Here is a 56145-nt window from a genome sequence, read left to right as displayed (position 1 = left end):
GTCGGCGCCGCACCACTGGATCGCCTGCCAGATCGACGGCAGCCCGAACCCCTCGCCCGCGTGGATCGTGAAGTGCGCGTTCTCCCGCTGGAGGTACTCGAACGCGTCCAGGTGCCGGGTCGGCGGGTACCCCGCCTCCGCCCCCGCGATGTCGAACCCCACCACGCCCGCGTCCCGGTACCGGACCGCCAGCTCCGCGATCTCCTTCGAGCGAGGTTTCTGCCCCCGGCTCAGGTGCCGCATCGCCGTCAGCAGCGCCCCGACCCGGATCCCGCGGTCCCGGCCGCCCCGCGCGAAGCCGTCCAGCACCGCCTCGACGACCTGCTCCAGCGGCATGCCCGTCCGGGTGTGCAGCTCGGGCGCGTACCGCACCTCCGCGTACACGATCCCGTCGTCCGCGAGGTCCTCCGCGCACTCGTACGCGACCCGCGCCAGCGCGTCCGCCGACTGCATCACCCCGACGGTGTGCGAGAACGTCTCGAGGTACCGCTCCAGCGACCCCGAGTCGGACGCCGCCTCGAACCACGCCCGCAGCTTCGCCGCGTCCGTCTCCGGCAGGCCGGTGTACCCGCTCGCCTCCGCGAGCTCCACGACCGTCCCCGGCCGGACCCCGCCGTCCAGATGGTCGTGCAGCAGCACCTTCGGCGCGCGCCGGATGTCCTCGAGAGTAGGCCGCTCGTCCATCTCAAGAATCTACCCGGGAAACCCGTCGCCGTCCCCCGCACCCGCCGGGGCGTCCGCCCGACCGGGGGGTTTGCGGGCGAGGAGGAAGGCTTGGGGGTGCTTCTCCGGGTACGGGCCGTCCTCGTCGGGTTCGCGGACGAGGCGGGCGCGGACGTCCAGGCCGGTGCGGGCGAGCAGGGCGGCGACGTCGTCGGGGCGGCGGTAGTGGAAGTCGAGCGCGATGGCGTGGTCGCCCGCGCGGGTCCGGCGGGCCGTCCCGTCCCCGGCCTGGAAGGCGAGCAGCAGGTGGCCGCCCGGGGCCAGGACGCGGTGGAACTCGGCGAACGCGTCCGGGAGGCGCTCCGGCGGGACGTGGATGACCGAGTACCAGGCCAAAAGCCCGGCGAGGGAGCCGTCCGGCAGGGCGAGGTCGAGCAGGGAGCCGACCTCGAAGCGCAGGTCCGGGTGCGCCGCGCGGGCGGCCTCGATCATCCGCGGCGACAGGTCGACGCCGGACGTCCGGACGCCGCGGGCGTGCAGGTACGCGGTGATCCGGCCCGGGCCGCAGCCGACGTCGGCGACCGGACCGGGACGGACGAGGTCGGCGAAGCCGTCGAGCATCGCCCGGTCGAGGGGTTTGGCGGCCAGCTCGTCCCGGATCCAGGCGGCGTAGTCGGCGGCCATCGCGTCGTAGGACGCGCGCGTGTCCGCCAGGAATCCCCCTCGGCCCGGTACCGGACGTTCCGCTTCGCTCGGTACCGGACGTTCCGCTTCGCTCGGTGCCATCCGCCCACGATCCCACGCTCCCCGAGGGGACTTACCGTGTACGGGTAGAGTGCGCCGGGAGGAAGGATCGATGACTCCACGGACCGACGCCGACGAGCTGACCGAGCGGCCGCGCGTGCCGCTGAGCCGGCGGCGGGTGCTGCGCGCCGCCGTGGAGCTCGCCGACCGCGACGGCATCGACGCGCTGACCATGCGCCGGCTCGCGCAGGAGGTCGGGGCCGAGGCGATGTCGCTGTACCACCACGTCGCGAACAAGGAGGCCGTCCTCGACGGCGTCGTCGAGGTGGTGCTCGGGGAGGTCGCGGCGGCGGTCGAGGGCGTCGCGGCGCCGGCCCCGGCGGACGACTGGCGGGGCGCGCTGCGCGCGCGGATCCTCGCCGCCCGGGAGGTCTTCCTCCGCCACCGCTGGGCCCCGGCGGTCCTGGAGAGCCGCACCACCACGAGCCCGGACGTCATCGCCTACTACGACGGCGTCGTCGGGATCCTGCGGGCGGGCGGGTTCTCGTTCGACCTGGCGCACCGCGCGCTGCACGTGCTGGGCAGCCGGGCGCTCGGGTTCGCGCAGGAGCTGTTCCGGCCGGACGGCGCCGACGCCCCGGACGAGGAGGCGACGGCTCTGATGGCGGAGCGGTTCCCGAACATCGCGGGGATGCTGGCGGACGCCGTCCACGACGATCCGGGCACCACGCTGGGCTTCTGCGACGACCAGTTCGAGTTCGAGTTCGCGCTCGACCTGATCCTCGACGGGCTGGAGCGCCGCCGCACCGCCGGCGCCTGACCCTTTCCGCGCCTTTCCCTCTCTTGACCGCCTTACGGCGTACGACTACCTTACGACGTACGACAGCCTTACGTCGTACGACGGTGGCCCGACGGGGGCCGCCCGGACGGAAGGAAAGGCGCCGTGCAGGCATGGAGCTGGGACCGCTACGGCCCCCCGGACGTGCTGGCCCTCAAGGACGTCGACGTGCCGGGCCTCGCCCCGGACGAGGTGCTCGTGCGCGTGCGGGCGGCCTCCGTGAACCCCTACGACTGGCGCCACCTGCGGGCGCACCCCCACCTGGTCCGGCTCGGCACCGGGCTGCGGCGGCCGAAGCCGGGCCTCGTCCTCGGCGCCGACCTCGCCGGCGTCGTCGAGCGGACGGGCGACGCCGTGACCGACCTGGCGCCCGGCGACGAGGTCTTCGGCGAGGTCCGGATGGGCGCGTTCGCCGAGGCCGCCGCCGTCCCGCGCGACCGGCTCGCCGTCAAGCCCGCCCGCCTCTCCTTCGCGCAGGCGGCGGCGGTGTCGATGGCCGCGCACACCGCGCTGCAGGGGCTGCGGGACGTCGGCGGGATCGCCGCCGGGCAGCGCGTCCTGGTCAACGGGGCGTCCGGCGGGGTCGGCACGTTCGCCGTCCAGCTCGCCCGGACGTTCGGCGCCGAGGTCACCGGCGTGTGCAGCACCCGCAACGTCGAACTGGTGCGCTCCCTGGGCGCGGACGACGTCGTCGACTACACCCGGGCCGACTTCACCGAACGGGCGGGCCGCTACGACCTGCTGTTGGACATCGTGGGCGACCGGTCGACGCGGCGGCTGCGGCGCGCCCTCACGGGCCGGGGCACCCTCGTGATCGTCGGCGGCATCGCGTCCCCGCGCCGCGGCCTGCTCGGGCCCGCCGGGCAGATGGTCCGGGGGGCCGCGGTCGCCCCGTTCGTCCGGCAGCGCATCGCCCACGTGGGCTGGAAGCCGAACGCGGCGGACCTGGGCTTCCTCGCCGGCCTCATGGAGAAGGGGGAGGTCACGCCCGTCATCGACCGGACCTACCCGTTCGCCGACCTGCCCGAGGCGGTGCGCTACGTCGAGGGCGGCCACGCCCGGGGCAAGGTCGCCGTCGCCTTCTGAGCCCCGCCCCGGACGGCCGGGCGTCAGCGGCGCCGCAGCGACGCGTCGAGCAGCGCGGGCGGGGTGTCGAACTTCTCGTGCGGGGCGAGGTCGACGCCGGGCGCGACGATCTCGTCGATCGCGTCCAGCACGTCGGCGGGCAGGACGGTGTCGGCGGCGGCGACCTGGGAGTGCAGGTGCTCCAGGGTGCGGGGGCCGATGATCGCGCTGGTCACCGCCGGATGCGCGGTGACGAAGCCGAGCGCGAGCTGCACCATCGTCAGGCCCGCCTCGTCGGCGACCCCGGCGAGGCGCTCGACGGCGTCGAGCCGGGCCCGGTTGTGCGGCAGCGACAGGTCGAAGCGCTCCGGCAGGGACGTCGCGCGGCTGGTGGTGATCTCCCGGCCCTTCCGGACCGCGCCGGACAGCCAGCCGGACGCCAGCGGGCTCCACGCCAGCACGCCGAGCCCGTACTCCGCGGTGACGGGCAGCACGTGGGCCTCGATGCCGCGCTGCAGGATCGAGTAGGCGGGCTGCTCGGCGGTGTAGCGGCTCAGGCGGTGCTCGCGGGCCGCCCACTGCGCCTGGACGATCCGGTACGCGGGGAACGTCGAGGAGCCGAAGTAGCGGATCTTCCCGGCCCGCTGGAGGTCGGTCAGCGCCGCGAGCGTCTCCTCGTCGCTCGTCCTCGGGTCCCACCGGTGGATCTGGTAGAGGTCGACGTGGTCGACGCCGAGGCGGCGCAGGCTGTCGTCCAGCGCGGTGACGAGCCAGCGCCGCGAGCTGCCCTGCCGGTTGCGGTCGTCGCCCATCGGCATGTTCGCCTTCGTGGCGAGCACGATGTCGTCGCGGCGTCCCGAGATGGCCTTGCCGACCATCTCCTCCGACTCGCCCCGCCCGTACATGTCGGCGGTGTCGATGAGGTTGATGCCGCTCTCGAGTGCGGCGTCGACGATGGCGGTGGCCTCGTCCTGGGTGGTGCGTCCGATCGCGCCGAAGTTCATCGCGCCGAGCGCGAGGGCGCTGACCTGCACGCCCGTCCGGCCCAGAGTGCGGTACTGCATGGCGTGGTCCTCCAAGTGCGGGCAAGGGTCGACGGCCGGTTCCCGCTCTGCCATCATGGAGAAAGCGGAACCGTGTCCCGTTTGACGATACGGAACACTGTCCCGCTTAGCAAGCCCGGCATGGAGGAGTGGAGGCACGGTGAAGGACGACCGGGGCGCCCGGCCCAAGCGCGCGGACGCCCGGCGCAACGAGAGAACGCTGCTCGACGCGGCCGCCGCGGCGTTCGTCGCGTCCGGCGTCGACGCGCCGGTGCGCGACATCGCGGCCCGCGCGGGGGTCGGGACGGCCACGATCTACCGCCACTTCCCCACCCGCGCCGACCTGATCATCGCCGTCTACCGGCACCAGGTGGAGGCGTGCGCCGAGGCGGGCCCCGCGCTGCTGGAGAGCTCCGCGTCCCCGCACGCCGCGCTGGGGCGCTGGATCGACCAGTTCGTCGACTTCCTGGTCACCAAGCACGGGCTCGCCGCCGCCCTGCGCTCCGACCAGGCCGGCTTCGAGGCGCTGCACACCTACTTCCTCGACCGCCTCGTCCCCGTGTGCGCGCGGCTGCTCGACGCCGCGGCCGCCGCCGGCGAGATCCGCTCCGACCTGGACGCCTACCAGCTGATGCGCGGCGTCGGGAACCTGTCCATCGGCGCCGACACCGACCCCCGCTACGACGCGCGCCGCCTGGTCGGGCTCCTCGTCGCGGGCCTCCGCCGCCCCGACTGACCGGCGATCCGACGACGGGCCGCGGCGCCCGCGGCCCGTCCCGTACCGGTCGGATCAGCCTTCCGCGGCCTTCGCGTACGTGTCCATGCCCCCGGCGAAGTCGAACACCACGCACGGTTCGTCGCCGACGACCCAGGCGTCGTGCCCGGGCTCCGCCACGAACACGTCGCCGGGCCCGGCCTCCTCCTCGGTGCCGTCCCGCATGACCACGTGGATCCTGCCCTTGACGACGTAGCCGTTGTGGTGGACCTCGCACAGGTCGGTGCCCGCGATGTCCTTCACCGACTCCGTCCAGCGCCACCCGGGCTCGAAGGTCGCCTTGCCGAAGACGAGCCCCGGCAGTTCGACGATGTCCAGGTGCCCCTTGGGGAAGTCGCGGCGCTCGTCCGGCTTCTCGATGCTCTTGCTCTCGATCATGATGGTCCCCCTTATCCATCACCGCCTCCCACGTTTCTCCTGTCCCGGAGCGCACGCAAGAAAGCGCGAGTAGATCCCTAGCCGACCGGGAACCGCACCCCCTCGGCGCCCTCGGCGGCCCGCAGGTCGAGGGCCCGGGGCGCGAACCCGCGGGGCACGTCGAACACCAGGTACCCCCGGACGGACGCGCCGGGCGCCAGGGTCCACGCGGGGTACGTCCGCCGCCCCTTGGCGAGGAGCGCGCCGACGCGGTGGGAGTCCTCGCCGTGCAGCCGCTGGACCCGCGCCTCGAACCGCGCCTCGACCGAGCCCGTGTTCGCCACGACCACCCGGACCCGGCACATCACGCCCCGGACGGCGATCCTCTTCACCGTGTGCCCGCATTCGGGGGCCGACGCGGTGAACCGCAGGTCGCCGTCCATCGCGGGCGCGCCGAACGCCGCCTCCGCCGGACGGTCGAGGTGGCGGAGGACCGCGCGGCCCCCGAGCACGGCGCCCGCGACAGCCCCCAGGACCAGGACCGCGAGGACGAGCCGCGGACCGGTCGTCCGCCGCCCCGACAGCCGGACGTCGCGGATCGCGAGCCAGCCGATCTGCACGGTGACGAGGAGGTCGGCGACCGCGATCAGCGGGAGCAGCCAGTCCGCGGCCGCACGCCGGTAGCTCGTCAGCACCAGCAGGGCGACGGCCGCGGCCAGGAACTGCACCCCGGCGATGGCGCCGAACGCCTGCAGCACGCGGCGGACGGGACCGATCGGCCGCGGGGCCGCGGCCGATCGCTCACCGAAGGGCGGGCCGCCCGTCCCGGGGAAGTCCGGCCGCGTGGTCTGGGGATCCGACACCCGCCGCAGCGTACGGTCCGGCACCGACGAAGATCGACTTCAGGACGGGTTCCGGACGGCGCATTCCGCGGAAAGGGTCAGATCGTTTCGGCGCCCGACCGGGCGGTGATCTCGGCGACCCGGTTGTACTGGTCGAACTCGAGCCCGATCGTGAAGTCCGCACCGGTGATCGTCAGCTTGGCGTGGTCGGGCGTGAACGCCGCGCCGAGCCCCCGCAGCCGCGCGTAGCTGTGCACCGCCCGGCGGTGGTCGCGCAGCCCCAGTTCCGCGACCGACTGCTGGAGGACGCGCATGACGCGCGGGAACTCGGGCGGCGGGAGCCGGAACTCCGGGTGCTCGATCAGGAACGCGGCGCGGGTCCCCCCGCCGACGTCGGCGTGGTAGTGCGTCCAGCAACCGGAGACGACCTTCGCGGCGTCCAGCAGCGCCCCGGCGACCCGCGCCGGCTCGAACCGCGGCTCGGCGGGCCCGCCGGGCAGCGCGTCGAACGGGACCTCCGCGGCGGCGAACTGCTCGATGCCGTGCTGCCGGCCGAACTCGCGCACCCGGGCCGAGTGGGCGACCAGCGGCTCGGCGTACCCGGACGGGTTCGCCCAGGCCCACAGCCACGACCCCGGCCCGGGCGCGGCACTGCCGAGCAGGTGCACGCGGCTGCAGACCAGGTCGCGGCTCCCGCGGAACTCGAACCGCTGGTCGTTCAGGTCGACGTTCCAGCTGTGCTCCCCGACGACCTCCTCCAGGCGCAACTGGTGTTCGAGGGAGAAGATCGCCGCATCGTCGAGGACATTGGCGAGTGTGATCACTTCGGGCATGCGGGCAGGCTAGTGGCACGAACGGACCTGACGTGGACGAATACGCCTCAAGACCGTCGAGGCGGGGCGAGCAGGGCACCGACCGTGGTCTCCCCGCCCCACCCCGGCAGGACGCGCGTCGCCGGGGGCAGCCGGGCGAGCAGCGCCCCCTGCTCGTACCGGTGCCGGGGATCGGGCGTCTGGAGCGTGAAGCCCGTGAACAGGACGTTCAGCTCCTCGCCGTAGAGCCAGACGCTCCCCCGGTACGGGCTCGGCACGTCGATCGCCGTGAGCCGGACGTCGCCGATCTCGAACTCCTCCTCGCGCTTGAACAGCGTGTCGGGCCGGTGCTTGCGCAGCTCCTTCCGCCGCCCCGGCTCCATCACCTGCGTCGACAGCCGCTCGTAGTGGGCGCGCCAGCCCGCGAGGGCGGCCCGCGGCAGCGCGACGTAGGCGCCGGCGGACACGTTCCGGGCGTTCTGGACGTGCACGGGCTCGCCGTCGGTGAGGATGACCGCGACGATGTCCCGCCGCCCGACGACCCGGTGGACGCCGTCCAGCCGGTGCGCGGGATCGATCACGAACACCTCGTCGTCGTCCCCCACCACGTAGGTGTTCGCCGCGGCGCCGTTCTCGACGCCGGCCACCGTCTCCACGCGGGTCCCGCCCGGCACCGGCGGCGGGAACACCGCCGGGGACGACGCGGGCGGCGGCGGCGACGCGAGGGCCGTGCGGATCAGCTCCGCCGCCGTGCGGGCGTCCGCGGGGCGGTCGGCCGGGTTCTTGGCGAGCATCGCGTCGACGAGCCGGTCGAGGGAGTCGGGCAGCTCCGGGCGCAGCGACCGCAGCCGCGGCGCCGGTTCGAGGACGATGCTACGGATCAGCACCGGGAGCGTGTCGGCCGTGAACGGCGTCCGTCCGGTGAGCAGCGCGAACAGCAGCGCGCCCAGCGCGTACACGTCGGCGGCGGCGCCCACGTCGCCGCGCTCGAACTGCTCGGGCGCCATGTAGGCGGGGGTGCCGATCACCGCGCTGCCGGTCAGCTCGGTGACCTGGTCGGCGTGCCGCGCGATGCCGAAGTCCATCACGGTCACGCGGTCGCCCGGCAGCAGCATGACGTTGGCGGGCTTCACGTCGCGGTGGACGACGCCCCGCCCGTGCGCCGCGCCCAGCGCGTCCGCGACCTGCGCCGCGATCGGCAGCGCCCGCTCGACCGGCAGGCCGTCCGGGTGCCGCCGGATGACCGCGGCCAGGTCGTCGCCGTCCAGCAGCTCCATGACCAGGAAGAGCAGCCCCTCCTCCTCGCCGCCGTCGTGGACGACGACGATGTTCGGGTGCCGGAGCCCCGCGCTGATCTCGACCTCGCGCCGGAACCGGTGGACCAGCCGCCCGTCCGTACCCTCCGGCATCGCGAGCAGCTTCACCGCCACCGGCCGTCCCAGCCGGCCGTCGACGCCGCGCCACACCTCGCCCATGCCGCCGCGCCCCAGCAGCGCCTCCAGCCGGTACCGCCCGGCCAGCTCCAGCCCGCTCCGCACAACGCCCTCCCGCCCTCGCCCCACGTCCCGGCGCCCGCCCCATCGGCGCCGGGCCGCACCCCGGCGGAACGAACCTACCGACACTCCCGGCACGAGGGCGGCGGGGACGAGTTTTCGGTCTCGCCATCGCCCCGGAACCGGCGATCGTCGGAGCCGATGCCCGGGGGCCGTCCGGGACGTCCGCACGGCTTATTGAGGGTTTCGAGCGCTGTTAAGGAGGCTTTAGGGCTGGGGTCGTTAGCGTCCCGACGGCAATCGCGGCCCGCCGTCCGGCGGGCCTCGGACGACACGTTGGGAAGGTCTCCATGCGCAGATTCGTCGCGTACCCCCTCGCCGGACTGGCGGCCGTCGGGTCGACGCTGTTCGTCGCGAGTCCGGCGTCGGCCCACGGCTACGTGTCCTCGCCGCCGAGCCGGCAGGCGCTGTGCGCGACCGGGACGGTGTCCGGCTGCGGGCCGATCCAGTACGAGCCGCAGAGCGTCGAGGGGCCGAAGGGGCTGCGGAGCTGCGATGGTGGAAACCAGCAGTTCGCGGTGCTCTCGGACGAGAGCCGCGACTGGCCCGCGACGTCCGTCGGGTCGACCGTCACGTTCAGCTGGGTCGTCACCGCGCGGCACCGCACGGCCGACTGGCGGTACTTCGTGGGCGGCGAGCAGGTGGCGTCGTTCGCCGGGAACAACGAGCAGCCGGGCTCGGTCGTCGACCACGAGGTCGACCTGAGCGGCTTCTCCGGACGGCAGACCGTGCTCGCCGTGTGGAACATCGGCGACACCGCGAACGCGTTCTACAGCTGCGTCGACGTGAACATCGGCGGCGGCTCCGGGACGACCCCGCCCACCACCGACCCGGAGCCCGAGCCCGAGCCGGAGCCGACGGACGAGCCCACGACCGGGCCCACGACCGGGCCCACGGGCGGGCCGTCCGCCGAGCCGTCGGCGGAGCCGTCCGCCGGCGGGGACGCCTGGAAGGTCGGGCAGGCGTACAGGGCGGGCGACGTCGTCACGTACGAGGGCGGGAAGTACCGGTGCCGGCAGGCGCACCGGTCCATCCGGAGCTGGGAGCCGTCGCAGTACACCCTGGCCCTCTGGCTGCCGCTGTGAACGGGCGGCGCCGGGCGCTGATCGCGGCCGCCGCTCTGGCGCCGCTGCTGCTGGCGGGGTGCGGCGGCGGCGAGGCGGACGGCAGGCCGGTGAGCGCCGCGACCCCGGCGGCGGAGCACAACGACGGGGACGTGATGTTCCTGCAGATGATGATCGCGCACCACCGGCAGGGGCTCGAGATGGCGGGGCTTGCGGCCGAGCGGGCGCCGAGCGAGGACGTGCGCGTCCTCGCGGGGGCCGTGAAGGCGACGCAGACCGAGGAGGCCGAGCGGATGATCGCCTGGCTGCGGGCGTGGTCCGAGCCGCTGGAGGCGGGGCACGGCGGCGGGCACCACGCGGCGCACGGCGCGCTGCCCGCCACCGGCGCCCAGGAGATCGGGGCGCTGAAGAAGGCGAAGGGCGCGGCGTTCGAGCGGGCGTTCCTCAACCTGTTCATCGCCCACCAGCACAACGCCGTCGAGATGGCGCGGACGGAGCTGGCGGAGGGCGCGAGCCCGGACGCGAAGGCGTTCGCGCAGCGGGTCCGGGACTCCCGCACCGACCAGATCCAGCAGATGCTCGGGCTGCTGAACGCCTAGCACGGTGGTCCCCCGCGTCCGGTGGACGCGGGGGCCACCGTCGGTGGGACGGGCGGTCGACGCGCCGGACTGCGGAGGACGGTTCCGGGGGCGGCCGCCGTGAACGCGCACCATTTCCGGCACCGGAGGGAAAGGCCCGTTAGCGTGACCGTTCGGTTCGTTCCGCGGGTTCGGTGCGGAGCCACATCTGGATGCGGGCGCCGCCGAGCTGCGGGGAGCGGTCGACGCGGAGGCTTCCGCCGGTGGCGGCGGCGAGGCGGCGGGCGATGTCGAGGCCGAGGCCGGTGGATCCGGCGCCGGACGTCCCGCGGCGCAGTGCGGCGCCCTCGTCGGCGATGCCCGGACCGGCGTCCGCGAACAGCAGGCCCGCCGAGTGCCGTCCGCGGTGCACGGTGACGGTGAACCCGGCGCCGCGCGGGGTGTGCCGGAATATGTTGCCCATCAGCGCGTCGATCGCCGCGACGAGCTCGGCGCGCGCGACCGGCACCGGCACCGGGCCGTCCGGCGCGATGAGCTGGTGCGGGCGGTCCTGGTCCTCGGCGAGCGCCGACCAGAACTCCAGGCGTTCCCGGACGACGTCGGCGGCGTCGCATCCGGCGGCCTGCGGGCGGGGCCGCCGGGCGGCGGCGATGAGCCCGTCGACCTCGCCCTCCAGCCGGGCGAGCGCCTCCCGGCCGCGCTGGAGGCGGCGGGGGTCGCCGGGGTTGGCGACGAGGCCGTCGACGCTGAGCCGGAGGGCGGTCAGCGGGGTGCGCAGCCGGTGCGACAGGTCCGCCGCGGTCTCCCGCTCGGCGGCCAGCAGGCCCGCGACCTGCTCGGCCATCGTGTTGAAGGCGGTCGCGGCGGCCTGCAGCTCGCGGGGGCCGTCGGGGACGACCCGCACGTCCAGGTCGCCGGCGCCGACCCGTCCGGCGGCGTCGGCGAGGCGGCGGGACGAGCGGACGACGCGGGTCGCGAGCCGGTCCCCCATCGCGACGGCGACCGCGCCGAGCGCGACCGCCACCCCGGCGAGCGTCGCCCACGCCTCGGTCACGCCCCGGGACAGCTCCGCGGCCGGCACGAACACCTCGACGACCGCGGCGGGCGCGCCGTCCCGCACCACCGGCCGCAGCAGCACCTGCCCGCCGCGCAGCCCGGCGGCGAACGCCCGGCCGCGCTCGCGGGCCGCGGCGACGTCGGCGGGCGCGGCGCGCGGCGTCCCGACGGTGGCGGACGGCAGGTGCACCGCGAGCCGCCCGTCCGCGCCGGCCTCGGTGGACGCGACGGCGTCGGCGAGGACGTCCGGGTCGGCGGTGATCGCGAGCACCGGGACGAGCGACGCGGCCTGCCGTTCGGCGCCCGTGAGCGCGCGGTCGCGGGCGATCTGCTTCACCACGAGGCCGAGCGGCAGCAGGAACGACACCGCGACCATGGCGGTCACGGCGAACGCGACGAGGGCGAGGGTGCCGCGCATGCCGCCCGGACGCCGGTCCCTCACCGCGGCCGCCCGGACATAATGGCCGCCATGCGGATACGGTTCGCGACCGCGTGGTGCACGGCGACGCTGGCCGGCCTCGCGGTGAGCTGGTGGGGCGTGCAGCACGCCGTCGGCGGCACGGCGCTCGGCGACGCGCCGGTGGCGGCGGTGCCGGTCCGCACCGGGCGGCCGCCCGCGCCGCCGGACGCGCCCGCGTCGGCGCCCGCGACGCGGGAGACGCTGTCGCCGGCGCCGAGCCGGACCGCGGCGAGCCGGTCAGCCACGGCGGCCGCCGGACGGTCCGCGGCGCCGTCCGGCGGACGGACGCGCACCTTCGCGCTGAAGTCGGGACGGGTGGTGCTGGAGGTGCGCGAGCACGGCGCGCGGCTCGTGTCCGCGTCCCCCGAGCAGGGTTTCGAGGTGCGCGAGTGGCGGCAGGTGGAGTGGCTGCGGGTCGACCTGACGGACGGCGAGCACGGCTCGGCGGTGTTCGCGACGTGGAACGGCCACCCGACCCTCGTGCAGGTCTATGAGTATTGAAGAGTGCACGGGTACTGAGGTGTGCACGGGTGCCGGCCGCATCACGGGGCCGTGAGCATGACGCCGACGCCGCGGACGGTGTGCAGGTAGCGGGGGCGCGCGGCGGTCTCCCCCAGCTTGCGGCGCAGCCACGACATGTGGACGTCGAGGGTCTGGTCGTCGCCGTTCGCCTGCCGCCACACCTCGGCGAGGACCTCCCGGCGGCGCACCACCCGGCCCGAGCGGGCGGCGAGGAACGCGAGGAGGTCGAACTCCAGGCGGGTGAGCCGCAGCGGCGTCCCGTCCAGGGCGGCGCGGCGCGCGTCCCGGTCGATGCGCAGGCCGCCCACCTCCAGGACGTCCGGCGGCGCGTTCGTCCGGACGCGGCGCAGCACCGCCTGGATGCGCGCGTCGAGCTGGTCGCCGGAGAACGGCTTGACCACGTAGTCGTCGGCGCCGGTCCGCAGCAGCCGGACGATCTCGCGCTCGTCGTCCCGCGCGGTCGCGATGATCACGGGGGTGTCGGTGACGGCGCGCAGCATCTTCAGCGCCTCGGCGCCGTCGAGGTCGGGCAGTCCGAGGTCGAGCACGATCATGTCGTAGCCGGGGCCGTCGGTCGCTTCGCGGAGCGCGTCCAGGGCGCGCACGACGCTGTGCACGGCGTGCCCGAGGTCGGTCAGCTCGTGGATCAGCGCCTGCCGGACGATCTCGTCGTCCTCGACCAACAGAACCGTCGCCATGCCCGCCAAAATAGAACAACCTTCGTGTTCACGGCGTCGGAACGGCCGGGCCGGCGAGGGTCAGCGCGGGGCGTAGCCCTCGGCGACGAGCCGTTCGGCGAACCGGGCGTAGGCGGACGGGTCGGACGGGACGGCCGTCGCGAGCCCGTCGGGCCCTATCCGTTCGCCGACCTCCTCAAGACGACGGTACGAACGCCCCCCCGAACGGGTCAGCGGAGGTCGAGGTCCCGGCGGCGGAAGCCGGCGAACCCGGCCGCGACGAGCGCCGCGGCGACCAGCGTGAGGCCCAACAGGGGCGTCCAGGTCAGGTCCGCGCCCGGCAACTGCGGGACGTGCCCGAACGGGGACAGGTCGGTCATCCACCCCGGCAGTCGCAGCAGCCCGCCGAACGTGGTGACGAAGACGCCGTACACGACGACCGCCCACGCCGCGGGCATCGCGCGCGGCGCCAGCCCGAACAGCGCGACCGCCGCGCCGCCCGCGACCCACACCGCCGGGGCGTGGGCGAGCGCCGCGCCGACCGTCCCGGGCAGCAGCCCGGCGTCGCCGACCGACAGCGCCGCGGCGGCCCCCGCGCCCAGCCCGGTGAGCAGCAGCACCAGGACGCCGCCCGCGAGCGCGACCGCGACGTGGCCCGCGAGCCACCGGGTCCGCGACACCGCCGCCGCGAGGACCGGTTCGGCCCGTCCGGTGGTCTCCTCGGTCCGCGGCCGCTGCATCGCCGAAACCACCTGGACGCCGCAGACCGCCGCGAGCATCGACGTGATCACGCTGACGAACCGGTCGGCCGGCGACGAGCCGGGCAGGGAGCCCACCCACTCCTGGAGCGTCGCGTTCCCGGCGATGGCGTCGCGCACGTCGCCCGCGAACGCCCCGTACACGGCGCCGAGCGCGGCCATCGACACGGCCCACCACAGCAGGCCGGTGCGCTGCAGCCGCAGCGCCAGCCCGAGCGGGGTGCCGAGGGACGCCGCCGCGGTGCGCGGCCCGGGACGCGGCGGCAGCAGGCCCGCGCCGACGTCGCGCCGCGCCGCCAGCGCGAACGCCGCGGCGAGCAGGCCGCCCGCCGCGAGCAGGCACAGCCCGAGCGGCCACCACCGGCCGTCCACGTACGCCCGCGCGGCCTGCGCCCACCCGATCGGCGACAGCCACGACAGGGCGCCGCCGCCCATGTCGCCGACCGCCCGCAGCGTGTACGCGGCCGCGAGGAACGCGCCGGCGAGGCCGCCGGCGGCGCGGCCGTACTCGGTGAGCTGCGCGGTGACGGCCGCGGCGCCGGTGAAGACCAGCCCCGCGGCGGTCAGCGCGGCACCGAACAGCAGGGAGCCCGGCCAGGTCAGGGACTCGATCCCGGAGCCGCCGAGGACGACCGCGGTGAGCGCGCCCAGCGCGACGTTCGCGCCGCCCACCACGAGCACCGCGGCGGCGAGCGGCGCGTGCCGTCCGACCACCCCGGCGCGGACCAGCTCGGCCCGCCCGGCCTCCTCCTCGGCCCGCGTGTGCCGGACGAGCAGCAGGATGCTCATCAGCCCCGCGAAGATCGCGACGAAGCCGAGCATCTCGTTCGCGAGCATCGCGCCGTAGGTGTAGTCGCCGAGGCCGTGCCCGGGGCCGCTGAAGGCGGCGCCCGCCGGGCCGTCCACCAGTTCGGCGCGGGACCGCCGGTCTGCCGCCGTCGGGTAGGTGGCGGCGAGGTTCGACGCGGTCACCGCCGTGCCGAGCGCCAGGGCGAGCAGCCACACCGGGATCCGGACCCGGTCGCGGCGCAGCATGAACCGCGCGAGCGTCCCGGTGCCGGTGAGCGGGCCGCCGGCCGCCGCGGCCCCGGCGGTCGCGGCGCCGGCCGCCGCGGCCGTCACGACGCGTCCCCGTCGCGCGCGGTGCGCCCGTCCGCGGCGCCCTCGACGGGCACCCCGTTCTCCGCGAGCTCGTCGCCGTAGTGCCGCAGGAACAGCTGCTCCAGGGTGGGCGGCCTGCTGATCAGGGTGCGCGGGACGAACTCGCTCAGCCGGCGGACGACCGGGCCGAGCTGCTCGGCGTCGACGTCGAATCGCACCCGGTCGTCCTCGGCGGTGAACCCGTGGACGCCGGGCAGCCCGTCCAGTCCGGTGACGCGGCGCTCGGTCTCGGCCTCGATGGTGGTGCGGGTGAGGTGCCGCAGCTCGCGGAGCGCGCCGCTCTCGACGATCCGGCCGAGCCGGATGATGCTCACCCGGTCGCACAGCTTCTCGACCTGGGCGAGGATGTGGCTGGACAGCAGGACCGTGCGGCCCTCCGCGGCCGCCTCGGCGATGCACTCCTGGAACACCGCCTCCATCAGCGGGTCCAGCCCGGCGGTCGGCTCGTCCAGGATGAGCAGTTCGGCCCGCGAGGCCAGGGCCGCGACGAGCGCCACCTTCTGCCGGTTGCCCTTGGAGTAGGTGCGTCCCTTCTTGGCGGTGTCCAGGTCGAAGCGGTCGCACAGCTCGTCGCGGCGAGCCCGGTCGAGCCCGCCGCGCAGCCGGGCCAGCAGGTCGACGGCCTGCCCGCCGGTGAGGTTGGGCCAGAGGTCGACGTCGCCGGGCACGTAGGCGATGCGGCGGTGCAGCCGTACCGCGTCGCGCCAGGGGTCGCCGCCGAGCAGCCGGGCCCGGCCCGCGTCGGCGCGCAGCAGGCCCAGCAGGACGCGGATGGTGGTGGACTTGCCCGCGCCGTTGGGGCCGAGGAAGCCGTGCACCTCGCCGGTGCGGACGGTCAGGTCGAGGCCGTCCAGGGCGCGGGTCCGGCCGAACGACTTGACCAGGCCGGACACTTCGATGGGGAGCGTGGAACGTGCGGTCATGGCGACACCTCGGAACGGGTGCGAGAGATGGGGGTCCACGCGGTGCGCGCCGTGCCGGGCACGGGCGCCCCGTGGCGGCGGGCGGCGGAGCCGTCCCGCCCGTGCGGCCGTCGGCCGCGTGCGCGCACCACGAGCCGTCCGGCCGGGCCGCGGGCGGACGGAGGTGCGGGCGCGGGTCAGGCGGGCGGGTCGGAGTCGGCCTTGCGGGCGGCCGCGTCCGACGTGGGGATGCGCGGCCCGGCCGATTCGGCGAGCATCCGGTCCAGACTCGCGCGCATCTGCACGACGACGTCCGGGGCGAGGATGTCGTCGGTGATGATGTCGAGCATCGCGCGCGCCATGCGCGCGTACCCTTCGGCGCCGAAAATGTCGGTGCCGAGGGCCCGCGACATGTGCTCGTGGATCACGGTGAGGCCGAAGGTGATGCCGGTCATGACGACCGCGTAGGCGTGCGGGTCGGCGGTCTTCGGCGGGGCCAGGCCCGGGACGTCGCCGTCGAGCATCTCCTTGCTCACCGCGACCGCGTCGTCGAACAGCTCGGCCGCCCCCGGCGAGCCGTCCACCAGCGCGCGGGCGAGGTAGCGCTGGAGCGGCAGGACCTCGTCCAGCGCCGCCGCGGTGAAGTCCGGGCTGCCGATCCCGCCCCGCAGCCCCTCCAGCTTCGTGCGCCGGAGGGTCTCGACGGCGTACTCGTCGCAGGCCCGGCGCAGCGCCTCCTTGGAGCCGAAGTGGTGCTGCACCAGCCCCGGCGACACCCCGGCCGCCCGCGCGATCCCGCGGATCGTCGCGCCGTTCACGCCGTGCTCGGCGAACTCGCGCAGCGCCGCGTCGCGGATGCGCGCGCGGGCCGTCAGGTCCTCGGCGTCCCGCTCGCGCAGCTCGGTCACGCCCCGATTCTCCGATACAAGCGTTCAGTGCACAATACGCGTGTATCGCACGTTGGGTAACGCCCTGGTGACATCACCCTTACCCGTGGGCGGAGGGTCAGGACGAGGCCGCGGCGACCAGGCGCACGACGTCGTCGTACGTCGGGACGTCCGCGGGGGGCGCCGCGCCCGCGACGCCGAGCGCGCTGGACACGGCCGCGTGCAGCGCCGCGCGGAACGGCAGCGACCCGCAGCTCACCCGGCCCACGCCCAGCTCCGCCAGCCGCGCGTAGTCGGTGCGGCCCGGCAGGTGCAGGACGTTCAGCGGGACGCCCGCCGCCGCGACCACGGCGGCGATGTCGGCGTCGTCCGCGATGCCGGGGACGAACACGCCGTCGGCCCCCGCGTCCGCGTAGGCCCGCACGCGCCGGAGCGTCTCGCCGAGCGACGGACGGTCGCCGCCGAGCCAGTACGTGTCCGTGCGGGCGTTCACGAACACGCCGGGCGCCGCGCGCTTCACCGCCGCGACGACCGCCGCCAGGTCTCGCACCGGGGCGAGGCCGCCGGGGCGCCCGTCCTCGATGTTCACTCCGGCCACCCCGAACGAGCCCAGTTCGGCCACCAGCGCGGCGACCTCGTCCGGACGGTCGGAGAAGCCGCCCTCGACGTCGACGGTCACCGGCACCGGCAGCCGCGCCAGCCGCCGCGCGAGCGCGACCGTCTCGGCCCGGGTGCCGCCGGTCGCGTCGGCCTTCCCGGCCGCCGCCGCGACACCGAGGCTGGTGGTGCCGACCGCGGCGAACCCGGCCGCCGCCAGCGCCGCGCCGGACGCGACGTCCCACGCGTTCGGCAGCAGCAGCGGACGCTCCCCGCGGTGCAGATCGTGGAAGTTCACGCCTTCGACCGTACGCCCGGATCGTTTCGGCGCCGATCGAACCGTCGCGTCCCGCAACCGGACCCGCGAGCACGGTGTTCCCCGAGGGTCACCTGCGAGAGGAGCGGACGATGGACGCTTGGGACGTCATGCGGAACATCTACGCGGCCGAGGCCGCCTACGTGGCCGCGGGCGGTTACGGGAAGGCCGACTACGGCGCGGTCGCGGCCTGGCTGGACCCCGAGGTGGTGCTGCACCAGGCACCCGGCCTGCCGTTCACCGGCACGGGGACCTGGCGCGGCCACGACGGCATGGAACGGTTCTTCGCGCGGTTCAGCGAGGTCTGGGAGGCGATGGAGTTCCTGGAGCAGGAGCACCAGGGCGGCCGGGACACCGTGGTGGTGCGCAGCCGGGTCCGGTTCCGCGCGCGGGCGACCGGGCGGGAGGTCGAGACGGAGATCCTGCAGTGGATCGCCGTCCGGGACGGCCGCATGCTCGAATGCCGCCCCTTCTACTGGGACCCGGCCGCCATCGCCGCGGCCTGCGGACAGCCGACCACCGCGTAGCGGGCACCTGCGCCGCCGACGTATCTTCTGGAAGGTCCAGAAGAAGATCGTTTCGCCGTCACCGGGGGACCGCCGTGCTGTATCTCGTCCTCGCCTGCGACGTGCTCTTCTGGGCCTTCCTCGTCGGCGGCCTCGCGGCCCGCTACGCGGCCGGGCGGCGCACGCTCGGCGGCGTCCTGCTGCTGTGCGTCCCGCTGATCGACGTCGTACTGCTCGCGGCGACCGTCCTCAGCATCCGCGACGGCGCCGAACCGACCGTCTGGCACGGGCTGTCGGCGGCCTACCTCGGCATCACCATCGTGTACGGGCACCGCACGGTCCGGTGGGCCGACGCGCGGTTCGCCCGCCGTTTCGGCGAGGATCCGCCGCCGCCCCCGCCGAAGCTCTACGGGCGCGCCGCCGTCGTGGACGCCTGGACGTCCTGGCTCCGGTTCCTGCTCGCCTACGCGCTGAGCGCCGCCCTGATGTTCGGGCTCGTCGTGCTCGTCGGCGGCCTCGGCACGGGGGCGCCGCTGCTCGTCTGGCTCAACCCGCTCACGAAGGTGCTCGTCTACAGCCTGATCTGGCCCGTCCTGACCACCGTCTGGCCGGGGAAGGCGCCGGAGGCGGACGAACCGGGCTGACGGCCCCCGGCGTCACGCGTCCCCGGCCGGGGCGGGCGTGCCGGGACCGTTCGGATACGGGGCGATCTCGCGCTCCCAGTCGGCCGCGGCCTCCTCGATCCGCCGGGGCGCCAGCCGGCACCGGACGACGTACGGGTCGCCCGCGCGGTGCCGGTGGTCCCACGGCGGGGAGAACTCGAGGTCGAGGCCGACGTCCAGCGTCACCAGGCCGGACGAGCGACCGGCGACGGCGAGCGTGAGGTTGGGCTCGGTGAAGCGGAGGCCGGCGGGCGGCCCGGCGGCGGCCGCTGGACGGAGGCGTGCGCGTCCTCGGCCAGCGGCCCGCACCACTCGTCCGGCAGTGGTCAGAACCAGCCGAAGAGCGCGCCCAGGAAGTCGAAGCCGTGGTGCCCCTTGTCCTTGCCGTGGTGCTTCTTACCGTGGTGGCCCTTGTCCTGCCCCTTGCCATGCCCCTTGTCGTGCCCGTGGCCCTTGTCGTGCTTCCAGGGCTTGCCGTGCCCCTTGCCGTGGCCCCAGTTCTTGCCCTGGCCCTTGTCGTCGCAGGGCCCGCTGCGGTGATGGCTGCAGACGTGCGCGTGCTGGTGGCTCACGGGCACGGGGGCGGCGGACGCCGTGGCGGCGAGGCCCACGAGCGCGGCGAGCGTCGCCCCGGTGGCGAGCACCAGGGCCGCGAAGATCCTGCGCATGATCGAGTCCTTTCGTCGGGTTTGCTTCGTGCGCCCCGAGACTTCCCCGACCATCACGCTATGTAACTAAATAAATACTTTCCGCATCACCAAACGCGGGCGCCCGCCGCCGGCCGGAGGTCTTGGGTGCCATTGTTTGCATTTGTCGGGGATTGTCGCTTTCCGGTGGCGGTGACATCCCTCCCGGAGGAGGTGGTGAGCATGGCCAGGCATCGCGTGCACCGGCCCAGCTGGCCGCTGCTGGTGGGGCTGCTCGGGGTCGCGTTCCTCGTCTACGTGTGGGTGTGGGCGTCGACGCAGGGCGGCCCGCCGTTCTGGGGCTGAGTCAGCTCTTCCGGGCGAGGATCGCGGCCAGGTCGAACGGGCGCTCCTCGGGCGTGGAACGGCGCGACGCGCGCGCCGTCTCCGCGAAACCGGCGTCGCGCAGCAGCGCGGCCAGGTGGTCGGCGGGCCACCGGTAGGCCCGCGCGACCTTGTGGTCGAACGGGACCGGGGTGTCGGCGCCCGCGAAGAAGCCGAGCAGGACGTGGCCGCCGGGGGCGAGGACCCGGTGGAACTCCGCGAGGATCGCCGGGACGTCGTCCGGGTCCGCGTGGATGGTCGAGTACCAGGCCAGGACGCCGCCGACCGACGCGGACGGGACGTCCAGGGCGGTCATCGTGCCCTCCTCGAAGCGGATGCCGGGGTGGGCGGCGCGGGCGTGGGCGACCATCGCGGGCGACAGGTCGATGCCGAAGGCGTCCGCGCCGAGGGAGCGCAGGTGCGCCGTGTAGTGGCCGGGGCCGCACCCGACGTCGGCCACCGGGCCCTCGACGGTCTCGGCGAACGCGGCGACGAACGCCCGGTCGACGGGATGGTGCCGCCGGACGTCGCTGAAGAGTTCGGCGTACAGGGGGGCGACTGCGTCGTAGGCGCTGCGGGTCTCGTCGATCACGGGCGTCGACCTTACGCCACGGCGCGGGCGGACGCATGGCGCCGCAGGTGGCGCAGGTGTGCGAGCGGACGGGCGGGGTAGCGGCGATGCGTGGTGTACGTGCTCGCTCTCGGGGCGGCCGCGCTGTTCGGGCTGGGGTCGGCCGTCCAGCAGCGGGCGGCGTCCCGCGCGCCCGAGGGCATGGTGCTGCACTGGCGGCTGCTGTGGTACCTGGTGCGGCAGCGGCTGTGGCTGGTGGGGGTCGGGACGGCCGTGGTCGGCAACGTCCTGAGCGCGCTGGCGCTCGGCAAGGGCGGGGTGGCGCTGGTGCAGCCGCTGCTGGTGACGCGGCTGCTGTTCGCGCTGCCGATCGCCGCGACGTGGGAGCGGCGGCGGCTGACCGGACGGGAGTGGGGCGGCGCGATCGCGATCTCCGGCGGGCTCGGGGCGTTCCTGGTGGCGGGCCGTCCGGAGGAAGGCGAGTCGACCGACGCGCCGATCTGGATCTGGCTGCTGATCGTCGGGCTGGTCGGGCTGATCACGGGCGGGCTGGTGAAGCTGGCGCGGCACCTGGCGCCGGAGAAGGAGGCGCCGGTGCTCGGTGTCGGCGCGGGGATGCTGTTCGGGCTCCAGTCGGCGCTGACGGACACGGCGATGGGGCGGCTGTTCGACCACGGACTGGTCGCCATGCTGCTGCACTGGTCGCCGTACGCGGTGGCGGCGGTGGCGATCACGGGGACGCTGCTGCTGCAGAGCGCGTTTAAGCTGGAGCCGCTGGAGGCGTCGTACCCGCCGCTGGCGGCGGTGGAGCCGCTGGCGGGGCTCGCGATCGGGCTGGGCGTGCTGGGCGGCACGGTCCGGGTGGCGCCGCAGTGGCTGGGGATCGAGGCGGCGGGGCTGCTGGTCATGACGGTCGGGGTGTGGGTGCTGGCGAAGGCCGCGGTGGCGTACGAGCGGACGCTGGAGCGCGGGGCATGAGGACGTCCGTCGCGGTCCTGGTGGAGTTGCGGCGCGACGCCGGGGCGGGCGGCCACGTGAAGTGCTGGGAGCGGTTCGCGGAGGCGGCGGCGCGGGACGATCCGGGCGTCGACCTCACGCTGTACGTGCTGGGCGCGCGGGACGGCGTCGAGCCGCTGTCGGACACCGTCCGGTTCGTCACGCTGCGTCCCATGCTAGGCGACGGGCCGCTGGCGCGGCTGCTGGGCGGGGTCGACGCGACGGACCTGGCGCCCTACCACCCGGGGCTGGCGGTGCGGCTCCGCAAGCACGACGTCTGGCATCTGACGCACGCGTTCGCGTTCGCGGGCACGGCCGTCCGGCTGGCGGGGCGGCTGCCCGAACGGCCGGGGATGGTGTGCTCGCTCCACACCGACGTGCCGGTGCTGACGGCCGCGTACCTGCGGCAGCTGCGGGCGCCGGAGGCGGTCGCGGGGGCGGCCGCGGCGCTGGCCCGGCGGCGCCGGGACCGGCTGCTGCGGGCGTGCGACCGGGTGCTCGTCGCGACGGCGCCGGAGCGCGGCGAGGTCGAGGCGGTGGTGGGGCCGGGCCGGGTGTCGCTGCTCGGCCGAGGCGTCGACCTCGGACGGTTCCGGCCCGATCCGGCGGCGCGGGCGCGGCTCGCCGCACGGCACGGGTTCGGCGCCGCGGAGACGCTCGTCCTGTTCGCCGGGCGGGTCGACGCGTCCAAGCGGGTGATGGTGGCGGGCGAGGCGGTGCGGCGGCTGCGCGCGGACGGGCGGGACGCGCGGCTCGTCGTCGCCGGGTCCGGTGCGGCCGCCGGGCCGCTGGCGGCGCTGCTCGGCGACGGCGTCACGCTGCTCGGCAGGCTCGGGCAGGACGACCTCGCGCAGGTGTACGCGGGCTGCGACGTCCTCGCGTTCCCGTCCCGCAGCGAGACGATCGGCAACGTGGTGGCGGAGGCGATGGCGTGCGGGCTGCCGGTGGTGCTGCCCGAGGTGGCGCTGACGACGACGTGGCTGGCGGCGCCCGGACGGGACGGCGTCGTGGTGCGGCGGGACGACCCGGCGGGCTGGGCCCGCGAGCTCGCGGCGCTGGCCGGCGACCCGGCCCGCCGGGCGGCGCTGGGCCGCGCGGCGCTCGCGACGTCGCGGCGGCGGCACCGGTCGTGGAGCCGGGTGCTCGCCGAGGACCTGCTGCCGGTGTGGCAGGAGGCGGCGGGACGTCAGGAGGCGCGGCGCGCGATCTCCTGACGGTGCAGCGCGTGCAGCAGCGGGGACGTATCGAGCGCGGCGATGCCGGTGAGCAGGATCGCGATCCCGAGGACGGTCACGCCGGACGGCAGCAGCCCGAGGCGGATCCGCTCGTCGAACAGCAGGATGCCGAGGGTGACGGCGACGGCCGGCTCGGTCGAGTCGATCACCGGCATGGTGGCGGCGAGCGGCCCGGCCTGGAACGCGCTCTGGATCAGGACCAGCCCGCCGATGCTGGCGATCACCAGCACGTACGTCTGCCAGGACGCGAACAGCGCCACGACCCCCTTCTCGATCTTGCCGACGGTCGCGGCGAGCAGCACCGACTGGGTGCCCATGACGAGGCCCGCGGCGAGCGCGATGAGCGACGCGCGGGGCAGCTCGCCCGCGTACCGGGCGGCGGTGAGGGCGACGGCGGTCGCGGCGAGGACCGCGGCGAGCGTCAGCAGCCACTCCCCCAGCGGGACGGGATGCTCGCCGCCGCGCGGGTCGGCGGCGACGAGCGCGAGCGCGAGGCCCCCGGCGACGGCGAGCGCGCCGTACCATTCGCGGGCGCCCATCCGCAGGTGGTAGAGCCACACCGACAGCGGGATCGCGAAGACCAGCTCGGTGACGATCAGCGGCTGGACGAGGGCCAGCGGGCCGAACGCCAGCGCGAGCATCTGGAACCCGTACGCGGCGACGGCGAACGCGATGCCGAACAGCCACGTCCGGTCCCGGGCGAGGCGGCCGAGGAGCCGCACCGACATGGCCTCCCGGGACGGGCGGGCGCTGGCGGCGCGCTGCTGCAGCACGCCGGCGAGGGCGAAGCAGGCGCCGGCCAGGACGGCGGCGAGGATCGCGACGGGCACGGGGGGACGGTTCCCGCCGCGCCCGTTCCCAATCCGTCAGCCGATCTTGCCGAGGACGAGCGGGTGCAGGTCGGGCGTGCCGCCGGGCACGATCTCGCAGGCGCCGTCGAGCGCCTCCAGGGCGCGCGCGACGCGCGCCTCGTCGTCGGTGTGCAGGGTGAGGAGCGGCCGCCCCTCGGTCACCGTGTCCCCCGGCTTGGCGTGGCAGGTGATCCCGGCGCCGAACGACACCGGGTCCTCCTTGCGGGCCCGTCCGGCGCCGAGCCGCCAGGCCGCGACGCCCACGCCGTAGGCGTCCAGGCGGGTCAGGACGCCCGACGCGGGCGCGGTCACCGTGTGCGTGACGGCCGCCGCGGGCAGCGGCGCGTCGGGGTCGCCGCCCTGCGCGGCGATCATCCGGCGCCACACGTCCATCGCGGAGCCGTCGCGGAGGGCGTCGGCCGGGTCGGGGCCGGCGATCCCGGCGGCGTCGAGCATCTCCCGGGCGAGCGCCACGGTCAGCTCGACGACGTCGGACGGCCCGCCGCCCGCGAGCACCTCGACCGACTCGGCGACCTCCAGGGCGTTGCCGACCGCGTTGCCGAGCGGACGGTCCATCGCGGTGAGCAGCGCGACCGTGCGGACGCCGTGGTCGGCGCCGATCGCGACCATCGTCTCGGCGAGCTCGCGCGCCGACTCCGGCGTCTTCATGAACGCGCCCGAACCGACCTTGACGTCCAGGACCAGCGCGCCCGTCCCCTCGGCGATCTTCTTCGACATGATCGACGACGCGATCAGCGGGATCGACTCGACGGTGCCGGTGACGTCCCGCAGCGCGTACAGCTTCCGGTCGGCGGGCGCCAGGCCCGTCCCGGCCGCGCAGATCACGGCGCCCGACGCGCGCAGGACGTCCAGCATCTCGGCGTTCGTGAGGGACGCCCGCCAGCCGGGGATCGACTCCAGCTTGTCCAGCGTCCCGCCGGTGTGCCCGAGCCCGCGCCCCGACAGCTGCGGGACGGCCGCGCCGCACGCCGCGACCAGCGGCGCCAGCGGCAGCGTGATCTTGTCGCCGACGCCGCCGGTGGAGTGCTTGTCGGTGGTGGGCCGGTCCAGCGCCGACCAGTCCATCCGCTCCCCGGAGGCGATCATCGCCTCCGTCCAGCGGGCCACCTCCGCCCGCGTCATGCCGTTGAGCAGGACCGCCATCGCGAGGGCCGACATCTGCTCCTCGGCGATGGCGCCGCGGGTGTAGGCGTCGACCGCCCAGTCGATCTGGTCCGGGGCGAGCTCGCCGCCGTCCCGCTTGACGCGGATGACATCGATGGCGTCCACGTGGTCCTCTCTGTTCGAACGGTCAGCGGGTGGCGAGGTCGTCGGGGCCGAACGCGTCGGGCAGGACGTCCGACATGGGCAGGACGCCCCGGACCGTCTCCAGCAGCAGCCCCGGGCCGCCGTGCTCCCACAGCAGCTGGCGGCAGCGCCCGCACGGCATCAGCGGGTCGCCGCTCCGGTCGACGACGGCGACCGCGACCAGCCGCGGCGCCGCCGACTTCCCCGGCCCGTGCAGGGCCGAGACGAGCGAGCACTCCGCGCACAGCCCGACCCCGTACGACGCGTTCTCCACGTTGCAGCCGGTGATCACGCGTCCGTCGTCCACCAGCGCGGCCGCGCCCACGGGGAACCCCGAGTACGGGCAGTAGGCGCGCTCCATCGCCTCCCGCGCGGCACCGCGCAGGACGGGCCAGTCGATCTCCATGGGGCGCATTTTCGCAGAGGGTTCCTCCCCGCGGCGGGCGCCGGCCGGCGCCCTCCGCTCCGCTCCGGTCACCGGTCAGCGCGCCTCGCCCTTGCGGAACCTGAGCCCGTTGGCCGCCGGCATCCGCAGCCGCTGGCTGAACAGCGCCAGCACCAGCAGCGTGATCAGGTGCGGGGTGAACGACACCAGCTCGCCCGGGACGGTGTCGCTCAGGAGGAACCACGTGAGCAGCGCCAGCGCCGACACGAGCGCCGCACCGGACGCGACGTACGCGCGGCGCACGGCGCGGCGCGCCGCGTCCGTCGCGGCGTCCGGGCGCAGCCGCCCGGCCCGCACCGCCTGCCAGACCGCGGCGCCGATCAGCAGGATCGCCGTGAACAGCAGCAGCGCGTGCACCGAGCTGCCGCCGCCGCGCACGTTCATCGCGTCGGTGTAGCCGAACAGCAGCGACCCCGCGGTGAGCCCGCCCGGCCGCCAGTTCCCGAAGATCATCGCGGCGAGGCCGATGAAGCCGCGCCCGTTCGTCTGGCCGTCCTGGTAGGAGTTCGCCGCGACCGTGACGAGGAACGCCCCGGCCATCCCGGACAGCCCGCCCGAGATGATCACGGCCGCGTACTTCATCCGGTAGACCGACACGCCGAGCGACTCCGCCGCGTACGGGTCCTCGCCGCAGGACCGGACGCGCAGGCCGAACGACGTCCGCCACAACACGAAGAACGACAGCGGGATCAGCAGCAGCGCGACCGCCGTCAGCGCCGACACGTCGCTCGTCACGCCGCGCAGGATGCCCGCGAGGTCGGACACGAAGAACCAGTGGTGCTTCTCGATGGAGCCGAGGACGTCCGGGCTCTTCCACCCGAACACCTCGCCGCCGGACAGTATCGGCACCGTCAGCGTCGAGATCGAGTCGATCGGCGGGGACTGCCGCTCGCCGCCGCCGAGCGCCTTCGCCTCCTCCGTCGCGAACAGCATGCCCGCGAGGAACTGCGTGAGGCCGAGCCCCAGGATGTTGATCGCGACACCGGACACGATGTGGTCCACGCCGAACGTCACGGTCGCGATGGCGTGCAGCAGCCCGCCGAGGGCGCCGCCGAGGATGCCGACCGCGACGCCGACCCACGGGCCCCACTGGTACCCGGCCCAGGCGCCCGCCCACGTCCCGAGGATCATCATGCCCTCGAGCCCGATGTTGATCACACCGGAGCGCTCCGCCCACAGGCCGCCGAGCCCGGCGAGGAAGATCGGCACGGCGAGCCGCAGCGCGGCCCCGACCGTCCCGCTGGACGTCAGGTCGTTCGCGCCGTCCAGGGTCCGGACGAGCGACAGCAGCACCAGCAGCCCGGCGGCGATCAGCAGGTAGTGCGGCCAGCGGAGGCGGCGGCCGCCGCTCTTCGCGGCGGCGGCGCGGTCGGCCTGCGTGACGGTCACTTCGCGCTCCCCGAGGTCTCGGCCGCGAGGTCGTGGCCCGTGGCCAGCTCGACGGCCACGGCCCGCTGCTGCAGCCGGATCTCCCAGCGCCGCATCAGCTCGTACACGATCACGACGGTCAGGACGACGACGCCCTGCATCACCCCGACGATCTCCTTCGGCACGTCCACCGCCTGCAGCACGTCCGAGCTCTGGTCGAGGAACGCGAACAGCAGCGCCGCGAGCGCGATGCCGAACGGGTGGTTGCGGCCGAGCAGCGCGACCGTGATGCCGGTGAAGCCGAGCCCCGCCGGGAAGTTCAGCGAGTACTCGTAGGAGGCGCCGAGCAGCTCCGGCATCCCGATCAGGCCCGCGATCGCCCCCGACATGACCATCGTGATGACGATCATGCGGCGGGCGCTGACGCCGCTGGCCTGCGCCGCCGACGGCGACAGGCCCGACACCTTCAGGTCGAACCCGAACCGCGTGAAGTTGATGACGATCCAGAACACGACGCCGATGACGACCGCGAGCGGCAGCAGCCCGTACACCTGGCCGGGCAGGTCGATGCCGATCGACGCGAGGAACCCGTTCAGCGGGCCGACCCGCCCGTCCTCGGGGATCTGCGGCGTCGCGATGTTGTTGCTGCCGGGGCTCACCTCGGCGAGCCGGTCCTTGTGCAGCAGGTACGCGATCAGGCCGGTCGCGATCGCGTTCAGCATGATCGTCGACAGCACCTCGCTGACGCCGCGCGTCACCTTGAGGACGCCCGCGATCGCGGCCCACACCCCGCCGACGACCATCGCCGCGACGATCACCAGGAACTGGCCGAGGGGCGCGGGCAGGGTGAGCGCCCCGCCCAGCGCCGCCGCGAGGAACGCGGCGAGCCGGTACTGGCCGTCCACGCCGATGTTCAGCAGGCCCATCCGGAACCCGATCGCGACCGCCACCGCCGACAGGTAGTAGCGCGTCGCCCGGTTCAGGATGTCGACGATCGAGTTGTCGGTCGTCCCGTACTCGACCATGCTCTGCACGGCCGAGAACGGGTCGGCGCCGGTGACCCGCAGCAGGATCATCGTGATGACGAGCGAGATCAGCAGCGCCACGAGCGGCGCGCCGAACTTGAGCGCGAGCCCGCGCGGCCCCTTGCCCTGGAGGATCGCCTTCCAGGCGGGAACGTCCTCCGGCCCCTCGGGCGCCGACGACTCACCGCGCCTGGCCTCGGCCGCGTCCGGCTCCTCGGCCGCCTCCGGCTTCTGGGGGGCGGGCCGGTCCGGGGTGTCGGCCGGGGGGGTCGGGTGTTCGGGGTCCTTCTCGTCGCTCATGCGGAGGCTCCGGCGCCGGTCATGGCGGAGCCGAGGTCCTCGGGGGTGACGGTGCGCGGGTCGACCTCCGCGACCAGCCGCCCCCGCAGGATCACGTGCAGGGTGTCGGACATTCCGATGAGTTCCTCTAGATCGGCGCTGATCAGCAGGACGGCGAGGCCCGCGGCGCGGGCGCGCCGCAGGTGGTCCCAGATGGCGGCCTGGGCGCCCACGTCGATGCCGCGGGTGGGGTGGGCGGCGATCAGCAGGCGGGGGTCGCCGGACATCTCCCGGCCGACGATGAGCTTCTGCTGGTTGCCGCCGGACAGCGCGGCGGCGGGGACGTCGATGCCCGGGGTCCGCACGTCGTAGTCGCGGACGATGCGGGTGGTGTCGCGGCGCGCGCCGCGCCGGTCGATCCACGGGCCGCGGACGTTCGGGGGGCGGGTCTGGTGGCCGAGGACGCGGTTCTCCCACAGGGCGCCCTCAAGGATCAGCCCGTGCCGGTGCCGGTCCTCGGGGATGTAGGCGATGCCGGCCTCGCGGCGGCGGCGCGTCGGCCAGTGCGTGATGTCGTCGTCGCCGAAGCGGATCGTGCCGGCGTCCACGGTGCGGATGCCCATGACCGCCTCGATCAGCTCGGACTGCCCGTTGCCCTCGACCCCGGCGAGACCGACGATCTCGCCGCGGCGGATCCGCAGCGAGACGCCGTCCACCAGCGGGCGCCCCTCGGGGGTGAGCACGGTCAGCCCGCCGACGTCGAGCTGGACCCGATCGGTCGCGGTGGAGTCGCGGAGCTCCGGGGTGGGCAGCTCCGAGCCCACCATCAGCTCGGCCAGCCGGCGGGACGTGACCTCCCGCGGGTCGAGGCGGGTGGCGACCGTGGTGCCGCGCCGGATCACCGAGATCGTGTCGGCGACCGACAGGACCTCGTCCAGCTTGTGCGAGATGAACAGCACGGTCAGGCCCTCGGCCCGCAGCTCCCGCAGGTTGCCGAACAGCTCGTCGACCTCCTGCGGGACGAGCACGGCGGTCGGCTCGTCCAGGATCAGCACGCGCGCGCCCCGGTACAGGACCTTGAGGATCTCGACGCGCTGCCGCTCGCCGACGCCGAGCTTCTCGACCAGCGCGTCGGGGTCGACGCGCAGGCCGTACGTCTTCGACATCTCGGTGATCTTCGCGCGGGCGGCGGCGAAGTCGATCCGGCCGAACCGCTTCGGTTCGGCGCCGAGGATGACGTTCTCCAGCACGGTGAGGTTGTCGGCCAGCTTGAAGTGCTGGTGCACCATGCCGATGCCGCGGGCGATCGCGTCGCCCGGGCCGCGCAGCGACACCGCCTCGCCGTCGATCTCGATGGTGCCCTCGTCCGGCCGCTGCATGCCGTAGAGGATCTTCATGAGGGTCGACTTGCCGGCGCCGTTCTCGCCGCACAGCGCGTGCACCTCGCCGCGCTCGATCGTGAGGTCGACGTCGCGGTTGGCCACCACGCCGGGGAACCGCTTGGTGATCGACGCCAGCCGCACGGCCGGCACCTGGTCGGGCACGGGCGCTTCTCCTGCCTCGAACGTGCTCGGTGAAAGACGACCCTGGGTCAGGGCGGTAGGGGGCACCGGACGCCGCCGCGCGGGCGGCGCCCGGTGCCGGGGGCGCGTCAGGCGCCGGCCGGGACCTTGATCTCGCCGGCGATGATGCCCTTCTTCAGCTCCTCGAGCTTCGCCTTGATCTCGTCGACGTGGCCGCCGGAGGTGGCGTAGCCGACGCCGTCGTTGGCGAGGTCGTACTCCTTCGGACCCGCCTTGAAGGTCTCGTCCGAGACGCTCTTGACGAAGTCGTACACCGCGAGGTCGACCTTCTTCACCATGGAGGTGAGGATCTGGTCCTTGACCCCGGCCAGCGCGGGCTGGTTGTACTGGTCGGCGTCCACGCCGACGGCCCACTTCTTGGCGCCGCCGACGGTCTTGATGACGCCGATGCCGGCGCCGCCCGCGGCGTGGTAGATGACGTCGGCGTCGTCGTCGAGCATGCCCTTGGCGGCCTCGTTGCCGAGGCTGACGTCCTTGAAGCCGTTGAAGTTCGGCGGCTGGGTCAGGTACTTCGCCAGCACCTCGGTGTCGGGCTTCACTTCCTTCGCCCCGGCCTCGTACCCGGCCTCGAAGCGCTGGATGAGCGGGACGTTCACGCCGCCGATGAAGCCGATCTTGCCGGTCTCGGAGGTGAGCGCGGCGGCGGCGCCGACGAGGAACGAGCCCTCCTCCTCGGCGAAGCAGGCCGCGCCGACGTTGTCGCCCTCGACCTTGCAGCCGTCGGCGTCCACGACGAGGAACTTGGTCTCGGGGAACTCCTTCGCGACCTTGTTCACCGACGCGGTGTAGGCGAACCCGACGCCGATGATCGGGTTGTAGCCCTGGTTCGCGAGCAGCCGCAGGCGGGACTCCTTGTCGGAGTCCGGCTCGTCCGGCTTGGCCGAGATCTCCTCGGTCTCGATCTTGAGTTCCTTGGCGGCCCGGTCGAGGCCCGCGGCGGCCGAGTCGTTGAACGACTGGTCCCCGCGACCGCCGATGTCGAAGGCCAGCCCGACCTTGAGGGCGTTGTCGCCGCCCTCGCCGCCGCCGTCCTCCGCCGTCTTGCCGCCGCACGCGGACGCGCTGAGCATCAGCGCCGCGCTGGTCACGGCGACGAGCGTCCTTCTGAATCCACGGCGCAAGGTAGCGCTCCTTCCGATCCCCACCACGGTGGCGACCGGACCGGCCGCCGAAAACGATGGGACGCTACCTCGGAAATCGTGCAAAACCGCCAGAGTGCGCGGTTTCGCAACAGCTCCGTTACCAACGCGTAGACAAGTCGCCACAGGTCATCGACGGCGCGGCGGCCGGCGGGCGCGGTCGGGCGAGGACGGTCAGGTGAGGGCGGCGCCCTCGATCGGCTCGCCGTCGCCGGGCCGCCCGCCCTCCCACAGCGCGGTCAGCGCGGTGGCGCTCAGCACCCGGACGCCGACGGCGACGCAGCGCTCGTCCACGTCGAAGTCGCCGCGGTGCAGGTCGTACTCGACGGGCGAGCCGGGGGCGCGGACGCCGAGCCGGGCGAGCGCGCCGGGGACCGCCTCCAGGTACCAGCCGAAGTCCTCGCCGCCGAGGCTCTGCGGGGTGGGCACGACGCCCTCCTCGTCCATCACCTGCGCGGCGGCGTCCCGGAACATCTGGACGCTCGTCGCCTCGTTCACCGTCGGGGGGACGCCCCGGACGTACTCCAGCGACGCCTCGACGTCGTAGGCGGACGCGACCGACCGCAGCAGCGCCTTCATCATGTCGGGCGCCGCGTGCCACGCCTGGTCGTCCAGGCAGCGGACGGTCCCCTCGGCGACGCCGTCGTCGGGGATCGCGTTCGCGACCGACCCGGCCGACACCCGGCCCCACACCAGCGACAGGCTGGAGCGCGGGTCGACGCGGCGGGACAGCGCCGACGGCAGCTCGGTGACGATCTTGGCGAGGGCGTACACGAGGTCGGCGGTCAGGTGCGGGCGCGCGGTGTGCCCGCCGGGCCCGGTGACCTTCACGTACACCTTGTCGCAGGCCGCGGTGATCGGCCCGGTGCGCAGCCCGAGCTGGCCGACCTCGATGCGCGGGTCGCAGTGCAGCGCGAACGCGCGGTCGACGCCGACGAGGCCGCCCGCCGCCATCACGTCCAGCGCGCCGCCCGGGACCTCCTCCGCGGGCTGGAACAGCAGCCGGACCCGGCCCGGCAGCAGGCCCGCCTCGGCCTGCTGCGCGAGGAACAGCCCGGCGCCGAGCAGCATCGTCGTGTGGACGTCGTGGCCGCAGGCGTGCGCGACGCCCGGGACCGTCGAGCGGTACGGGGCGTCCTCCTTCTCGTCCTGCAGCGGCAGCGCGTCGATGTCGGCGCGCAGCGCGACCGTGCCGCCGTCGGCGGGGCCGATGTCGCAGAACAGGCCAGTGCCGCGCGGGAGGACCTGCGGCTTCAGCCCGGCCGCGCGCAGCCGGTCGACGATCTTGCGGGTGGTGCGGTGCTCGCTGTAGCCCAGCTCCGGGTGCATGTGCAGGTCGCGGCGGAACGAGACGAGCTCGCCCTCGTGCCGGTCGAGGAACCCGTCGAGCTGCGGCTGGAGGGCGGCGCCGCCGAGCACGACCGGGGCGCCCGCGCCGGCGGCGCCCGACGGGACGGGGCCGGCGGCGGAGGGCGCCGCGGGGTCGCCGGCGGTGCCGGGCGCGGCGTCGCGGGCCGCGTCGCGGCCGGGGCCGGCGCCGGGTGCGCGGCCGGTCCCGGACGGGCGGTCGCGGCCCTCCGGGTCGGCGGTCGGTGGTTCGAGGCCGGGCATCACCCCGGGTCCCGGGTGGGTCATCTGCGCCCCCTGCGCGACGGCGGAGCCGAAGGGCCTCCGCCGGGTGGTCTCGATGTCGTCTGGACGGTTCTCACGGCCCGCGCGGTCCGCGCGGCCCTTCCCGTGCTTCCGCGTACCGTCCCGGTCCTTACCTGAGTGTTCGCCGATCCCCGCCGTCCCGTTCAGCCCGCCTCCGGCGGGAGGGCCGTCCGGTGCGCCGCCCGGTCCGCTCCCCCGGCCGTCCCCGGGGCCGGGGTCGGCGGGGCCGGGCGGCCGGTCAGGCCCCCGCACGGGAGACCTCCCCGAGCGTGACGAACCGGTCCTCGGCGAGTTCGGTGATCGCGACGTCCACGACGTCCTCCAGCGAGCCGCCGTCGGCGCGGACGGCCCGCTGGCGCTCGTACGGGGCGCCGTGGTCGAGCACCTCGCCGGCCACCTTCAGCTCCTCCGCGCAGCCGAGCCGGTCGGCGACCGGCTCCAGCTCGCGGATCAGCTCGTACAGGTCGTCGCGCAGCGGGACGGTGTGCCCGCGGTCGTCGGTGATCACGATGGCGTCGAGCCCGTACCGGGTGGCGCGCCACTTGTTGTCGCGCACCACCCACGCGGCCGGCCGCGGCAGCGTGTAACCGCGGTCGAGCTGCTGCTCGAAGAGCGTGACCAGGCTCTGGCACAGGGCCGCGGCCATGCCGACCTCGCGCAGGGTGGGGATGCCGTCGAACATCCGGATCTCGACGGTGCCGAAGTCCGGGTGCGGGCGGACGTCCCACCAGACCTCCTTGATGCTCCGGATGGTTCCGGAACGCAGCAGGGTGTCCATGTAATCCTCGAAGGCCGCCCAGTCGTCCAGCAAGTGGGGAGGACCGGCCGTCGGCAGCTGACCGAAGACGACGGCGCGGCACGAGGCCAGGCCGGTGTCCCCGCCGCTCCAGAACGGGCTGGACGCGGTCAGCGCGAGGAAGTGCGGAAGGTAGGCGGACAGCGCGTTGACGATGGGGATCGCCTTGTCGACGTCGGAGATGCCGACGTGAACGTGCACGCCGAACGTCTGGATGCGGCGGGCGAGCCACTGCATCTCCTCGACGAGGTCGGCGTAGCGCTGCATCGGGGCCATGACCGCGTCGCGCCAGTCGCTGATGGGGTGGGTGCCGGTGCAGGCCAGCGCCAGACCGCGGTCGGCGGCCGCGGACCGCAGCGCGGCGAGGGTGCCGGCCAGGTCGGCTTTGGCCTCGCCCACGGTGTGGCAGATATCGGTCACGACCTCGACCGTGGACTCCATCAGCTCGTGCCGGAGCCGGGGGTTGTCGCCGCCCTCGCTCAGCGCGGGCAGTGCGGCGAGCACACCGCGGGCGTCCTGCCGCAGGTGCCTCGTCTCCGCATCGACGAGCTGCAGCTCCCACTCGATACCGAGCGTAGCCCCGTTCGATGCGTTGAAGTCAATGGCCACGGCCAACCTCCGTCCACAATCGTTGCAGGTCGTTGCGTGGCACGTGGCGCAATTCAGCCAGCGGGTCCTTAAGCCTGGACAAACGCCGGTCCAGGTCACGTGTTCTCACCATGATGGCGCCCGTGTCCGTCGCCTCGCCGGTCTCCATGCCCTTTGCCTGTCAATTGACTCTTCCGGGCGGCCGTCGCACGGGCCGGAGCCATCCCTTTCGGTCATCTTTCCCGCCCGCGAAACCCCACGATCGGACTAGTCAGGCCGTCCCAAATTCAGGTTCGTGACGGCCTGTAACCGATTCTCGTCGCCGTTGCCGCACCAAGAATCACCCTTCGTCCCTTCAGTCCCAAGTGTTGCAGGCTTGCCGGTTTCCGGCACGGGTACCCCTTCGCCGGATAAGGTCGCCTAGTCTGCGGGGGAGTCATGGGGGTTGGGGGCGATCGCGCTCCTGCGGAAGCGAGGAGCGTCGCGAACGTGCACTCAGGACGATCGGACCGACAGGACGGCGGCGCGGACGAGGCGCCGCGCCCGGGACAGCCCGCGCGTCCCACCCGGCCCCCGACGCCGGAGCGTCCGCCGCGGCCGGAGATCCCGCCGAGGCCCGAGCGCCCGCCGCGCCCGGACCGCGCCCGGCTCGGCCGGCCGTCCCGCAAGGGCGGGCTGCGGCGGGCCGCGACGGCCGTCGCGGTGCCCGTCGCCGTGGCGGCCCTCGTCGCCCCGCCCGTCCCGGCGCGGGCCGAGCCCGGACGTCCGGCGGCGCTGCGCACGGCCCCGCCGGGGGACCCGGTCGGGGGGCAGCGGCTCACCAGCCGCGGGATCGTGGTCGACGAGACGCCCGGAGTGCCGGAGCTCCCGAAGATCGAAGCGCAGTCCTACCTGGTCGCCGACGGCGCCACCGGGAACGTGCTGGCCGCCAAGGACGCCCACGGGCACCACCTGCCCGCGAGCACGATGAAGGTGCTGACCGCCGCGGCGCTCATCCCGCGCCTGGACGCCGACCGGCTCGTCCGCCCGTCGCAGGCGGCGTGCAACGTCGAGGGGACCAAGGTCGGCCTGACCCCCAAGATGAAGTACAAGGTCTCCGACCTCTTCTACTCGCTGCTGATGATGTCGGCGAACGACTCGGCCGTCGCGCTGGCCGAGGCCAACGGCGGGGTGGAGAAGACCCTCGCCGACATGAACGCCTACGCGCGGAAGCTCAACGCGCTCGACACGGTGGCCGGGTCCACGAACGGGCTCGACAAGGACCTCGGCCTGGACGTCCGGACGCAGCACACCTCGGCGTACGACCTGGTGCTGATCCTGCGGGAGGGCATGAAGAACGCCGACTTCCGCGAGTACATCTCCCAGATCGACCACGACTTCCCGGCGCCGCCCACGAAGAAGGAGCGCAAGCAGGGCAAGAAGGGCGGCTACCCGATCCACACGCACAACCGGCTGCTGCCGGGCGAGCGGCACGAGTACGCGGGGATGCTCGGCGGCAAGAACGGCTACACGATCGCCGCCAAGCAGACGTATGTCGCGGCCGCGCAACGGAACGGTCACACCATCTACATCGCGCTGATGGGCGCCGAGGTGCAGCCGTCCGAACTGGCCACGCAACTGCTCGACTGGGGCTTCGCGGCGAACGGCAAGGCGCGGCCGGTCGGGAAGCTGGCCCAGCCCGTCGGGGCCGAGAAGAAGGCCGATCAGTCCGACAACCTCCTGCCGGACGCGCCCCTGGCCTCGGAGGACTCGTCGCGGACCTGGGTCGTGGTCGCGGGCGGCGCGGCGGGCGCCGTGCTCGCCGTCGGAACGCTCGTGCTGGTGCTGCGCCGCCGCAGGCGCGACGACCCGTTCCCGTAGGCCGCGCCGCCGAGGCGTCCGCCGTCCGGCCCGGGTCCGGCCCCGCCGGACGGCCCGCCCTCACCCGGCCGCTCGCCCGGCTCGTCCTCTCCGGCTTCCTCGATCTCGTCGTACGCCTCCGCTTCGGCCTCGGCGGTGAGGACGACGCGCCGGGTGGCCGTCCAGCCCGCCACGAACAGGACGAACCGGGACGCGACGTTCATCCACACCATCAGCCCGGCGAGGACGGCGAACGACGCGTAGACCGGGTTCTCGGTGGTGCGGCTGATCAGCAGGCTCGCGACCTGCTTGAGCACCTCGAACCCGACCGCGCCGAACACCGCCCCGCTCGCGATGCTCCGCCACGGGGCGCGGGCGCCGGTCAGCCGGGTGAACAGCACCAGGAAGATCACGGCGTTGAACGACGTCGCGATCCCCAGCGACAGCAGCCGCAGGGCGGTGCCGGCGCCGGGGACGTCCTGGAGGCCGAACCAGCCGAGGACCGTCCCGGTCGCGGCGGTCGTCACGGTCGAGGTCGCGATGCCGCAGATCAGGACGAGGCCGAGCAGCGCGAGCACGGCGACGTCCCACAGCCGCAGCAGGACGGGGTTGCCGCCGCCGGCGGGCTCGTTGCCCCACATGTCGCGCAGGGACTCGCGGAGCGTCTGGATCCAGCCGAGCCCGGTGACGAGCAGGCCCGCGAGGCCGATCACGCCCACGGCCGTCTTGGACTGGGCGATCTGCCGCACCTGGAGGTCCTCGGACAGGCCGGGCAGCAGCGAGTCGATCGCCTCGACGAAGTAGCCGCGCACCTCGTCGCTGACGCCGACCAGGTAGCCGAGCAGCGCGTACGCGAGCGCGAGCAGCGGGAAGAACGACAGGAACCCGTAGCAGGTGAGGGCGGCGGCCAGGCGGTTGCCGCGCCGCTCCTGGTACCGCCCGAACGCCCGGAACTGGTGGTCGAGCCACGGCCGGCGCGCGCGCTGGCGGCGCAACAGGTCTTTACCGTCGTTGAGGAGGGCCTCGCCGCGCCTTTGCGCCCCGTTGATCACCTGCCGCATATGCGCAACGTACCCGGCCGTGCACACCCGAAAGCGGTGCGGCGACCTCCGCTTCCCGAACGTTACGTCGCGCCGTCCGCCAGGTGTCGCGGGACGTGCGCCGGACGTGCGGGCGGGCGGCCTGCCGGGCGTCCGGGCGGAGGTCAGGGGGTGTCGGGGCCCTCGCGGCCGATCGCCGCGTCGCCGAACAGGTAGTCGCGCTGCGGGCGCCACACGCCGTCGCGCCCGTGCTCGTAGAGGGCGAAGCCCCAGACGTCGAAGTCGGCGCGGAAGTCGGCGAGGTCTTTGAACGCGCGGTCCATCACGTCGTCGGGCAGGTGGTGCGCGATCGTCACGTGCGGGTGGTACGGGAACGCGAGCGGACGTTCGAGGGGACCCGACGAAACCCGCGCCTGCAGGCGCTCGCAGCCGCTGATCCCCTCGGCGACGGCCACGAACACCACCGGGGAGACGGGGCGGAACGTTCCGCTGCCGCGCAGCCGGATGACGAACGGGCGCTCGTCGCGGGCGACCGCGCGCAGGTGGCGGTCGATCACGCCGAGCGCGGCCGCGTCCACCTCCGTCGGCGGCAGCAGGGTGATGTGGGTGGGGATGGCGCCGGCGAGCGGGTCGCCGTAGGACGCGCGGCGCGCCTGCAGCCAGGACCCGAACGGCTCCGGGATGGGGACGGCGACGCCGATCGTGCGGGCGTCGGGGTGGGGCGGGACCGCCGCCATGCCGCCCACGAAGGTGTCGGCGATCGGCCGGTCCGCGACCGGCCGCTCGGTGGCGCGTCCCCCGGAGCCGGCGTCGCCGGCGCCGGGCGGCCGGGGCCGGTCAGCGGCCACGTCCCACGAATCCCACGCGTTCGCGCACGGTGTCCATCGTCCGTGCGGCGACCTTCCCGGCGCGGTCGGCGCCGAGCGCGAGGAGCCGGTCGAGCTCGGCCTCGTCGGCCAGCAGCTCCCGCGTGCGCTCCCGGATGGGGGTGAAGGTGTCGAGGACGACCTGCGCGAGGTCCTTCTTGAACTGGCCGTACCCGGAGTCGGCGTACCGCTTCTCGAGGTCGGGGATGGGCGTGCCGTCGAGCGCGGAGAAGATCCGCAGCAGGTTCGTGACGCCCGCCTTGTTCTCCTCGTCGTAGACCACCTCGGTGCCGGTGTCGGTGACCGCGCGCATGATCTTCTTGCGCATCGGGCCGGGCTCCTCGAGCACGTCGATGATCCCCTGCGGGGACGACGCCGACTTGCTCATCTTGGCGGTCGGCTCCTGCAGGTCGGTGATCTTCGCGGCGCCCTCGGGGATGAACGCCTCCGGCGGGACGAACGTGTCGCCGAACCGGTGGTTGAAGCGGTTCGCGAGGGTGCGGGTCAGCTCCAGGTGCTGCCGCTGGTCCTCGCCGACGGGCACCCGCAGGACGCGCTCGCCGTCCCCGGGCTCCGGCGAGTACAGCAGGATGTCGGCGGCCTGGAGGATCGGGTACGTGAAAAGGCCCACGGTCGTGTTCGACTGGCCCTGCTTGGCGGACTTGTCCTTGAACTGGGTCATCCGCCCGGCCTCGCCGAACCCGGTGAGGCAGCCCAGCACCCACGCCAGCTCGGCGTGCTCGGGCACCTGGCTCTGCACGAAGACGGTGGCGCGCTCCGGATCGACGCCCATCGCGAGGAGCTGCGCGGCGGCGACCTTGCTGCGGCGGCGCAGGACGTCCGGGTCGTGCTCGACGGTGATCGCGTGGAGGTCGACGACGCAGTAGAACGCCTCGTGCGTGTCCTGCAGCGAGACCCACTGCCGCAGCGCGCCCAGGTAGTTGCCGAGGTGGAACGAGTCGGCGGTGGGCTGGATCCCCGACAGGACGCGCGGCGCCGCGGCGGGGGCGGTGGTGGGGTCGAACGCTTCGGGCATGTGCACGGACCGATTCTCTCAGGTGTCTGCGAAGGCGCCGCGTCCGGCGGCGCCGCTGACCGCCCGCGGGACGTCGCCCCGCGCGTCCCGCCCATCATATTCGGCGTTCCCGGGAGCGGACGGTGGCCGCTTCGGGTTGCGGATAGCCTGGACCGCACCCCCGCAGCGTCGCCCCACCGTCACCTCGAGGAGGCCGTTTCGTGAAGCTGCTCGTCACCGGAGGCGCCGGCTACATCGGCAGCGTCGTCTCCGCCCTGCTGCTGGAGGCGCAGCACGAGGTCGTCGTGCTCGACGACCTGTCCACCGGGCACGAGGACGCCGTCCCGGCGGGCGCCCGGCTGGTGCGCGGCACCCTGCGGGACACGGCCGCCGACGTGCTCGGCGGCGCCGGGTTCGACGCCGTGCTGCACTTCGCGGCGAAGTCGCTGGTCGGCGAGTCGGTGCAGAACCCCGGCCTGTACTGGGACAAGAACCTCGGCGAGTCCCTCGCCCTGCTGGACGCGATGCGCGTCGCGGGCGTCCCGCGGATCGTGTTCTCGTCGACGGCCGCGACCTACGGGGAGCCCGAGTCCACGCCGATCCTGGAGACCGACCCGACCCGTCCGACGAACCCGTACGGGGCGTCCAAGCTCGCGATCGACACGGCGCTCGCCGAGTACGCGCGGCTGCACGGGCTGGGGGGCGTGTCCCTGCGGTACTTCAACGTCGCCGGGGCCTACGGGACGCTCGGGGAGCGGCACACCGTCGAGACCCACCTGATCCCGAACGTGCTGAAGGCCGCGGGCGAGGACGGCGCGCCGGTGAAGCTGTTCGGCGACGACTACCCGACGCCCGACGGCACCTGCATCCGCGACTACATCCACGTCGAGGACCTCGGACGGGCGCACCTGCTGGCCCTCGACGCCTGCGAGCCCGGCGCCCACAAGATCTACAACCTGGGCAGCGGCACGGGCTACTCGGTGAAGGAGGTCGTGGACGTCTGCCGCGAGGTGACCGGCCGCGACATCCCCGCCGAGGTCGCGCCGCGCCGCGCGGGCGACCCGGCCGTGCTCGTCGCGTCGTCCGACCGGATCCGGGGCGAGCTGGGCTGGAAGCCGGAGCACGACCTGCGCGCCATGGTCGGCGACGCCTGGACCTTCATCCGGTCCCGGTGACCGCCGCCCCGGCGGCCGCCCCGCTCGCGGCCGCGTTCGAGAACGTGTACGGGCGGGCGCCGGACGGCGTCTGGCGGGCGCCCGGCCGGGTCAACCTGATCGGCGAGCACACCGACTACAACGACGGCCTCGTGCTGCCGTTCGCCCTCGCGCGGGGCGTCACGGTCGCGGCGGCGCGGCGCGACGACGGGATCGTCGAGGCCCGCTCCCTGCGGGCGTCCGCCGAGCCGGTGGCCGCGCCCGTGGCGGGCGGGCCCGTCGCGGCCGAGGGCTGGCCGCCGGAGCGGGCGTGGGCGGCGTACCCGGTCGGTGTCGCGCGGGTGCTGCACGGCGCCCTCGGGACGGGCGGCGCGTCGCTGCTGGTCGACGCCGACCTGCCGGCGGGCGCCGGGCTGTCGTCGTCCGCCGCGCTGGAGTGCGCGACCGCCCTCGCCCTGTGCGGCCTGCACGGCGCCGACCCGGACCGGCGCGTGCTGGCGGAGCTGTGCCGGCGGGCCGAGAACGAGCAGGTCGGCGCGCCCTGCGGGATCATGGACCAGGCGGCGTCGCTGCTGTGCACGCCCGGGAACGCGCTGCTGCTGGACTGCCGCAGCGGCCTGTCCGGGCCGGTGCCGTTCGCACCGGGCGACGCGGGCCTCACGCTGCTGGTCGTCGACACCCGCGCGAGCCACGCGATCGGCGGCGGCGACTACGGGCGGCGGCGCGCCGAGTGCGAGGAGGCCGCGGCGCTGCTCGGCGTCCCCGCGCTCCGCGACGTCAAGGACCTCGCGGGCGCGCTCCGGTCGCTGCCCGACCCGGTGCTGCGCCGCCGCGTCCAGCACGTCGTCACCGAGAACCACCGGGTGGAGGCCGCCGCCGGGCTGCTGCGCGCCGGGGCCGTCGCCGAGCTGGGCTCGATGCTGAACGCGTCGCACCTGTCCCTGCGGGACCAGTTCGAGGTGTCGTGGCCGCAGGCGGACGCCGCCGTGGACGCGGCGCTGCGCGCGGGCGCCCGCGGCGGCCGGATGATCGGCGGCGGCTTCGGCGGCTCGGTGATCGTCCTCACCGCGGCCGACCGCGCCGACCGCGTCCGCGACGCGATCACCGCCGCCTACGCCGCCCGCGGCTGGACGGCCCCCGCCTTCCTCGACGCCGTCCCCTCGCACGGCGCCCACCGCACCGCCTGACCCGCCGACCGGCGGCCGGAGCGGAGCCCCGAACCCCGCGCCCCGGGGGCCGGACGGACGCCCGGGGCGCGGGGCGGGTGCGGTCAGGCGCCGGTGGAGCCGTCGTCGGGGTGCTCGCCCAGCGCGGACCCGATCTGCGCGAGGAGGCCCTCGGCGTTGCGCACCGCGTCCTCCTCGCCCAGGGAGCGGAACCCGTCCACCGCGGCGGACGCCCGCTCCGCGGCGGCCGGGAGCCGCCCGGTCTGCGCGAGCACGCGCGCCTCGTCGAACGCGATCAGCGCCGTGTGCCAGATCCGCGCCGGCCCGTCCTCCGCGGGCAGGTCGGCGAGCGCCGCGCGGGCGTCCTCCATCCCGGCGTCCGCCGCGTCGGCGTCGCCGCTCCACAGCCGGCACATCGCGGCGCGGCGCAGCGCGTTCACCCGGCCGTAGGGGTTGCCCGCCCGGCCGTACGCCTCGGCGGCCTCCGCGAACCGCTCCGCGGCGAGCGCGTCCCGGTCCAGGTTCGTGAGCACCTCGGCGGACTCGTCGAGGAAGTGGCCCCGCGCCGCCTCGTTCCCGTCCTGCGCGGCGAGCCCGGCCATCGCGACGAACGCGTCCGCCGCGCCCGGCTCCCCGAGCTCCTTCTGCGCGTGCGCGATGATCAGCCGGCAGCGCCGCTCGGCGATCGGGTCGCCGTCCTCCCCCGCCACCCCGGGCAGGGCCTCCTCCGCGACCTCCGCCGCCTCCAGGTGCCGGCCCGCGCCCATGTACGCGGCGGCGAGATCGACCCGCAGGTGGACGGCCGCCTCGTGCGCGCCCCCGGCGGTCCACGCCGCGACGCCCTCCACCAGGTCGGCGACCGCGTCGGCGGGCCTGTCGGCGGACAGCAGCGCCCGGCCCCGCTCCCCGTGCGCCGCCGCCCGCATCGGCCCCTGCACGGTCGGCACCGCGAGGACCTCGTCGAGCAGCGCCACGATCTCCTCCGGCGGGACCGCGTCCCGGTCCTCGGCGATCCGCCCCAGGATCTGCGCCAGCATCAGCGCCGCCGCCGCGGCCTTCTGCGGCTCGTCCTGCGCGCGGGCCGCGTCCAGGCTGCGCCGCAGCACCGCCGTGCCCTCCGCGACCTCGCCGGTCAGCACCAGCGCGCGGGCCCGCACGAAGTCGGCGTCCGGGGCGCGGAACGGGTCGTCCTCGGGGACGATCCGGTCGAGCACGGCGAGCGCGTCCGCGGGCCGGTCCAGTTCGAGGTGGCCGCCCGCGAGCCGCAGCAGCGCCGACACCAGGTACCCGTCCTCGGCCGGGTGCGCGGTGAAGTGGTCGACGGCGGCCGTCAGGTCCGCCATGCCGTCCGGGTCGCCGCTGTCGACGCGCATCTCCCCCAGCCGGCTCAGCGTCCGGTGCCGCCGGTCCTCCTCGCCCAGCTCCGCGAACCGGCGGGCCGCCTCCTCCCAGGCCGCGATCGCGCCCGGCGCGTCCCCCTCGACCGCGAGCTCCACGCCGCGCCCGTCCAGCCTCCGGGCCGCCTGCAGCGGCGTCGGCTCGATCTTCTCCGCCACGGTGTCGAACCGCCGCCACGCCGCGAACGTCCGCTCCAGGTCGCGGCCGCTGCGGCGGCGGTCGGTGATGTCGAGCAGCTCGTCGAGATCGTCGATCGCCGCGACGTCCGCGGCGTCGTCGGCCGGCCCGGCCGGAGCCGGGTCGGGCGCGGCGGCCGGACGGCGGTGGTGCGCGGCCAGCGGGACGTACTCCGCGACCGGCTCCGCCTCGATGATCGCCCGCACCCGCTCGCCCTGCCGCGACGTGCCGTTGCGCGCGTCGAACCGGGCCGCCAGCCCCGTCGCGGACTCCGCCAGCTCCGCCCGCAGCGCCTCCACCGGGACGTCCGCCGCCGGGCGCTCGCCCGCCGCGGGCCGCCGCAGCGTCGCCGCCCCGTGCCCCGCCGCCGCCGCACGCCCCAGCACCAGCGCGCCCGCCGCCGCGAACCGCATCGCCGCGTACGGGTGCGGCGCCCGGTCCAGCCACCCCAGGTGCCGCTCCAGGATCTCCAGCCCGCGCGCCCCGTTCCCGGTCAGCCCGCAGAACTCCAGATGCTCCGCGATGTCCGCCAGATCCGCGAGCTGCGTCCGGTTCACCCGGTACGCGCGGCGGTGCATGTCGGCCGCCTCCGCGTACCGCCCCGTCCGCAGGTACACCTGCATGAGCGCCGTCTGGACGCCCTGCGGCTGCTCCGAGCACGTCAGCTCCGCGCCCAGCACCGGCGCCGCGACCTCCAGCGCCTCCTCGTACCGGCCCGCGTCGATCAGCTGGTACATCATCCCGGTCGGGTCGCAGCCCGCGCAGTCCGACAGCTCGTCGCGCTCCGCCGCCCGCCACTTCGCGAACCAGTCCGGCGCCGCCGCGTCCCCGACGTGCCGCGCCACCGCGCACCGGTAGTGGTACACCGCCTGCAGGCTGTGCCCGCCCGCGCGGTACCGGCGCTCCATGTCGTCCAGCACCGCGTACGTCCGGTCCAAGGGGATCTCGGGGAACTTCGTCAGGGCGTTCACCACCGCCTTCATCTGCCACAGCAGCGAATGCGTCTCCCCGAACCGCCCCGGATCGCGGTCGTGGTCGGCGAGGGTCCGGCTGAACGTCGCGAACGCCTTCATCGGCTCCGCGCCGTAGTGGTACGCGTTCGTCAGCGCGATCCGCACCCGGAACGCCAGCTCCTCGTCGCCCGCGGCGTCCGCGCGGCGCAGCGCGTCCTCCACCAGGACGGTCTTCGCCTCCCCGTAGGGCAGCTCGTCCGCCCGCCGCATCAGCTCGTAGACGTCCTCAACGCTCACTGGTCCCCCTCCGGGGTGTGGACGGCCCACTCCAGCAGGCCGATGAACGAACGGTTCAGCGCGGCCGTGTCGATCGGCCGCAGCGGATGGTGCCCGAGCAGCAGCGCCTGCCCGTACAGCGCCTGGACGGCGACGTCGACCGGGCCGCCGTCACCGAGCGCCGTGATGCGCCGGGTCAGCGGGTTCCGGTGGTTCAGCACGAGCTGCGGCCGGTCGATCCCCGCCGACGCGCCCACCGCGCCCAGGACGTCCGCCCACAGCTCCCCCGCCTCCTCCTGCGCCCGCGCCAGCTCCTCCCGGAACCGCGCGTCGCGGGACGACAGGAACAGCGCGGGCAGCGACGCCGGATCGAAGTCGCGGACCACCACCTCGCAGCCCAGCTTCTCCACCGCCCGCTGCGCCGCCGCCAGGAACGGCCGCAGCGCCAGCTCCGCCGCCGGATCCAGCACCCCGAACGTCGTCGCCAGCTCCGCCGCGTCCAGCCGCGCCGGCGCGATGTCCGGATCGATCGCCGGGAGCCGCTCGATGATCTCCGCGTCGTGCACGTAGCCCGCGTTCACGAGCCCCACGCCCTGCGCGCCCGCGACCGCCGACAGCCGCCGGAACTCGTCCACGCTCGTCGTGAACCGGCCGTCCGGATGCCGCCGCCGGAACTCCGCCAGCGTCATCGGCCCCGCCGACGTCTCGTACTCCAGCCACCGGTCGACGATCCGCAGCATGTCGTCGTCGTGCAGCGCCATCGCCTTCACACCGAGGTGGTGCAGCCGCAGGAAGCCCCGCAGCCGCGGCGGGTCCGTCTCCGACAGCGTCACCAGCCACTGCCGCAGCGACTCCCCCAGCGCGTGCCGCGTCGCGTCGAGCAGCTCGTCCTCGTACAGCGCCTCGCGGCTCGCCGTCGGCCGCAGCTCCCCCGCGTCCACCACGCAGCGCGCGAAGAACGCCCACTCCGGCAGCAGCCCCTCCACGCCCTCCGCCAGCAGCATCCGCTTCAGGTAGACGCGGTGCGCCGACCGCGCCGTCGGCGCCACCGGCTGCGGCAGCACGAACGCCACCCCCGTCAGGCCCGCCTCCGCCGCGCTCAGGTCCACCACGTCGAACGGCGTGAACCCGTACAGCTCCTCGCAGTACCCCTCCAGCGCCCGGCGCCGCGCCGCCGGGTCCGGGTGCGCCGCCCGCCACGGCGGCTCCCCCGTCACCGCGACGCCGTCCACCGTCAGCTCCACCGGCAGCAGCGACCCGTACGTCCGCGCCAGCTCCGCCACCACCGGCGGGCTCAGCAGCTCCGCCGACCCCGGACGCGCCCGCAACGTCACCGTCGTGCCCGGCTCGTCCCGCTCGCCCGGCTCCACCCGGTAGCTGCCCTCCGACCGGCCCGTCCACCGGACCGCCCCGCCGCCGCGCGCCGACCGCGTCACCACCTCGATCTCGTCCGCGACGAGGAACGCCGACAGCAGCCCGATCCCGAACTGCCCCAGGAAGTCGTGCCGCGCGAACCCCAGCTCGTCCCGCTTCGACGACCGTCCGATGGTGGCCAGCAGCGTGTGCACCTCGTCCGCCGTCAGCCCGACGCCGTCGTCGTGCACCCGCAGCGCCCCGCCGCCCGTCTCCACCCGCACCCGGCCGCCGCCGTCGCCGCGCGCCGTGATCGCGTCCACCGCGTTCTGCAGCAGCTCCCGCAGATACACCCGCGGACTCGCGTACAGATGGCGGCTCAGCAGATCCACCACGCCGCGCAGATCCACCTGGAACGCCTGATCCGCCACCCGGAACCTCCCCGATCTCCCCTGACGAGCGGAGGACACCATAGCGAGGCTTTGCGACGTTTCGTGATCGTTTAAGACGCGAACGGGCCCCGGACCGTCCGACCGGTCCGGGGCCCGCCCCACGCGTGCTACGAGATCAGATCAGGCCCAGCTTGCGGACCGCGTCCCGCTCCTCCGCCAGCTCGTTCACCGACGCGTCGATCTTCCCGCGCGAGAACTCGTCGATCTCCAGCCCCTGGACGATCTCCCACTTCCCGTCCTTCGCGGTGACCGGGAACGACGAGATCAGCCCCTCGGGCACCCCGTACGAGCCGTCCGACACCACGGCCATCGACGTCCAGTCGCCCTCGGCCGTCCCGTTCACCCACGTGTGCACGTGGTCGATCGCCGCCGACGCCGCCGACGCCGCCGAGGACGCCCCCCGCGCCTCGATGATCGCCGCACCGCGCTTGGCGACCGTCGGGATGAAGTCGTCCTCCAGCCACTTCTGGTCGTCCACCACCGCGGCGGCGCTCTTCCCGCCGATCTCCGCGCGGAACAGGTCCGGGTACTGGGTCGCCGAGTGGTTGCCCCAGATCGTCATCTTCTTGATGTCGGCGACGGACACGCCCGCCTTCTTCGACAGCTGCGCCAGCGCCCGGTTGTGGTCCAGGCGGGTCATCGCGGTGAACCGCTCGGCCGGGACGTCCGGGGCGTGCTGCTGCGCGATCAGCGCGTTCGTGTTCGCCGGGTTGCCGACCACCAGCACCTTCACGTCGTCCGCCGCGCCGGCGTTGATCGCCTCGCCCTGCGGCTTGAAGATCCCGCCGTTGGCCTCCAGCAGGTCACCGCGCTCCATGCCCTTCGTGCGCGGCCGCGCGCCCACCAGCAGCGCCACGTTCGTCCCCTGGAACGCCTGCGCGGCGTCGTCGAAGATGTCGATGCCCTGCAGCAGCGGGAAGGCGCAGTCGTCCAGTTCCATCGCGGTGCCCTCGGCGGCCTTCACCGCCTGCGGGATCTCCAGCAGCCGCAGCTTGACGGGTACGTCCGCACCCAGCAGGTGCCCGGACGCGATACGGAACAGCAGCGCGTAACCGATCTGGCCCGCGGCGCCGGTGACGGTGACGGTGACTGGGGTGCGAGTCATTGCCTCTTCTCTCCTGCTGTGACCTGACGGGGCTGCTGCGACCTAGAAGACTCAGGCGGCCCATCCGTGCGAACCCGACCGCCCAAGAGGCGCGCCGCCGCGCGGAATCTCTCGCCGTCGAGATAGTTCACCAGCAGGCTATACCGCGCGCCCGGACGGACGGCGGGCAGGTGCGCCCCCCGGCACCGCTCGTCCCGCCCGGAAAGCGGAAGGCCGCCCCGGGATCCCCGGGACGGCCCACAGCGGACGGCCGGATCAGCCGTTGATCTTCTTCTGCAGGTTGGTGTCGAGAGCCTCGAGGAACTCCTGCGTCGTCAGGTAGGGGGTGTCGGCCCCGACGAGCAGAGCGAGGTCCTTGGTCATCTGGCCGCCCTCGACGGTCTCGATGCAGACTTCCTCGACCTTGCGCGCGAAGTCGGAAACCTCGGGCTGGCCGTCCAGCTTGCCGCGGTGCTCGAGGCCGCGGGTCCAGGCGAAGATGGACGCGATCGGGTTGGTGGAGGTCGCCTTGCCCTGCTGGTGCTGGCGGTAGTGGCGGGTCACCGTGCCGTGCGCGGCCTCGGCCTCGACGGTCTTGCCGTCGGGGGTCATGAGGACCGAGGTCATGAGGCCGAGGGAGCCGAAGCCCTGCGCGAGGGTGTCGGACTGGACGTCGCCGTCGTAGTTCTTGGCGGCCCAGACGAAGCCGCCGTCCCACTTCAGCGCCGCCGCGACCATGTCGTCGATGAGCCGGTGCTCGTAGGTGAGCTTCTTGGCCTCGAACTCGCTCTTGAACTCGGCCTCGTAGATCTCCTGGAAGATGTCCTTGAAGCGGCCGTCGTACGCCTTCAGGATCGTGTTCTTCGTGGACATGTACAGCGGCATGTTGCGCTCGAGCGCGTACCGCATCGTCGCGCGCGCGAAGTCGCGGATCGACGCGTCGAAGTTGTACATGCCCATCGCGACGCCGCCGCCGCTGAAGTCCGCGATCTCCATCTCGATGGGCTCGCCGTCGTCCTGCGGCGTGTAGGTGATCGTCACCTTGCCCGGGCCCGGGACGACGAAGTCCGTCGCCTTGTACTGGTCGCCGTGGGCGTGCCGGCCGATGATGATCGGCTTGGTCCAGCCGGGGACGAGCCGGGGGATGTTCGAGCAGATGATGGGCTCGCGGAAGACGACGCCGCCGAGGATGTTGCGGATCGTCCCGTTCGGGGACCGCCACATCTTCTTCAGGCCGAACTCCTCGACGCGGGCCTCGTCGGGGGTGATGGTGGCGCACTTGACGCCGACGCCGTGCTCCCGGATGGCGTGGGCGGCGTCGATGGTGACCTGGTCATCGGTCGCGTCCCGATGCTCCATCCCCAGGTCGTAGTACTTCAGGTCCACGTCGAGGTACGGCAGGATCAGCTGGTCCTTGATGAATTTCCAGATGATCCGCGTCATTTCGTCGCCGTCGAGTTCGACGACCGGGCCCGCTACTTTGATCTTGGGCATGCTGTTGCTGTCCCTTTCCTACACCTGGCCAGCAGTCCTTGTAAGGCTCAACTGGCAAGGCTATCCGAGCGGGTTCGGAGGTCTAGACCTCGCCCCCGGCGCGGACCCGCAGGGCAGGGGCTATCCGGGCGACCGGGCGCGGCGCCGGTTCAGCAGGAGCAGGAGGCCGCGGCCGGCCATGGCGAGCGCGATCAGGACGCCGAAGGCGCCGGCGAGGACGAGGCCGGTCTTGTGCATCGGCGGGACGCTGAGGGAGACGAACGCGACCGTCTCGCCGAGCAGGACGAGCGTCCAGCAGTCGACGGCGCGGCTGCGGACGGCGAGCATGCCGAGCTGCGACTCGGGCAGCAGGAGGCGGGCGAGGGCGCCGAGGAGCAGGGCGCCGGCGATGACGCCCGAGCCCTTGCGGAAGTAGTCGAAGGACGCCAGCGTCAGGCCGGCGGCGACGCCGAGGAGCACCATCAGGTAGGGCAGTCGGCCGAGCCAGTGCGGTGCGGCGGACCTCCCGCGCGGCGCCTTCCGCCTGCGCCGGTGCACCTGAGTGGTCATGTCCACACCGTAGTCCCATTCCGGTCACGGGGGCGCCGAAGTGGCCCGAAACCCCTGCGGCGTCGACCCTACTCGCCAGTAGGAGGGTGTGACGGCAGGGCGCCCGGGTAACCCGGACGACAGGGGTCGCTAACTAGCTGGGAGGACTGCCGTGGAGGGGCCGTTCATGCGGATCGAGGACAGCGGTGTGGTCATGCCGCTGCGCCCCGACGTCACGACGGTCGGGCGAGGGCGCGGAGTCGACGTCCGCCTCGACGACCCGAGTGTGTCCCGTTTGCACGCAGAGATCGTTCGGCGCGGCCCGTACGTCTACGTGGTCGACATGGGCCTGTCCCGCAACGGGACGCGGGTCAACGGCCGGCCGATCGCACGCCGCGTCCTGGAGGACGGCGACGTCGTCACCTTCGGCACCGCGCGGTGCCGGATGGGGGGCATCCCCCGGGAGGAGGTCGACCCGGACGTCGAACTGCGGCGGGCGGTCGCGCCCGAGCTCACCCGGCGCGAGGTCGATGTGCTGACCTCGCTGTGCCGGCCCGCCCTGTCGGACGAGGCGTTCGTCGCGCCCGCCACCGCCCGCGACATCGCCGGTGATCTCGTGGTGACGGAGGCGGCCGTCAAGCAGCACCTGCTGCGCCTGTACCAGAAGTTCCGTATTCCCGAGGGTCCCAACCGCCGCACCCGGCTCGCCAACGAGGTCATCGCGATGGGCCTCGTCCGGCCGCTGCCGCCGGTGCACGTCCCGCAGGGCCGCCCGCCGATGGACGGCGGACGCCCGCCGGGCGTCCGTCCCGAGGCGCGCCGCCCGGCGCACGGCACCGCGCACGTCACCCGTCCGGCACCCAGCGCGGCGGGGAGGCGCGCCAGCTAGCGTTCACGGCCGCCCTCCACCGGCAGCGCAGCGCGGAGGGCGGCCGTGTTCCCGATCAGAGGGAGCGTTCCGCGGCTTCGACGACGTTCGCGAGGAGCATGGCGCGGGTCATCGGGCCCACGCCGCCGGGGTTGGGCGCCACCCAGCCGGCGACCTCGCGGACGTCGGCGGCGACGTCGCCGGCGAGCTTCCCGTCGACGCGGGAGACCCCGACGTCGAGGACGGCGGCGCCGGGCTTCACCATGTCGGCGGTGATCAGGCCGGGGACGCCGGCGGCGGCGACGACGATGTCGGCGGCGCGGGTGTGCGCGGCGAGGTCGCGGGTGCCGGTGTGGCAGAGGGTGACGGTCGCGTTCTCGGTGCGGCGGGTCAGCAGCAGGCCGAGGGAGCGGCCGACGGTGATGCCGCGGCCGACGACGGTGACCTCGGCGCCCTTGAGCGGGACGTCGAAGCGGCGCAGCAGCTCGATGATGCCCTTCGGGGTGCAGGGCAGCGGGCCGTCCTGCATGAGGACGAGCCGGCCGAGGTTCGTGGGGTGCAGGCCGTCGGCGTCCTTGGCGGGGTCGATGCGTTCGAGGACGCGCTTGTCGTCGAGGCCCTTCGGCAGGGGGAGCTGGACGATGTAGCCGGTGCAGGCCGGGTCGGCGTTGAGCTCGGCGACGGCGCGCTCCACCTCGTCCTGGGAGGCGTCGGCCGGCAGGTCGCGGCGGATGCTCTCGATCCCGACCTCGGCGCAGTCGCGGTGCTTCATGTTGACGTAGGAGTGGCTGCCGGGGTCGTCCCCGACGAGGACGGTGCCGAGCCCCACCGACACGCCCCGCTCCCCGAGCGCCGCGACGCGCTCGGCGAGGTCCGCGCGGATCTCCGCCGCGGTCGCCTTGCCGTCCAGAATCTGTGCCGTCATGCGTGTGCCTCCGCGCTGATCTCGGCTGATCTCGGCCACCCAGGCGCGCGGTGTCCGGACTGTCGATCGCTCCCCGGTGGTGATCCACCTTGCCCGCGCCAGTCGCGAACACCCATGGTAACGGGCCATTGGGGCGCGGAAATCGGCGCCGAGTGGCTCTCGCGGCGGGGGCGCGCGACGCCTAGCGTCCGAGGCATGGAGTGGTTCGACGTACCCGTTCTGACCGGACGCCACGTGCGGCTGGAGCCGCTGGCGATGGAGCACGCGGACGGGCTGTTCGCGGCGGCGGGCGACCCGGAGGTCTGGCGGTGGCAGAGCGCGCTGCGGCCGCGCGACGCGGCGGACATGCGGGCGCTGGTGCGGCGGGCGCTGGACGGGCGCGACCGGGGCCTGCGGCTGCCGTGGGCGCAGATCGACGCGGCGACCGGCGAGGTCGCGGGGACGACGTCGTACTACGAGGTGTCGCCGAAGGACCGGGGCCTGTGCATCGGGTACACGTGGCTCGGGGCGCGGTGGCAGCGGACGGGGATCAACACGGAGTCGAAGCTGCTGCTGCTGGAGCGGGCGTTCGAGGAGCTGAAGGCGATCCGAGTGGGGTGGCACACGCACGCCCAGAACGAGCGGTCGCGGGCGGCGATCGAGCGGCTGGGGGCGTCGTTCGAGGGCGTCCACCGGAAGCACCGGGTGCGGGCGGACGGGTCGGTCCGGGACACGGCCGTGTACGGGATGACCGACGACGACTGGGCCGTGGCGGGCCCGGCGCTGCGCGCGCGCCTGCGCGGTTAGGCGTCGCGGTCAGGCGGTGCGGTCAGGCGTTCTCGTCTTCGGAGCGGCGGGCGATGGCGCGGTCGGTGCCGTGCCAGCCGAGGCGGGCGGCGAGCATCGCGGCGAGCGCCGCGGCGACGAGCCCGATGACCTGCCGGGCGTCCAGCAGGAGGGCGTTCGCCTGGGAGACGGCGCTCAGCATGAGCATCGTGAGGGTGTCCATGGTGCCTTCCGTGGGGGGCCGGCAACGAGGCTACCTGCGGCGGAACGTAAAACGGCCCGGCGGCGGGGGCCGCCGGGCCGTTCGGTGCCGTCAGTGGAAGAAGTGCCGGACGCCCGTGAAGTAGAGGGCGATCCCGGCTTTCTCCGCCGCCTCGACCACCTTGTCGTCGTTGACGGACCCGCCGGGCTGGACGATCGCGCGGACGCCCGCGCTCGTCAGCACCTCCAGGCCGTCCGGGAACGGGAAGAACGCGTCGGACGCGCCGACCGCGGCGGCCGCGCGCTCCTCGCCCGCGCGCGACACCGCGAGCTTGGCGGAGTCGACCCGGTTGACCTGGCCCATCCCGACGCCGACGGTGGCGCCGTCGGCGGCCAGCAGGATGGCGTTCGACTTGACGGAGCGGACCGCGCGCCACGCGAACGCCAGGTCGCGCAGGGTGGCCTCGTCGGCGGCCTCGCCGGTCTTCAGCTCCCACCCGGACGGGTCGTCGCCGGGGGCGTCGACGGCGTCGACGCCCTGCAGGAGCAGGCCGCCGTCGATGCGGCGGTACTCGGTCGCGCCCTTCGGGGCGTCCGGGCAGACGAGGAGGCGGACGTTCTTGAAGCGGTCCTTGAGCACCGCGACGGCCTCGTCGTCGAACCCGGGGGCCACGACGACCTCGGCGAAGCTCTCGGTGACCTGCCGGGCCATCTCCGCGGTCACCGGGCGGTTCGCCGCGATGACGCCGCCGTACGCCGACAGCGGGTCGCAGGCGTGCGCCTTGCGGTGCGCCTCGGCGATGTCGGCGCCGACCGCGATGCCGCACGGGTTGGCGTGCTTGATGATCGCGACGGCGGGCTCGGCGAAGTCGTACGCGGACCGGCGCGCGGCGTCGGTGTCGACGTAGTTGTTGTACGACATCTCCTTGCCGTACAGCTGCTCGGCGCCCGCGAGGCCGGTCTCGCCCGGCGCGCGGTACAGGGCGGCGCGCTGGTGCGGGTTCTCGCCGTACCGCAAGGTGTTCGACCGCTCCCAGGTGGCGCCGAGGAAGTCGGGCCACGCGGTGTCGCGGGCGGTGTCGTCGGGCGCGTAGTCGCCAGCGAACCAGGACGCGACGGCGACGTCGTACGACGCGGTGTGCGCGAACGCCCGGGCGGCGAGGCGGCGCCGCTCGTCCAGGGTGAACCCGCCGGCGGCGACGGCGGCCAGGACGTCGGCGTACCCGGACGGGTCGACGACGACGGCGACGCTCGCGTGGTTCTTCGCGGCGGCGCGCACCATGGTCGGGCCGCCGATGTCGATCTGCTCGACGCACTCGTCGGGCTTCGCGCCCGAGTTCACCGTGTCGGCGAACGGGTACAGGTTCGCGATCACCAGGTCGAACGGCTCGACGCCCAGGTCGTCGAGCTGCTGCAGGTGGTCGTCCTTGCGCCGGTCGGCGAGCAGGCCGGCGTGCACCCTCGGGTGCAGCGTCTTGACCCGCCCGTCCAGGCACTCGGGGAAGCCCGTGAGCTTCTCCACTTTCATGACCGGCACGCCGGCGGAGGCGATGCGCCCCGCCGTGGAGCCGGTGGAGACCAGCTCCACCCCGGCCTCGTGCAGGCCCCGGGCGAGGTCTTCCAGCCCGGTCTTGTCGTACACGCTGATCAGCGCGCGCTTGATCGCCACCCGACTCACTCGGCCGAGCTCCCCTCGTTCATGGACGGACTGTCGGACGCGTCCCTGCATGTGGTGCATTTCATGGAGACCCGCCTGCCCTTCGCGGTCCAGCCGTCGCGGGCGAGGCGTCCGACGACGTCGACGATCAGCCTGCGCTCGACCTGCTTGATGCGCTCGTGCAGGGAGTCTTCGTCGTCATGCCAGCCCACCTGCACGGCCTCCTGGGCGATGACGGGTCCGGTGTCCACGCCTTCGTCGACGAAGTGCACGGTACAGCCCGTCACCTTGACCCCGTACGCCAGGGCGTCCCGAACGGCGTGGGCGCCGGGGAAGGACGGCAGCAGCGCGGGGTGCGTGTTCACGGTGCGCCCGCCGAACGCCGCCAGGAACCGGGGCCCGAGGATCTTCATGAACCCGGCGGACACCACCAGGTCGGGCTCGTGCCCGGCGATCGCCTCGGTGAGCGAGGCGTCCCACTCCACCCGGGTCGGGAAGTCGGCGACGCGGCGGACGAAGGTCGGCAGCCCGGCCCGTTCCGCGCGTTCCACGCCGCCCGTCCCTGGGCGGTCCGCGCCCACGGCCACCACCTGCGCCCCGTAGGCTGGATCCGCGCACGCGTCGAGCAGCGCTTGTAGGTTGGTCCCCGCACCGGAGACGAGGACGACGAGCCGGGCGGACACCATGACTCCCTGGGTGGACGGTGGGGTTGTTTCGGCCACCACGAAGCCTATCGGCCCTGTTCGATGCCCCAGGTGCGCGGCGCCCAGGATCGACAGCCCCCAGGCCAGGAGGAACGAGTGAGCGAGCAGCCGGGACAGCCGGCCCCCGAGGACGACCGTCCGGACGGCCGCCCCGCGGGCTCGTCTTCGGCGGGGGCCCCCGCCCCGGCGCCGGCCGGCGGCGAGCCGGGGGAGGCGGGGACGCCCGGACGGCCCGACCTGCCGGAGCGGGCCGGCGGCGCGAGCCCCTGGGGGGCGCAGGAGCAGCAGCAGGGGCACCCGCAGAACCCGTGGGGGCAGCCGGGGCAGCCGGGGCGGCCCGGAGGGCCGCAGGGGAAGCCGGGGCCGCGGCCGGGCGAGCGGAGCAGCTGGCGGTCCCTGTGGCTCGGCGGGCTCGCCCTGCTGACCGCGTTCTTCTTCTACCCCCTGGGCCTCGTGCTCGGCATCGCGGCGATCGTCGTGGGCGTCCGGTCCCGGCGAGCGGCCCGGCGCGAGCACGGCTCGGCGCCGGGGGCGGCGGCGGGGATCGTCCTCGGGTCGATCGGGCTGGTGCTGGCGTCGCTGTCGGTCGCGCTCACGGCGTTCCTGTGGACGGAGCTGAGCGGCTACCAGTCGTGCGTGAGCACGGCCAACACCGGCATCGACCGGCAGACGTGCCAGGACGAGTGGTTCCCCCGCATCGAGGACAAGATGGGGCTGCCCGAGGGCAGCATGGACGAGTACGGCGACCTGCTCTGAGTCACTCGGGGCGGGGGTCGTTGCGCAGCACGTAGATCGCGCCGCCCCGGTTCTCGGTCCGCTCGGGGACGGGGCCGGTCCCGGGCTCCGCGCGGGGCGCGGGGACGGGCTCGTCCGGTTCCTCGTCGACGATGTGGCCCTCGACGACGACCGTGCCCGGTTCGGGCGCGGCGGCGGGCTCGTCCGCGGGCGGCCCGGGGTCGGGCGCCCGCCGGCGGCGGCGCGGCGTGAGGACCGGTTCGGCCTCCTCGAACTCCAGCGGGCCGGGCGCGTACGGGGAGCGCGGCGCGGGCTCCGGCGGCGCGGCCGGGACGTCCGGCGCGTCCTGGACGGTCGGGGCGGGCGCGGCCGGCGGGGCCGCGGCGGGCACGGCGGGCACGGCCTTCGCCTTCGCGGGCCGGGCCGTCCGGCGGGGGCGGCGGCGCGGGACGTCGGCGGTGTCGGCGCGGCGGGTCAGCCGCCAGTTCGCCCACCACGCGACGATCGCGGCGGAGATGCCGACCTCGAGCGTCGCCATCAGCCCCACCTGCCACGGCGAGGGGCCCACGGTCGCCATCCGCTCGCCGCCGAGGGGGCCGCCGGACAGCGCGGCCAGCAGCGCCGCCACCGCGCCCGTGAGGGCGCCCGACACGAATCCCCACAGCGGGGCCGCCTCGTTGGCGTCGCTGGGCGTCGACCGGACGGTCAGCGCGCCGCCCACGGCGCCCGCGACGAACGGGGCGGCGAGGGCCAGCAGGGACGCCGCCGGGGCGGGGCCGGGCTCGGGCAGCGCGGCCAGCGGCGGGAACGCCGGGACGACGTCGAGGAACACGCCGGTCGGGGACACCGTCGTGCCCGCGCCGACCGAGAAGCCGGGCCCGACCGCGTAGGACATGCCCCAGATGACGGCGTTCGGGAGGAACGCGAGCTCGACGAGCAGCAGCAGCGCGCCGCCGACGATGCCGGGGCCGAGCATGTCGTAGAGGTGCTCGGCGTCCTCCAGGTGCAGGGCCAGCGACACCGCGACGAGCAGCGCGCCGGACGCCAGCAGCACCGCCGTCGAGCCCGCGACGCCGATCACGAGGGAGCGGGCCCGGTCGGGCAGCAGGCGCAGCAGCGCGCCGAGCCCGGAACGGACGCGGCGCCCCCGGGCCTCGGCCGCGACCTGCGCCGCGACCACGGCCCGCGCGGCGCCCAGCCCGCCCGCGACGACCGCGACCGTGAAGCACGCGACGAGCGCCTGCCAGGCGGACGGGCGCAGCGCGGGCCCGGTCGCGGCCAGGGCGAGCGCCCCGGCCAGCGCCGCGTAGGGCGCGGCGAGCGACACCGCGACGCGGGCGACCGCGACGCGGGGCCGGTCCGGCAGCCCGATCCCGCGGATCATCCACGCGCCGCCCCGGTACAGCAGCGCGCCGGGCACGACCAGGACGCCGAGCGGCAGCAGGCCCACGCGCCCGTGCCCGGTGGAGAACCCGGCGTGGTGGGAGATCAGCCAGAAGTTCACGGCCGTCCGGAACACGCCGGGGAGCCCGTCGCCGAACGCGGTGCGGGGCGCGGCGATCCAGCCGACGAGCGTGACCGTGGTGAGCACCGCGAGGCCGATGCCGATGCACCACAGGGCCGCGACGAGCCCGGACACCGGGAGCGGCCGCCCCGTCCCGCCGCGCTGCCGGTCCGTCCCGCCGCGCCGCTTCTCCGGCCCGCCCCGGGCTTGCCGCCGTTCCGCTGCCGGGCGCGCGCCCCGGGACGTCGCGCCGCGCTCTCGGGCCCTCGCATCGCTCACCCGCCCATGCTGGCACCCCCGCCGCGC

The 56145-nt window shown here is 74.6% G+C and carries 54 protein-coding genes, 1 pseudogene and 1 riboswitch (1 of these 56 only partly in view); of the genes and pseudogenes, 17 read left to right on the top strand and 38 right to left on the bottom strand.

Annotated features, from left to right (window positions below; translation table 11 throughout):
- Window positions 1–684, bottom strand: the 5' portion of a protein-coding gene (locus DMH08_RS06345; RefSeq protein WP_125612310.1) for an adenosine deaminase. It extends 423 nt beyond the left edge of the window; the window shows 684 of its 1107 coding nt (coding positions 1–684); it begins with the start codon at window positions 682–684; its stop codon lies beyond the left edge, outside the window.
- Window positions 685–693: 9 nt separating this feature from the next.
- Window positions 694–1449 carry a class I SAM-dependent DNA methyltransferase gene (locus DMH08_RS06340; protein ID WP_125612308.1) on the bottom strand — a complete coding sequence of 252 codons (756 nt, stop codon included), beginning with the start codon at window positions 1447–1449 and terminating at the stop codon, window positions 694–696.
- Between the two features lie 70 nt (window positions 1450–1519).
- Here DMH08_RS06340 and DMH08_RS06335 point away from each other — a divergent pair, with 70 nt between their 5' ends.
- On the top strand, window positions 1520–2227 hold the full coding sequence (locus DMH08_RS06335) for a TetR/AcrR family transcriptional regulator (protein ID WP_125612306.1): 708 nt from the start codon (window positions 1520–1522) through the stop codon (window positions 2225–2227).
- Window positions 2228–2350: 123 nt separating this feature from the next.
- Window positions 2351–3331, top strand: a complete 981-nt coding sequence (locus DMH08_RS06330; RefSeq protein ID WP_125612304.1) for an NAD(P)-dependent alcohol dehydrogenase — start codon at window positions 2351–2353, stop codon at window positions 3329–3331.
- A gap of 23 nt (window positions 3332–3354) precedes the next feature.
- On the opposite strand, the gene DMH08_RS06325 is transcribed toward DMH08_RS06330, so the two are convergent.
- Window positions 3355–4374: an aldo/keto reductase gene (locus tag DMH08_RS06325; protein WP_125612302.1), complete on the bottom strand. Its 1020-nt coding sequence runs from the start codon at window positions 4372–4374 to the stop codon at window positions 3355–3357.
- 139 nt (window positions 4375–4513) lie between these two features.
- Between DMH08_RS06325 and DMH08_RS06320 the strand changes: the two genes are divergently transcribed.
- On the top strand, window positions 4514–5089 hold the full coding sequence (locus DMH08_RS06320; RefSeq protein ID WP_026402590.1) for a TetR/AcrR family transcriptional regulator: 576 nt from the start codon (window positions 4514–4516) through the stop codon (window positions 5087–5089).
- Between the two features lie 54 nt (window positions 5090–5143).
- Here the strand turns inward: DMH08_RS06320 and DMH08_RS06315 are convergent, their stop codons facing one another.
- The 4 genes from DMH08_RS06315 to DMH08_RS06300 all read right to left on the bottom strand — a co-directional run bounded on the left by DMH08_RS06315 (window position 5144) and on the right by DMH08_RS06300 (window position 8677).
- Window positions 5144–5506: a cupin domain-containing protein gene (locus DMH08_RS06315; RefSeq protein WP_026402591.1), complete on the bottom strand. Its 363-nt coding sequence runs from the start codon at window positions 5504–5506 to the stop codon at window positions 5144–5146.
- Window positions 5507–5583: 77 nt separating this feature from the next.
- On the bottom strand, window positions 5584–6348 hold the full coding sequence (locus tag DMH08_RS06310; RefSeq protein ID WP_125612300.1) for a hypothetical protein: 765 nt from the start codon (window positions 6346–6348) through the stop codon (window positions 5584–5586).
- Between the two features lie 77 nt (window positions 6349–6425).
- Entirely contained in the window at window positions 6426–7160 is a 735-nt protein-coding gene (locus tag DMH08_RS06305) for a DUF6882 domain-containing protein (protein ID WP_026402593.1), read from the bottom strand.
- 47 nt (window positions 7161–7207) lie between these two features.
- Window positions 7208–8677, bottom strand: coding sequence for a protein kinase domain-containing protein (locus tag DMH08_RS06300; protein WP_125612298.1), 1470 nt, complete (start codon window positions 8675–8677; stop codon window positions 7208–7210).
- A 305-nt stretch (window positions 8678–8982) separates the two neighbouring features.
- Here DMH08_RS06300 and DMH08_RS06295 point away from each other — a divergent pair, with 305 nt between their 5' ends.
- A complete protein-coding gene (locus DMH08_RS06295) occupies window positions 8983–9777 on the top strand; it encodes a lytic polysaccharide monooxygenase (RefSeq protein ID WP_125612296.1) in 795 nt (264 codons plus the stop codon).
- On the top strand, window positions 9774–10355 hold the full coding sequence (locus DMH08_RS06290) for a DUF305 domain-containing protein (RefSeq protein WP_199747645.1): 582 nt from the start codon (window positions 9774–9776) through the stop codon (window positions 10353–10355). The genes DMH08_RS06295 and DMH08_RS06290 overlap by 4 nt, the downstream gene beginning before the upstream one ends.
- A 139-nt stretch (window positions 10356–10494) precedes the next feature.
- On the opposite strand, the gene DMH08_RS06285 is transcribed toward DMH08_RS06290, so the two are convergent.
- On the bottom strand, window positions 10495–11832 hold the full coding sequence (locus DMH08_RS06285; RefSeq protein ID WP_233617431.1) for a HAMP domain-containing sensor histidine kinase: 1338 nt from the start codon (window positions 11830–11832) through the stop codon (window positions 10495–10497).
- 27 nt (window positions 11833–11859) lie between these two features.
- On the opposite strand from DMH08_RS06285, the gene DMH08_RS06280 reads away from it, so the two are divergent.
- Window positions 11860–12351, top strand: a complete 492-nt coding sequence (locus DMH08_RS06280; RefSeq protein WP_026402595.1) for a hypothetical protein — start codon at window positions 11860–11862, stop codon at window positions 12349–12351.
- A 41-nt stretch (window positions 12352–12392) separates the two neighbouring features.
- Here DMH08_RS06280 and DMH08_RS06275 read toward each other — a convergent pair whose 3' ends face one another.
- The 5 genes from DMH08_RS06275 to DMH08_RS06255 form a co-directional block, all read right to left on the bottom strand.
- On the bottom strand, window positions 12393–13070 hold the full coding sequence (locus DMH08_RS06275) for a response regulator transcription factor (protein ID WP_026402596.1): 678 nt from the start codon (window positions 13068–13070) through the stop codon (window positions 12393–12395).
- A gap of 209 nt (window positions 13071–13279) precedes the next feature.
- Window positions 13280–14929 (bottom strand): ABC transporter permease, encoded by a 1650-nt coding sequence (locus DMH08_RS06270; protein ID WP_125612294.1) that lies wholly within the window; start codon window positions 14927–14929, stop codon window positions 13280–13282.
- Window positions 14926–15891 (bottom strand): ABC transporter ATP-binding protein, encoded by a 966-nt coding sequence (locus tag DMH08_RS06265; protein WP_034517945.1) that lies wholly within the window; start codon window positions 15889–15891, stop codon window positions 14926–14928. Before DMH08_RS06265 ends, DMH08_RS06270 begins: the two co-directional genes overlap by 4 nt.
- A 176-nt stretch (window positions 15892–16067) precedes the next feature.
- Complete coding sequence (locus DMH08_RS06260) at window positions 16068–16778, bottom strand: TetR/AcrR family transcriptional regulator (protein ID WP_233617430.1); 711 nt, start codon at window positions 16776–16778, stop codon at window positions 16068–16070.
- Between the two features lie 97 nt (window positions 16779–16875).
- Window positions 16876–17652: an isocitrate lyase/PEP mutase family protein gene (locus tag DMH08_RS06255; protein ID WP_125612292.1), complete on the bottom strand. Its 777-nt coding sequence runs from the start codon at window positions 17650–17652 to the stop codon at window positions 16876–16878.
- 110 nt (window positions 17653–17762) lie between these two features.
- On the opposite strand from DMH08_RS06255, the gene DMH08_RS06250 reads away from it, so the two are divergent.
- Together DMH08_RS06250 and DMH08_RS06245 are read left to right on the top strand one after the other, a co-directional pair.
- On the top strand, window positions 17763–18197 hold the full coding sequence (locus DMH08_RS06250) for a nuclear transport factor 2 family protein (RefSeq protein WP_026402599.1): 435 nt from the start codon (window positions 17763–17765) through the stop codon (window positions 18195–18197).
- 74 nt (window positions 18198–18271) lie between these two features.
- Window positions 18272–18820 (top strand): hypothetical protein, encoded by a 549-nt coding sequence (locus DMH08_RS06245; RefSeq protein WP_125612290.1) that lies wholly within the window; start codon window positions 18272–18274, stop codon window positions 18818–18820.
- 12 nt (window positions 18821–18832) lie between these two features.
- Here DMH08_RS06245 and DMH08_RS06240 read toward each other — a convergent pair whose 3' ends face one another.
- Entirely contained in the window at window positions 18833–19147 is a 315-nt protein-coding gene (locus DMH08_RS06240) for a WapI family immunity protein (RefSeq protein ID WP_233617429.1), read from the bottom strand.
- A gap of 17 nt (window positions 19148–19164) precedes the next feature.
- Complete coding sequence (locus DMH08_RS06235) at window positions 19165–19506, bottom strand: hypothetical protein (RefSeq protein WP_125612286.1); 342 nt, start codon at window positions 19504–19506, stop codon at window positions 19165–19167.
- A gap of 201 nt (window positions 19507–19707) precedes the next feature.
- On the opposite strand from DMH08_RS06235, the gene DMH08_RS42310 reads away from it, so the two are divergent.
- A complete protein-coding gene (locus DMH08_RS42310; protein ID WP_267898525.1) occupies window positions 19708–19830 on the top strand; it encodes a hypothetical protein in 123 nt (40 codons plus the stop codon).
- 1 nt (window position 19831) lies between these two features.
- Here the strand turns inward: DMH08_RS42310 and DMH08_RS06230 are convergent, their stop codons facing one another.
- Complete coding sequence (locus DMH08_RS06230) at window positions 19832–20440, bottom strand: class I SAM-dependent methyltransferase (protein ID WP_026402603.1); 609 nt, start codon at window positions 20438–20440, stop codon at window positions 19832–19834.
- A 90-nt stretch (window positions 20441–20530) separates the two neighbouring features.
- Between DMH08_RS06230 and DMH08_RS06225 the strand changes: the two genes are divergently transcribed.
- Window positions 20531–21397 (top strand): DMT family transporter, encoded by an 867-nt coding sequence (locus tag DMH08_RS06225; RefSeq protein ID WP_125612284.1) that lies wholly within the window; start codon window positions 20531–20533, stop codon window positions 21395–21397.
- Complete coding sequence (locus DMH08_RS06220; protein WP_125612282.1) at window positions 21394–22629, top strand: glycosyltransferase; 1236 nt, start codon at window positions 21394–21396, stop codon at window positions 22627–22629. The genes DMH08_RS06225 and DMH08_RS06220 overlap by 4 nt, the downstream gene beginning before the upstream one ends.
- Here the strand turns inward: DMH08_RS06220 and DMH08_RS06215 are convergent.
- The 9 genes from DMH08_RS06215 to DMH08_RS06170 form a co-directional block, all read right to left on the bottom strand.
- A complete protein-coding gene (locus DMH08_RS06215; protein ID WP_125612280.1) occupies window positions 22602–23480 on the bottom strand; it encodes a DMT family transporter in 879 nt (292 codons plus the stop codon). The genes DMH08_RS06220 and DMH08_RS06215 overlap by 28 nt on opposite strands.
- A gap of 36 nt (window positions 23481–23516) precedes the next feature.
- Window positions 23517–24791 carry a thymidine phosphorylase gene (locus DMH08_RS06210; protein WP_026402605.1) on the bottom strand — a complete coding sequence of 425 codons (1275 nt, stop codon included), beginning with the start codon at window positions 24789–24791 and terminating at the stop codon, window positions 23517–23519.
- 22 nt (window positions 24792–24813) lie between these two features.
- Window positions 24814–25215: a cytidine deaminase gene (locus tag DMH08_RS06205; RefSeq protein WP_026402606.1), complete on the bottom strand. Its 402-nt coding sequence runs from the start codon at window positions 25213–25215 to the stop codon at window positions 24814–24816.
- A 75-nt stretch (window positions 25216–25290) separates the two neighbouring features.
- Window positions 25291–26643 (bottom strand): ABC transporter permease, encoded by a 1353-nt coding sequence (locus tag DMH08_RS06200; RefSeq protein ID WP_125612278.1) that lies wholly within the window; start codon window positions 26641–26643, stop codon window positions 25291–25293.
- On the bottom strand, window positions 26640–27947 hold the full coding sequence (locus DMH08_RS06195; protein ID WP_199747644.1) for an ABC transporter permease: 1308 nt from the start codon (window positions 27945–27947) through the stop codon (window positions 26640–26642). Before DMH08_RS06195 ends, DMH08_RS06200 begins: the two co-directional genes overlap by 4 nt.
- Complete coding sequence (locus tag DMH08_RS06190) at window positions 27944–29470, bottom strand: ABC transporter ATP-binding protein (RefSeq protein WP_026402608.1); 1527 nt, start codon at window positions 29468–29470, stop codon at window positions 27944–27946. The genes DMH08_RS06195 and DMH08_RS06190 overlap by 4 nt, the downstream gene beginning before the upstream one ends.
- A 107-nt stretch (window positions 29471–29577) precedes the next feature.
- Window positions 29578–30630 (bottom strand): BMP family lipoprotein, encoded by a 1053-nt coding sequence (locus tag DMH08_RS06185; protein ID WP_233617428.1) that lies wholly within the window; start codon window positions 30628–30630, stop codon window positions 29578–29580.
- Window positions 30631–30822: 192 nt separating this feature from the next.
- A complete protein-coding gene (locus DMH08_RS06180; RefSeq protein WP_233617427.1) occupies window positions 30823–32283 on the bottom strand; it encodes an amidohydrolase in 1461 nt (486 codons plus the stop codon).
- A gap of 256 nt (window positions 32284–32539) precedes the next feature.
- Window positions 32540–33706 (bottom strand): glutamate--cysteine ligase, encoded by a 1167-nt coding sequence (locus tag DMH08_RS06170; protein WP_125612276.1) that lies wholly within the window; start codon window positions 33704–33706, stop codon window positions 32540–32542.
- Window positions 33707–34174: 468 nt separating this feature from the next.
- Between DMH08_RS06170 and DMH08_RS06165 the strand changes: the two genes are divergently transcribed.
- The gene (locus DMH08_RS06165) at window positions 34175–35545 is read left to right on the top strand and encodes a D-alanyl-D-alanine carboxypeptidase family protein (protein WP_233617426.1); all 1371 of its coding nucleotides are present in this window, start codon (window positions 34175–34177) and stop codon (window positions 35543–35545) included.
- Window positions 35546–35709: 164 nt separating this feature from the next.
- Here DMH08_RS06165 and DMH08_RS06160 read toward each other — a convergent pair.
- The 3 genes and pseudogenes from DMH08_RS06160 to trpS form a co-directional block, all read right to left on the bottom strand.
- Window positions 35710–36585: pseudogene (locus DMH08_RS06160) on the bottom strand (YihY/virulence factor BrkB family protein); the annotation flags it as partial.
- A 143-nt stretch (window positions 36586–36728) separates the two neighbouring features.
- Entirely contained in the window at window positions 36729–37412 is a 684-nt protein-coding gene (locus DMH08_RS06155) for a 2'-5' RNA ligase family protein (protein ID WP_233617425.1), read from the bottom strand.
- Window positions 37402–38466, bottom strand: coding sequence for a tryptophan--tRNA ligase (gene trpS, locus DMH08_RS06150; protein WP_125612335.1), 1065 nt, complete (start codon window positions 38464–38466; stop codon window positions 37402–37404). Before trpS ends, DMH08_RS06155 begins: the two co-directional genes overlap by 11 nt.
- Window positions 38467–38666: 200 nt before the next feature.
- Between trpS and galE the strand changes: the two genes are divergently transcribed.
- A complete protein-coding gene (gene galE, locus DMH08_RS06145) occupies window positions 38667–39620 on the top strand; it encodes a UDP-glucose 4-epimerase GalE (protein WP_026402615.1) in 954 nt (317 codons plus the stop codon).
- Window positions 39617–40786 carry a galactokinase gene (gene galK, locus DMH08_RS06140; RefSeq protein WP_125612272.1) on the top strand — a complete coding sequence of 390 codons (1170 nt, stop codon included), beginning with the start codon at window positions 39617–39619 and terminating at the stop codon, window positions 40784–40786. The genes galE and galK overlap by 4 nt, the downstream gene beginning before the upstream one ends.
- A gap of 83 nt (window positions 40787–40869) precedes the next feature.
- On the opposite strand, the gene DMH08_RS06135 is transcribed toward galK, so the two are convergent.
- The 5 genes from DMH08_RS06135 to DMH08_RS06115 all read right to left on the bottom strand — a co-directional run bounded on the left by DMH08_RS06135 (window position 40870) and on the right by DMH08_RS06115 (window position 48501).
- Entirely contained in the window at window positions 40870–43590 is a 2721-nt protein-coding gene (locus DMH08_RS06135; RefSeq protein WP_125612270.1) for a tetratricopeptide repeat protein, read from the bottom strand.
- The gene (locus tag DMH08_RS06130) at window positions 43587–45353 is read right to left on the bottom strand and encodes an HSP90 family protein (RefSeq protein WP_026402617.1); all 1767 of its coding nucleotides are present in this window, start codon (window positions 45351–45353) and stop codon (window positions 43587–43589) included. Before DMH08_RS06130 ends, DMH08_RS06135 begins: the two co-directional genes overlap by 4 nt.
- Before the next feature lie 136 nt (window positions 45354–45489).
- A complete protein-coding gene (locus DMH08_RS06125) occupies window positions 45490–46479 on the bottom strand; it encodes a malate dehydrogenase (RefSeq protein WP_026402618.1) in 990 nt (329 codons plus the stop codon).
- 255 nt (window positions 46480–46734) lie between these two features.
- Complete coding sequence (locus DMH08_RS06120) at window positions 46735–47952, bottom strand: NADP-dependent isocitrate dehydrogenase (protein ID WP_125612268.1); 1218 nt, start codon at window positions 47950–47952, stop codon at window positions 46735–46737.
- Between the two features lie 120 nt (window positions 47953–48072).
- Window positions 48073–48501, bottom strand: a complete 429-nt coding sequence (locus tag DMH08_RS06115) for a DUF3017 domain-containing protein (protein WP_084550270.1) — start codon at window positions 48499–48501, stop codon at window positions 48073–48075.
- Between the two features lie 166 nt (window positions 48502–48667).
- Between DMH08_RS06115 and DMH08_RS06110 the strand changes: the two genes are divergently transcribed.
- Window positions 48668–49369 (top strand): FHA domain-containing protein, encoded by a 702-nt coding sequence (locus tag DMH08_RS06110; RefSeq protein ID WP_245592521.1) that lies wholly within the window; start codon window positions 48668–48670, stop codon window positions 49367–49369.
- Between the two features lie 55 nt (window positions 49370–49424).
- On the opposite strand, the gene DMH08_RS06105 is transcribed toward DMH08_RS06110, so the two are convergent.
- A complete protein-coding gene (locus DMH08_RS06105) occupies window positions 49425–50273 on the bottom strand; it encodes a bifunctional methylenetetrahydrofolate dehydrogenase/methenyltetrahydrofolate cyclohydrolase (protein WP_026402621.1) in 849 nt (282 codons plus the stop codon).
- A 30-nt stretch (window positions 50274–50303) separates the two neighbouring features.
- Window positions 50304–50389, bottom strand: a riboswitch (ZMP/ZTP riboswitch).
- Between the two features lie 79 nt (window positions 50390–50468).
- On the opposite strand from DMH08_RS06105, the gene DMH08_RS06100 reads away from it, so the two are divergent.
- Window positions 50469–51059 carry a GNAT family N-acetyltransferase gene (locus DMH08_RS06100; RefSeq protein ID WP_125612266.1) on the top strand — a complete coding sequence of 197 codons (591 nt, stop codon included), beginning with the start codon at window positions 50469–50471 and terminating at the stop codon, window positions 51057–51059.
- Between the two features lie 22 nt (window positions 51060–51081).
- On the opposite strand, the gene DMH08_RS06095 is transcribed toward DMH08_RS06100, so the two are convergent.
- The 3 genes from DMH08_RS06095 to purN form a co-directional block, all read right to left on the bottom strand.
- Entirely contained in the window at window positions 51082–51261 is a 180-nt protein-coding gene (locus DMH08_RS06095) for a hypothetical protein (protein WP_125612264.1), read from the bottom strand.
- Between the two features lie 90 nt (window positions 51262–51351).
- Window positions 51352–52917: a bifunctional phosphoribosylaminoimidazolecarboxamide formyltransferase/IMP cyclohydrolase gene (gene purH / locus DMH08_RS06090; protein ID WP_026402624.1), complete on the bottom strand. Its 1566-nt coding sequence runs from the start codon at window positions 52915–52917 to the stop codon at window positions 51352–51354.
- Complete coding sequence (purN, locus tag DMH08_RS06085) at window positions 52914–53582, bottom strand: phosphoribosylglycinamide formyltransferase (protein ID WP_034517950.1); 669 nt, start codon at window positions 53580–53582, stop codon at window positions 52914–52916. Before purN ends, purH begins: the two co-directional genes overlap by 4 nt.
- Before the next feature lie 114 nt (window positions 53583–53696).
- On the opposite strand from purN, the gene DMH08_RS06080 reads away from it, so the two are divergent.
- A complete protein-coding gene (locus DMH08_RS06080; protein ID WP_125612262.1) occupies window positions 53697–54356 on the top strand; it encodes a DUF4190 domain-containing protein in 660 nt (219 codons plus the stop codon).
- Window position 54357: 1 nt separating this feature from the next.
- Here DMH08_RS06080 and DMH08_RS06075 read toward each other — a convergent pair whose 3' ends face one another.
- A complete protein-coding gene (locus DMH08_RS06075) occupies window positions 54358–56118 on the bottom strand; it encodes a cell division protein PerM (protein WP_233617424.1) in 1761 nt (586 codons plus the stop codon).
- Window positions 56119–56145 lie beyond the last annotated feature (27 nt).

Origin of the sequence: Actinomadura sp. WAC 06369, from assembly GCF_003947565.1 — a bacterium.
In the GTDB taxonomy this organism is placed as follows: Bacteria; Actinomycetota; Actinomycetes; order Streptosporangiales; family Streptosporangiaceae; genus Spirillospora; species Spirillospora rifamycini.
The sequence above is the reverse complement of the archived record's forward strand: the minus strand, read 5'-3'. Positions and strand labels throughout refer to the sequence as shown.

Bases quoted from the DNA above. Each gene is read 5' to 3' on its own strand.
- DMH08_RS06340 (WP_125612308.1), bottom strand. From the start codon at position 1,449: ATGGCACCGAGCGAAGCGGAACGTCCGGTACCGAGCGAAGCGGAACGT.
- DMH08_RS06335 (WP_125612306.1), top strand. From the start codon at position 1,520: ATGACTCCACGGACCGACGCCGACGAGCTGACCGAGCGGCCGCGCGTG.
- DMH08_RS06325 (WP_125612302.1), bottom strand. From the start codon at position 4,374: ATGCAGTACCGCACTCTGGGCCGGACGGGCGTGCAGGTCAGCGCCCTC.
- DMH08_RS06315 (WP_026402591.1), bottom strand. From the start codon at position 5,506: ATGATCGAGAGCAAGAGCATCGAGAAGCCGGACGAGCGCCGCGACTTC.
- DMH08_RS06305 (WP_026402593.1), bottom strand. From the start codon at position 7,160: ATGCCCGAAGTGATCACACTCGCCAATGTCCTCGACGATGCGGCGATC.
- DMH08_RS06295 (WP_125612296.1), top strand. From the start codon at position 8,983: ATGCGCAGATTCGTCGCGTACCCCCTCGCCGGACTGGCGGCCGTCGGG.
- DMH08_RS06280 (WP_026402595.1), top strand. From the start codon at position 11,860: ATGCGGATACGGTTCGCGACCGCGTGGTGCACGGCGACGCTGGCCGGC.
- DMH08_RS06275 (WP_026402596.1), bottom strand. From the start codon at position 13,070: ATGGCGACGGTTCTGTTGGTCGAGGACGACGAGATCGTCCGGCAGGCG.
- DMH08_RS06265 (WP_034517945.1), bottom strand. From the start codon at position 15,891: ATGACCGCACGTTCCACGCTCCCCATCGAAGTGTCCGGCCTGGTCAAG.
- DMH08_RS06250 (WP_026402599.1), top strand. From the start codon at position 17,763: ATGGACGCTTGGGACGTCATGCGGAACATCTACGCGGCCGAGGCCGCC.
- DMH08_RS06235 (WP_125612286.1), bottom strand. From the start codon at position 19,506: ATGCGCAGGATCTTCGCGGCCCTGGTGCTCGCCACCGGGGCGACGCTC.
- DMH08_RS42310 (WP_267898525.1), top strand. From the start codon at position 19,708: ATGGCCAGGCATCGCGTGCACCGGCCCAGCTGGCCGCTGCTGGTGGGG.
- DMH08_RS06220 (WP_125612282.1), top strand. From the start codon at position 21,394: ATGAGGACGTCCGTCGCGGTCCTGGTGGAGTTGCGGCGCGACGCCGGG.
- DMH08_RS06205 (WP_026402606.1), bottom strand. From the start codon at position 25,215: ATGGAGATCGACTGGCCCGTCCTGCGCGGTGCCGCGCGGGAGGCGATG.
- DMH08_RS06195 (WP_199747644.1), bottom strand. From the start codon at position 27,947: ATGAGCGACGAGAAGGACCCCGAACACCCGACCCCCCCGGCCGACACC.
- DMH08_RS06180 (WP_233617427.1), bottom strand. From the start codon at position 32,283: ATGACCCACCCGGGACCCGGGGTGATGCCCGGCCTCGAACCACCGACC.
- trpS (WP_125612335.1), bottom strand. From the start codon at position 38,466: ATGCCCGAAGCGTTCGACCCCACCACCGCCCCCGCCGCGGCGCCGCGC.
- DMH08_RS06125 (WP_026402618.1), bottom strand. From the start codon at position 46,479: ATGACTCGCACCCCAGTCACCGTCACCGTCACCGGCGCCGCGGGCCAG.
- DMH08_RS06120 (WP_125612268.1), bottom strand. From the start codon at position 47,952: ATGCCCAAGATCAAAGTAGCGGGCCCGGTCGTCGAACTCGACGGCGAC.
- DMH08_RS06115 (WP_084550270.1), bottom strand. From the start codon at position 48,501: ATGACCACTCAGGTGCACCGGCGCAGGCGGAAGGCGCCGCGCGGGAGG.
- DMH08_RS06110 (WP_245592521.1), top strand. From the start codon at position 48,668: ATGCGGATCGAGGACAGCGGTGTGGTCATGCCGCTGCGCCCCGACGTC.
- DMH08_RS06105 (WP_026402621.1), bottom strand. From the start codon at position 50,273: ATGACGGCACAGATTCTGGACGGCAAGGCGACCGCGGCGGAGATCCGC.
- DMH08_RS06100 (WP_125612266.1), top strand. From the start codon at position 50,469: ATGGAGTGGTTCGACGTACCCGTTCTGACCGGACGCCACGTGCGGCTG.
- DMH08_RS06095 (WP_125612264.1), bottom strand. From the start codon at position 51,261: ATGGACACCCTCACGATGCTCATGCTGAGCGCCGTCTCCCAGGCGAAC.
- purN (WP_034517950.1), bottom strand. From the start codon at position 53,582: ATGGTGTCCGCCCGGCTCGTCGTCCTCGTCTCCGGTGCGGGGACCAAC.